A 57671-nucleotide genomic window follows, 5' to 3' on the forward strand; every position below is an offset into this window, starting at 1 on the left:
CGCAGCTTTGGTGCCGGTGGCGGTGCGGACCGTAAGCCGCCGTACAGCGGTGGCGGGGATCGTGACCGGAAGCCCTATGGTGATCGGGCTCCGCGTGAAGGTGGCGGGGAGCGCCGCAGCTTTGGTGCCGGTGGCGGTGCGGACCGTAAGCCGCCGTACAGCGGTGGCGGGGATCGTGACCGGAAGCCCTATGGTGATCGGGCTCCGCGCGAAGGTGGCGGGGAGCGCCGCAGCTTTGGAGCCGGTGGCGGTGCGGACCGTAAGCCGCCGTACAGCGGTGGCGACAACCGGAAACCCTATGGCAGCCGTGATGACCGGCCTGCCCGCGGCTTTGACCGTGGCGACTCCGGTCCCCGCCAGTTCGGCCGTGACCGGGCAGAAGACCGCCCGGTCCGTGTCCCCAACGCCCGGGACCTCCGCAGCGCCAACCGCCCCGACCGCGAGCGTTCGCCGCAGATCGATGATGACGTTACGGGCAAGGAACTTGACCGCGCCACGCAGCACCAGATCAAGACCCTCGAGGAGAACAGCGCCGAGTGGGTCGCCCGCCACCTCGTGATGGCCGGCCGCCTGATCGACGACGAACCGGAGCTGGCCTTCCAGCACGCCCTCGCAGCCAGCCGCCGCGGAGGCCGCCTCGCGGCCGTCCGCGAAGCAGTGGGTCTGACGGCCTACGCCGCCGGCCACTACGGCGAAGCCCTGCGCGAGTTCCGCACCTACCGGCGGATCAGCGGCTCCAACATGCACCTGCCCGTCATGGCCGACTGCGAACGTGGACTCGGCCGGCCCGACCGCGCCCTGGAGATGGCACGTTCCGAGGAAGCCAAGGACCTCGACGCCCCCGGCAAGGCGGAACTGGCCATTGTGGCCGCCGGCGCCCGCACCGATCTCGGCCAGCTCGACGCTGCCGTCTCGGAACTGGAAATCGTCCAGCTGGACATCAACCGGGCGTTCTCCTACAGCCCGCGCCTGTTCCGCGCCTACGCCGAGGCCCTGGCCGCGGTGGGCCGTACTGCCGAAGCGGAGAAGTGGCAGCGCCAGGCCGTCGTCGCCGAGAACGCGCTCGGCCTCGACGTCTCGGAGGACCCGGACATCATCGATCTCGGCTGGGACGAGGAAGAGGAAGCCCGCGAGGAAGAGCAGCAGCGCCGGCTCCTCGCCGAGCAGACCGCCCAGCGGTCCGCCGCGGCTGCGCCGGAGCAGGCGCCGCGTGCTGCCAGCGCCGAGGCCGTTGCCGGTCTTCCGGAAACGGCTGCGGCAGACAACGCTGTCGACGAAGGTTCCGACGACGGCGAATCCGATTTCTGGGAGTCCGACGACGCCGAGTCCGATGACGACTCCGTGGAAAAAGACGCCCTGGACCGCTCCGAGGTGCTCGGCGGCGACGACTCCGGCGAGACCGGACACGATTCGGACGAGACCGGACACGAAGAGTCCCATGACGCCGACTCCCGCGAGCCGGAACGCTCCGAAGGCTGATCCGGAGATGGCCGCACCGGAGCTGATCTCCGCCTTCGACGCCCTGCTCGCCGACCTCGACGGCGTCGTCTACGCGGGCCCGCACGCCATCCCGGGCGCTGTGGAGTCCCTGCGCCGTCTCGCCGGGATCGGCGTCGGCCTCGGCTACGTCACGAATAACGCCTCCCGGACCCCCGCCCAGGTGGCGCAGCACCTGCGCGACCTGGGCGCCCCGGCGGAGGACCACCAGGTGGTCAGCTCCTCGCAGGCCGCGGGCGAGCTGCTGGCTTCCCTGCTGCCGGCAGGTGCACGGGTGCTGATCACCGGCGGGGATTCGCTGGCCCAGGAGATTGAGCTCGCCGGCCTGGTGCCGGTCCGCAGTGAGGCGGCGCAGCCCGTCGCGGTCGTGCAGGGGTTCCATCCGGACCTCGGCTGGAAAGACCTTGCGGAAGCCGCCTACGTGGTTGCCGGCGGAGCCCTGTGGGTGGCCACCAACACGGACATGTCCATTCCCCAAGCCCGGGGGATGGCGCCGGGCAACGGGACGCTGGTCGCGGCCGTGGCCGCCGCCACCGGGCAGCGTCCCCTGGTTGCCGGCAAACCGGAAGCGCCGCTGTTCCACGCCGCCGCGAAGCGCCTGGCCGCAGACCGGCCGCTCGTGGTCGGCGACCGCCTCGACACCGACATCCTCGGCGGCAACAGGGCCGGCTTCGCCACCGTCGCCGTGTTGACCGGCGTCGACACGCGCGAATCAATCCTCGCCGCCCGCACCCAGGAACGGCCCGGCTACCTGATCAACGACCTCACGGACCTCTACCGCCCCTATCCGGCGATCACGGTCGACGCCGGGCAGCACCGCTGCGGAGCGGCGACCGCCGTCGTGCACGGGCAGAGTGTCCGGGTCAACGGCGATCCCGGCGACCTCGACGCCTGGCGGGCCGCTTGTTCGGCCTGGTGGGCCGCCAATCCCGAGACCGCGACGGCCCTGGTCCCGGACCTCGAATGGCTGGATCACTAGACTGGGGACCATGACCGAGCCGAACCCCATCACCGAGACGGACCCCGTGGCGGGAGACGCCCGGGTCACCTGGCCGGAGCTTCCGGCGGAATCCGGTGAGTCCGCAGGGAAGGATCCTTCCCGGGACCCCGCTGTCGGCGCACTGCTCCGCCGCCTCAGTGAACTGCCGGCGTTGCCCGTGGACCGCCACGGGGAGGCCTACGCCCTCTTGCACGACGAACTGCTGGCGGCGTTGAACGAGTCCATCGCAGAACCACCAACCGCAGGCCCGGCCGCGGCCGGACCAACCAATCCACCAGGGGATGCCACGAATGAGCAGGCTTGACCAGGCACTCGTCAGCCGCGGGCTGGCGAGGTCCCGCACCCATGCCGCGCGCCTCATCGCCGAAGGCAAAGTCAGCTCCAACGGCGAGGTACTGGCCAAGGCCTCCCTGCAGATCCAGGACGGCACGGGCCTCGACGTAGCCGCCGCCGACGAGGACAACTACGTCAGCCGCGCCGGACACAAGCTGGCCGGCGCCCTGGACGCCTTTCCCGCCGTCGAGGTCGAGGGCAAACGGTGCCTGGACGCCGGTGCCTCCACCGGCGGATTCACCGAGGTGCTGTTGCGCCGCGGCGCTGCCCACGTCGTGGCCGTCGACGTCGGTCACGACCAGCTGGTCCCCGTGATCCGCAATGACCACCGCGTCTCCGTCCACGAGGGCCTCAACGTCCGCTACATGACGCCGGCTGAGATCGGCGGACCGGTGGCCTTGACGGTGGCGGATCTGTCCTTCATCTCCCTCACCCTCGTGCTGGCACCGCTCGCGGCGTGCACGGAACCGGGCGGCGACCTCGTCCTGATGGTCAAACCGCAGTTCGAGATCGGCAAGGACCGGCTGGGCCGCACCGGCGTCGTCACCTCGGAGTGGGAACGCCGCCTCGCCGTAGGCAAAGTCGCGGCGGAAGCCATGGACACCGGGCTGGAACTCAGAGGCCTCGCCAGCAGCCCGTTGCCCGGCCAGGACGGAAACGTCGAGTACTTCCTGTGGATAAAGCGCGGGATTCGAACAGACCTGCCTAAGATCGAAGAGCGGGACGCAGCCGTCGCTGCGTTACTCGGAACAATCTGGCCCAAGTACTAGAAGCACTAGAAGGCGGAACCCGATGAGCAGGCGTGTCCTCATCCTTGCCCACACAGGCCGTGAGGAGTCCCTCAAGGCTGCCTGGGAAGCGTGCGCCCAGCTCCACGACTCCGGCATCGTTCCCGTGATGCTGAAATCCGAGCTCGGCGACATGGTCCGCTTCTTCGGACGGCTCGACCAGCCTGTCGAGATCCTCCATGACCACGTGATGCTGCCCGACGTCGAGCTCGTGATGGTGCTCGGCGGCGACGGCACCATCCTCCGCGCCGCTGAACTGGTGCGCGAGGTCGACGTGCCGCTGCTCGGCGTCAACCTCGGCCACGTGGGATTCCTGGCCGAGAGCGAACGGGCGGACCTCGCCCAGACCGTCGAATGGATCGCCAGCCGCGAATACACCGTGGAAGAGCGGATGACCATCGACGTCCAGGTCTGGGTCCGCGGGCAGAAAATCTGGCACACCTGGGCCCTCAACGAGGCCGCGATCGAAAAGGGCAACCGGGAACGGATGCTCGAGGTCGTCACCGAGGTGGACGAACGCCCGCTGACCTCCTTCGGCTGCGACGGCGTCGTCCTGGCCACCCCCACCGGCTCTACCGCCTACGCTTTCTCCGCCGGCGGCCCGGTGGTGTGGCCCGAGGTCGAGGCCCTGCTGATTGTGCCGATCAGCGCCCACGCGCTCTTCGCCAAGCCGCTGGTGGTCTCACCCCGGTCCCGGCTCGCCGTGGAAATCCTGAACCGCACCGATGCGCAGGGCGTGCTCTGGTGCGACGGCCGGCGCTCGGTGGACCTCCCGCCCGGAGCCCGCGTGGAAGTGACCCGCTCCGCCACACCCGTCCGGCTCGCCCGCACCCACCAGACGCCCTTCTCCGGCCGCCTGGTCCGCAAGTTCGAACTGCCCATCCAGGGCTGGCGCGGACCGATGCCGCAGGCCGCCACAGTCCATACCGGGCCCGTGCCGGTGATCCGCACCCCCCGGCCGATGCCCCCGCTCCCCACTCCGCCGCAGGCTTGGCCGCCGCACGCAGGGCCGGGCGAGACTCCTGATCCATCGACTGCGAAGTGAACCATGCTTGAAGAACTGAGAATCCGCGACCTCGGCGTTATCACCGACGCCACGCTGCCCCTCGGCCCGGGCCTGAGCGTCGTGACCGGCGAAACCGGTGCCGGCAAGACCATGGTGGTGACCGCCGTCGGACTGCTGCTCGGCGCACGCTCCGACGCCGGTGCCGTGCGCAGCGGCGCGAAAAGCGCCTCCGCGGAGGCGACCGTGAAGCTCGACGCCGGGCACCCGGCCGTGGCACGCGCCCGTGAGGCCGGTGCCGAGATCGAGGAGTTCGACGGCGGTGCCGAGCTGCTGCTCGCCCGCAGCGTAGGCGCGGACGGCCGCAGCCGCGCCTACCTCGGCGGGCGCGCCGCTCCGGTGGGGGTGCTCGGGGAGATCGGCGAAACCCTCGTGGTGGTCCACGGCCAGTCCGGGCAGATCCGGCTCAAGAGCCCGGTCGCGCAGCGCGGCGCCCTCGATAAATTCGCGGGGGAGAGCCTCGCCGCAGCGCTCGGCGGCTACCAGGAGCTCTACGCCCACTGGAAGTCCAGCCAGGCCGGGCTGGAGGAGCTCCGCGGCGCTGCCCGGGAACGTCTCCGCGAGGCCGAATCCCTGGAAGCTGCCCTGGCCGAGATCGACGCCGTGGACCCGCAGCCGGGGGAGGACGAGTCGCTCAAGGCGGAGGCCGTCAAGCTCGCCAACGTCGAGGAACTCCGGATCGCGGCCACCACGGCGCACCAGGCGCTCATCGCCGAGGACTTCGGTGACGGCAACGACGCCACCGCCCTGGTGGATGCCGCCAAACGCACCCTGGAGCACGTCGCCGAACATGACGAGGAGCTCGGCTCCGCAGCCGCCCGGCTGGCCGAGGTGGGTTTCCTGCTCAACGACATTGCCACCGAACTCGCCAGCTACCAGGCCTCCCTCGACACCGAGGGCCCGGAACGGCTCGCCGAAATCGAGGACCGCCGGGCCGCCCTCGCGAAGCTGGTACGCAAGTACGCTCCGAGCATCGACGAGGTGCTGGTCTGGGCTGAGGAGTCCCGGGCGCGGTTCCTGGAGCTGCAGGACGACTCCACCCGGATCGAGGCGCTGGACGCCGAGGTGGCCCGCGCCGGGGCGGAGCTGACCAAGCAGGCCGCCGCCATCAGCAAGCTCCGGAAGAAGGCCGCCAAGGACCTCTCCGCCCGCGTCAGCGCGGAACTCAAGGCCCTGGCCATGGCGGATGCCACCCTGGTCATCACCGTCGAATCCGGCGGGCAGCCGGGACCGCACGGGGCGGATGAGATCTCCTTCCTGCTCCAGCCGCACTCCGGCGCCCCCGCCCGCCCGCTGGGCAAGGGCGCCTCCGGCGGTGAACTGTCCCGTGTGATGCTCGCCATCGAAGTGGTGCTGGCCGCCGTCGACCCGGTCCCCACTTTCGTCTTCGACGAGGTCGACGCCGGCGTGGGCGGCCGTGCCGCCGTCGAGATCGGCCGCCGGCTGGCGATGTTGGCCCGGCACGTCCAGGTGCTCGTGGTGACCCACCTGCCGCAGGTGGCGGCCTTCGCCGACCAGCACATCAGGGTCACGAAGACCTCCGTGCGCGGCGCCGACGGTGCCACCGCCACCGGCTTCACCTCCAGTGACGTCCAGCTCCTGGACGAGGCGGAACGCGTCCGCGAACTGGCCCGCATGCTCGCCGGCCAGGAAGACTCCGAATCCGCCCGGGCCCACGCCCAGGAGCTGCTCGACGACGCCCGGCTGCTGCCGCAACAAGCCTGAACACCCCCGTGGAGCAGCCCGGTACCGGGATGACAATCACAGCGGATTGCCGGGAACAGACCCTTGGAAGGCTGAATTGATGATAGGCTCGAACTCCGTGGTGCAGCGATCAAATTCCCGTGTAAATTCCCGGTTTCCGGGCTCGTCCAAGACGACCAAACACATCTTCGTCACCGGTGGTGTGGCGTCCTCGCTCGGTAAGGGACTGACGGCTTCGAGCCTCGGTCACCTCCTGCGGGCACGCGGCTTGTCTGTAACAATGCAAAAGCTCGATCCCTATCTGAACGTGGATCCGGGCACGATGAACCCCTTCCAGCACGGCGAAGTCTTCGTCACTGACGACGGCGCCGAAACGGACCTCGACATCGGCCACTACGAGCGTTTCCTCGATGAGAACCTCGAGGGCTCGGCCAACGTCACGACCGGCCAGGTCTACTCCACGGTGATCGCCAAGGAACGCCGCGGCGAATACCTCGGCGACACCGTCCAGGTCATCCCGCACATCACCGATGAGATCAAGCGCCGCATGCGGCTTCCCGCCGAGGGCAAGCACGCCCCCGACGTGATCATCACCGAAATCGGCGGCACCGTGGGCGACATCGAGTCGCAGCCGTTCCTTGAGTCCGCCCGCCAGGTCCGCCAGGATATTGGCCGCGGAAATGTGTTCTTCCTGCACGTCTCCCTGGTGCCGTACATCGGCCCGTCGCAGGAGCTGAAGACCAAGCCCACGCAGCACTCCGTGGCTGCGCTGCGCTCCATCGGCATCCAGCCCGAGGCGATCGTGATCCGTTCGGACCGCGAGGTCCCGCAGCCCATGCGCGACAAGATCGGCCGCATGTGCGACGTCGACATCGACGCTGTCATCGGCTGCCCGGATGCCCCGAGCATCTACGACATCCCGAAGACCCTGCACTCCCAGGGCCTGGATTCCTACATCGTCCGCGCGCTCGACCTTCCCTTCAAGGACGTGGACTGGACCAGCTGGGACAAGCTCCTCGACGCGGTCCACAACCCGAAGCACGAGGTTGAGATCGCCCTGGTCGGCAAGTACATCGACCTGCCGGACGCCTACCTGTCCGTGACCGAGGCGCTGCGTGCCGGCGGCTTCGCCAACGACACCAAGGTCAAGATCCGCTGGGTCCCCTCGGACGAATGCGAAACCCACGAGGGGGCGGTCAAGTCCCTGGACGGCGTCGACGCGATCTGCGTCCCGGGTGGCTTCGGCATCCGCGGGCTCGAAGGCAAGCTGGGCGCGCTGAAGTATGCCCGTGAGAGCAAGCTCCCGGTCCTGGGCCTCTGCCTGGGCCTGCAGTGCATGGTGATCGAGTACGCCCGCAATGTGGTCGGCCTCGAGGGCGCATCCTCGTCCGAGTTCGAGCCGGATTCGAAGTACCCGGTGATTGCCACGATGGAAGAGCAGCTGGACATCGTCGACGGCAAGGGCGATCTGGGCGGCACCATGCGCCTGGGCCTGTACGAGGCCAGGCTGGACGAGGGGTCCGTGGTCGCCGAGACCTACGGCACCACCACGGTCAGCGAACGGCACCGCCACCGCTACGAGGTCAACAACAAGTACCGCGAGCAGATCGCTGCCCAGGGACTGGTGTTCTCCGGAACGTCGCCCGACGGCAAGCTGGTGGAGTACGTGGAGCTTCCCCGCGACGTCCACCCGTACTACGTGGCCACGCAGGCGCACCCGGAGCTCAGCTCACGCCCGACCCGGCCGCACGCACTGTTCTCCGGACTGGTGAAGGCCGCCCTGGAGCACCAGAAGGGCAACGGCAGCAAGGCAGCCCCGGGCGGGTCAGGCAAGAACGCCCCGGCCGCCGCCAAGGCTTCCCCGGCAGTGTCGAAGTAACCCCAACTGAATCAAAGGACGGCGCGATGCCCGGTACCCCGGAAACCCCCAATGCTGCACGGCAGGTTTCGGATGAACCGAGCCCGCGCCGTCTTTTGTCGTCCCGGACGGTCTACGAAGGCCGGATCTGGGACGTGGTCAGCGACAGTTTCCAGCTCCACGACGACGGTGACCCGCTCACCCGCGACTACATCGAGCACCCCGGGGCGGTGGCGGTCCTCCCGATGAACGGCGCCGGCGAAGTGCTGCTGATCAAGCAGTACCGGCACCCCGTCGGGATGGACCTGTGGGAGATCCCGGCCGGGCTCCTCGATGTTGAAGGCGAGGACTTCGTGGCCGGGGCGGCCCGGGAACTCGCCGAGGAGGCCGACCTCATCGCCGGCCAATGGAACGTGCTGGCCGACTTCTTCAATTCCCCCGGGTCCTCCAGCGAGGCCATCCGCATCTACCTCGCCCGGGACCTGAGCGACGTGCCCGGCCACGAACTCCACGTCCGCACCGACGAGGAAGCCGAAATCGAGCTGCACTGGATCCCGCTGGACGCGGCCGTTGAGGCCGTGCTGGCGGGGCGCCTGCACAACCCGTCCGCCGTCGTGGGAGTCCTCGCCGCAGCGGCCGCCCGTGCCGACGACTTCACGGGCCTCCGCCCGGGCAACGCCCCGTGGCCCGCGCATCCCAGCCAGCGTTGATGGCGGAACCGCTGACAGCCGAGCCTCCGGCGCCTGTGCACCCTTCGGACCCCGCACCGCCGGCGGCTGCCCTCGCCGAGCCGGAACCCGCCGGGGCACAGCCCCCCGCCCGGCCGCTGACAGCGGTAGACCGCGCCATGACGGATTATTTGCAGCACATGGGGGTGGAGCGCGGACTCGCGGCCAACACCCTGTCCGCCTACCGTCGGGATCTGGCCCGTTACGCCAGGCACCTGGCCGGCACGGGCCGCCAACGCCCCGACGAGATCACCCGGCACGACGTGACCGGCTTCGTCCAGGCGCTTTCCGACGGGTCCGACGGCGGCTCGGCCCTGGGCATCAGGTCGGCAGCCCGGACGGTGGTGGCCGTGCGCGGGCTGCACAAGTTCTGGGCCCTGGAGGGCGTGACCCCCACCGACCCGGCCAGCGACGTCCATCCGCCCATGCCCGGCAAGCGCCTGCCGAAGGCCATCAGCGTCGATGAGGTCACCAGGATCCTGGAGGCAGTCGGAACGGACACCGCCACCGGGCTGCGCGACCGGGCCCTGCTGGAATTCCTGTATTCCACCGGCGCCCGGATCAGCGAAGCCGTCGGCCTCGACGTCGATGACGTCTCCCTGCACACGGCCGGGGAAGCAGGGCCCGCGGTCGTCCGGCTCTTCGGCAAGGGATCCAAGGAACGGCTTGTCCCGCTGGGATCCTTCGGCGCCCGCGCCCTGGACGCCTACCTGGTCCGCGGCAGGCCGCTGCTGTCCGCCAAGGGCAAGGGGACCCCGGCCCTGTTTTTGAACGCCCGCGGCGGACGGATCAGCCGGCAGAGCGCCTGGACCATCCTCAAGACGGCCGCGGAAAAGGCGAACATCACCAAGGACGTCTCGCCGCACACCCTGCGGCACTCCTTCGCAACCCACCTGCTCGAAGGCGGGGCAGACGTCCGCGTGGTCCAGGAGCTTCTGGGCCATGCCTCGGTCACCACCACGCAGGTCTACACCCTGGTCACGGCAGACACCCTGCGGGAGATCTACGCCGCCGCGCATCCCCGGGCGCTGGGCTGAGCCGCCGGAGCGCACCGCGCCGCTAGGCTTGGCTTTATGGCCTCCACTCCCGTCACCTTGTGTTTCCTGCTCCGCGACGCAGGGAACAGCACCGAGGTGCTGTTGGGCCTGAAGCGGACCGGCTTTGGCATCGGCAAGATCGTGGGCATCGGCGGTCACGTGGAGCCGGGGGAGAGCGACGCCGAAGCCGTCGTCCGCGAAGTCTGGGAAGAAGCCGGAGTCGTCGTCCGGCAGGAGGACCTGGCCGACGCCGGCGTCGTTGAGTTCCTCTTCCCGACCCGCCCCGAATGGAACATGTACTGCCGGCTCTTCACCACGCGGCGCTGGGAAGGCGAACCGGCGGAGAGCCCCGAGATAACGCCCGAATGGTTCGATACCGGGGCGTTGCCGCTGCACCTGATGTGGCAGGACGCGGAGCACTGGCTGCCGGCCGCCCTGGCCGGCGAGGTGCACGACGTCGTGGTTGTCCTGAACGAGGACAACGAGACGGTGGCATCGGTCGAAAAACTCTCCGGGGAAATGTAACGCGGGCGCACCGGCCGGAAACAACACAGGTAGCCTGCAGCTCAGGACACTACTTTTCAGGGGGAGATCGTGCTTTCCGAGCGCGAACTGGCGTTCATCGCCATTCACAAAGACAGCTACCCGCGGGTCTACCGCTTTGTGCGGCGGCGGGTGGAATCTGCGGAGATAGCGGAGGAACTTGCCGCCGACGTCTTCCGGGTGGTGTGGCAGAAGTGGGATGAGGAGCCGCGGACAGACCTCGCGTGGCTGCTGACCGTGGCCCGCAACCTGGTGGGCAACGCCTACCGGAGCCGGGACCGCCAGCTGGCGCTGCAGGACAAGCTCAGGGCCGCCGCCGTGGTCAGGGGCGGTGAAGAGTCCGGGAATGTCGCCGTCCAGGATGCCATGGCGCAATTGCGGGACAAGGACCGGGACGTTCTCCAGCTCGCGTACTGGGACGACTTGAGCATGGCGGAAATCGCCGGTGTCCTGCAATGCAGCGAATCCGCCGCCAAGGTCCGCCTGCACCGGGCGCGGGCTGCGTTCCGAAAGCATATGCCACCCGCCGCCGCCGAATCGATCACGGCGGAATCGACCACACAGAAGATGGGTGCCTGAGATGGATCCGATCAAGAGCAGAATTTCCGCCACGGACCCCGTGCACAACGATCCGTCCGTGCCCGATGGCGAAACGGCCCTGCACCGGATGTTTTCCGAGCCGGCGGCCTTCAGCGACACCGGCCTGGCGGGTGTTTCCTCCCTGGACGACATGCGCCGGCGCCGGCGTGCCCGGCTCGCCGGCGTCCTGACGATCGCTGCGGCCGCCGTGGCGGCGGGTGTCCTGGTGGCCACCAACCTCGGTGCGCCCGCTCCGGCGCCGGAACCGGCGGGGAGCGTGGCGGCAGCGGAGACCACGGCCCCCCCGGCTCCCTCTGCGACGCCGGCCGCCACACCGAGCGCCGCCGTTGTGCCCCCGCCGGCCCCGGCCGCCTGGACCGCGTTCACCGACTCCAGCGGCCAGGCCACGTTCGAACACCCCGTGGAGTGGAAAGTCACAGAGACCCTGCTGCCGGCCGGGACCGGTCCGGGCAACTGGACAAGCGACATCGCCGTCACCAACGCGGCCGGAAAATCGATCGCCAGGCTGCGATCCATCCCGCAGGCATCCGGAACCGGAGGGCCGGCGGTGCCCTACCAGACCCTGGACGCCGTGACCCTGGACATCCCGCAGGCTGCCGCCGGCGGCGCCCAGACGGCGCCGACCCAGTTCAAGTTCCGCATCCTCGAAGGAGCAGGAGTGTACGGCGCGCTGACGGTCGACTCGGGCGGCCTGCCGGCGTCAGGAACAGCCAGCCAACTGCTGTCCTCGATCCGGACCCCGGACGGCGTGCCGGCAATTACCTTCGGAACCGGCCAGTTCCTGAGTGCGGACGGCCGGGACGCGCAGCTGAGGTTCGCGTCAGTGGCCGGGGCCAAGGCCTACATGGCCTCGCAGGAGTACCAGGACATTAAGCGGATGCTGGTTTCGCTGGAACTCCGGTCCGTCCAGAAGCAGCCGGTCTGGCAGAACTACACCAGCGCCAACGGGCTGGGAAGTTTCGACTACCCGGACAACTGGACAGTGAGCGGCCGCGAAGGCGGCCGCTACACCGACGTGGCCGACGAGAACGGCCGCGTGCTGCTGACCCTGGGCTTCAACCAGACGCGCAACCGCCCGAACCTCATTTCCCCCTGCACCCCTTTCACGGTGCTGGACAGCGCGGCCATGACCTTTCCGTCCAACAGGCAGGGGGAGCGGGCCATCAGTCCCCGGTTCATCTTCCGGGTGTGGGACGTCAGCCAGCTCGGACAGCCCGCGGTCCCGTTTGCCGGCAACCTGGGCATCGCGGATGAGAGCTGGGGAGTGGATGGAACCACCTGCGATCCGCAGAATGTCGTGAGCGGCCTGCCCTCCGGTGAGTACTTCTTCGCCCAGAACTACAACACCGGCGCCGAGTCCGACCTGAAATTCCAGTCCCTCGAGGAGGCACGCCGCTACATGGAAACGGCCGAGTTCGCGACGCTCAAGCGCATTGTGATGTCACTGAAGATCAACGCGGGGTAGCAACCCACGACAGGCGGGCCGGCCACCTCCCAGAGGTGACCGGCCCGCCGTCGTAGGTGCCGCAGGAACCTAGGCCAGGTGCCGTTCCTCGACGCCGTTGTACTCGCTCAGCGGGCGGATCAGGGAATTCGCATCCAGCTGCTCCATGATGTGCGCGGTCCAGCCGGTAATGCGGCTGGCGACGAACAGGGGAGTGAAGGTCGGGGTGTCGAAGCCCATCAGGTGGTACGTGGGACCGGCCGGGTAGTCGAGGTTGGGCTTGATGGCCTTGGCCTCGTCCATCGCCGACTCCAGGCCGTTGTACAGCCCCAGCAGTTCCGGCCTGCCGTAGTACGCGATCATCTTGTCCAGGGCTGCCTTCATCGTGGGCACCCGGGAGTCGCCGTGCTTGTAGACGCGGTGCCCGAAGCCCATGACCTTCTTCTTGTGCGCCAGGGCATCCTCCATCCACGCCTTCGCCCGGGTGTGAGCATCCTCCAGGGACTCCTCCGGACGGATGCCGATCTCGTCGAAGGTGTGCATCACGGCCTCGTTCGCGCCGCCGTGCAGCGGGCCCTTCAGCGCGCCGATCGCCCCGGTCACGGCCGAATGCAGGTCCGAGAGCGTCGAGGTGATCACCCGGGCGGTGAACGTGGAGGCGTTGAAGGAGTGCTCGGCGTACAGGATCATCGAGACGTTGAAGGCCTCGACGACTTCCTGGACCGGCTCCTCGCCGAAAGCCATCCAGAGGAAGTTGGCGGAGTAGCCCAGGTCGTCGCGGGGCTCCACCAGCTCCTGGCCGTGCCGCCGGCGCTGGTCGTAGGACACCACGGCGGGCATCGCTGCGAACAGGTCCACTGCCTTGGCCATGTTGGCCTCGCGGGAGGAGTCCTCGGCGAGCGGGTGCCGGGCGCCCATCACCGAGGCTGCCGTGCGGCAAACGTCCATCGGATGCGAGGTGGTCGGCAGCGCGTCGATGACCTGCTTGACCACGGGGTCCAGCGGGCGTCCGGCGCGTTCCCGGGCCGTGAACTCCGCCAGCTGCTCCGGGTTCGGCAGTTCGCCGTTCCAGAGCAGATAGGCGACTTCCTCGAAGCTGCACTTGGCGGCCAGTTCCTGTACCGGGTAACCGCGGTACAGCAGTGAATTGGTGTCCGGGTTCACCTTGGAGACCGCGGTGTAATCCACCACGACGCCGGCGAGGCCCTTTTTGATCTCTTGTTCAGCCATGCTGAAACTCCTTTGTTCCTGTCGCCTGTTGAACCGGCCGGAGCCGGAAGTCCGATACGGGGCTACTGACCCGGGATCTGGAAATTGAAAACCCCGGTATCGAAGCTGTTGTACGCCTCGTAGTCCACGAGGTCATACAAACGCGCCCGGGTCAGCATGTTCCCGACCTGGGCCTCCTGGGTACCGTCAGCCTTGATCGATTCCAGCGTACGCTCCGCAGCGCCCATGGCACTACGGAGCAGGGTCACCGGGTAGATGATCATGTTGACCCCGACGCCGGCGAGCTGTTCCACCGTGAACAGGGCGCTCTGGCCGAACTCGGTCATGTTGGCCAGGATCGGCACGTCGACGGCGTCACGGATCGCCTGGAACTCGCTCAGGTCCTTCATGGCCTCCGGGAAGATGGCGTCCGCCCCGGCCTCCACAAGCGCCCTGGCGCGGTCCTGCGTGGCCGCCAGGCCGTCCGTGGCACGGATGTCGGTCCGCGCCATGATCAGGAAGTTCGGGTCTCGCCGGGCATCGGCCGCCGCGCGGATGCGCTTGGTGGCCGTGTCCAGGTCCACGACGTTCTTGCCGTCGAGGTGGCCGCAGCGCTTCGGGTTGAACTGGTCCTCGATGTGCAGGCCGGCGAGGCCGGCGTTCTCGAGTTCCTGGACCGAGCGGGCCACGTTCATCGGCTCACCGAAGCCGGTGTCGGCGTCGACGATGCTGGGCAGGTCGGTCATCCGGGCAATCTGCCCGGCTCGGGTGGCCACCTCGGTGAGCGTGGTCAGCCCGATGTCCGGCAGGCCCAGGTCATTGGCCAGGACGGCGCCGGAGATGTAGACCCCGGCGAAGCCCTTTTCCTCGATCAGCCGGGCCGAGAGCGGGTTGAACGCGCCCGGGAACTGCTGGATCGTCCCGGACGCCAGGAGTTCACGGAAGCGGATCCGCTTCTGCTCCGGCGTGACCTTCGAGTACAGCATTTAGAAGAGTCCCTTCGGTGCGGCTGCCAGGTCGATCACGCCGGCGGCGGCCTTGATGTTGAGCTGGTCCAGCTCGCCGGCGGCCAGTTCGGGCAGGCGGGCGGCGGCGGCCAGGAAGCGTTCGATTTCCTCTTCGGCGACGAGGCCGGCGGCGAGGGTGCGGAACTTGTTGACGTACTGTTCCCGTGCGAACGGCCGGGCGCCCAGCGGGTGGGCGTCAGCGACGGCGATCTGGTCGGTGATGACCGTGCCGTCCTTGAGCGTGATGACAACCGTGCCGCCGAAGGCCTTCTCCGCGATGTCCAGGGAGTGGTAGCGGCGGGTCCATTCCGCGTCCTCGACGGTGGTGACCTTGTGCCACAGTTCCACGGTGTCCGGCCGCGCGGCGCGCTCCGGGGCGTAGGAATCGACGTGGTGCCAGGCGCCGTCCTGCAGGGCGACCGTGAAGATGTACGGGATGGAGTGGTCCAGGGTTTCGCGGCTGGCTGTGGGGCTGTACTTCTGCGGATCGTTGGCGCCGGAGCCGATCACGTAGTGCGTGTGGTGGCTGGTCTTGATCAGCACGGACTCCACGTTGGCCGGGTCCGTGACCTCCGGGTGCCCGCCGTGGAGCTTGCGCGCCAGGTCGATCCACGCCTGGGCCTGGTACTCGGCCGAGTGCTCCTTGGTGTAGGTGTCCATGATGGCGCGCTTGGTTTCGCCGGGGGTCGGCAGCGGCACGGTGTAGGAGGCGTCGGGGCCGTCCAGCATCCAGGCGATGACGCCGTCCTCGCCTTCGTAGATCGGCACGGGGGAGGTCTGGCCGCGCATGGCACGGTCCGCGGACTCGACGGCCATCTTGCCGGCGAACGCCGGGGCGTGCGCCTTCCAGGTGGAGATCTCGCCCTTGCGGGACTGCCGGGTGGCGGTGGTGGTGTGCAGGGCCTGGCCGATGGACTGGAAGATGGTCTCGACGTCGAGTCCCAGCAGGGTGCCGATGCCGGCGGCGGCGGAGGGGCCGAGGTGCGCGACGTGGTCGATCTTGTGCTTGTGCAGGCAGATGGCCTTGACCAGGTTGACCTGGATCTCGTAGCCGGTGGCGATGCCGCGGACCAGGTCCTGGCCGCTGGAGCCCACGTGTTGGGCGACGGCGAGGATCGGGGGGATGTTGTCGCCCGGGTGGGAGTAGTCCGCGGCGAGGAAGGTGTCGTGGTAGTCGAGCTCACGGACGGCGACGCCGTTGGCCCAGGCAGCCCATTCGGGGGCCACCCGCTCGTCGATGCCGAAGACCTTCGAGCCCTTGCCGCCGGTGGTGGGGCCGTGCGTCAGGGCCTGGGCCCGGGCCGCGACGATCGGCGCGCGGTTCAGCGAGGCAATCGCCACCGAGGCGTTGTCGATCACCCGGTTGATCACCATGTCGGTGACCTCATCGGAGACGGCGACGGGATCCGCGGCCACCTGCGCAATCTTGAAGGCGAGCTGGTCCTCGCGGGGCAGGTTTTCCTCGCTCTTGTAAACGCGGACGTGGTGTTCCTTGACCATGGTGCTCCTTTATTGAGGTGTATGCGTGGCTTTGACGTGGGAAAGGCTGCGGTGCAGATGGAGTGTGGTGGCGGCCTCCGCCAGCCGGGGGTTGCCGGCTGCGATCGCCTCGGCGATGGCGGCATGCTCGGCGGCAGCCGCGGTGAGCCGTTCGGCGTCGTCGGCCGCCAGCCGGCGGACGCGGACCAGATGGACGCGCAGGCTGCGCATCGCCTGGGCGAGGTAGGAGTTGTGGATCGCGGCGTCGATGGCGGCGTCCAGCCGTCCGACCAGCCCGTAGTAGTCGTGCCGGGCCGGATCCTCGCCGCTGATCAGTGCCGGGGCCTGGCACAGTTCGTTGCGGAGCCGTTCGAAGGTGGCGGCGTCGCCGCGTTCGGCGGCCAGCGCCGCGGCCTTGCCCTCGAGGGTTTCGCGCAGTTCGAAGAGTTCGTCGATATCCTCCAGCGAGATATCGGTGACGACGACGCCGCGGCCGCCCGCCGTCGTCGTCAGGCCCTCCGCGGTGAGCCGGCTCAGGGCCTCCCGCAGCGGGGTCCGGGAGATGCCGAGACGCTCGGACTGCTCCACTTCGGCGAGCACCGTCCCGGGCGCCAGACGCCACTCGATGATGTCGTCGCGCAGGGCCGCGTAGGCCTTGTCGCTTGCGCGCATCCTGACTCCTTCGTTGGCTGACGCTGTCCAGTGTATACACGGAAGTTCCATTTGCCCAGCATTTCCGGTGAAAAGGCGTGACGGCTGGCAGCTGTGTATACATAAGCCTTGTGTCAGGAGCCCGGAGGGGGCTACCATGAGCACCATCACATCGTCGTGGACGGGACTCATTTTCATGGTTACCAAGAACTACCGGGACAGCTACGAACGCAGCCTGGATACGCCCGAAGCATTCTGGCTGGAAGCCGCAGGGAAGATCTCGTGGACCACGCCCCCGCAACGTGCCCTCGACGCCGGCAGGGCACCGCTGTACGACTGGTTCCCCGACGGCGTGCTCAACACGTCCTACAACGCGCTGGACCGGCACGTGGAGGAGGGCAGGGGAGCGCAGGACGCGCTGGTCTATGACTCCGCCATGCTCGGCACACAGCAGCGCTACAGCTACGCGGAACTCACGGACCACGTCGCCCGGTTCGCCGGTGTCCTGCGCAGCCACGGCGTGGGCAAGGGGGACCGCGTCGTGATCTACATGCCGATGATCCCCGAGGCAGCCATTGCCATGCTCGCCACCGCCCGGCTCGGCGCCGTGCACTCCGTCGTCTTCGGCGGCTTCGCCCCCAAGGAACTTGCCGCCCGCATCCGCGACGCCGCCCCCGCCGCGGTGGTCACGGCCTCCGGCGGCATCGAACCCTCGCGCCGGATCGAGTACCTCCCCGCCGTCGAGGAAGCCCTTGGCCTGGCCGGGGCGCCGGACACCCCGGTCCTGGTGAAGGGCCGCGTTGGCTTCGCCTCCTCGGTGGCCGACCACTCCGGCTGGCTGGACTGGGACACGGAGATGGCCTCCGCCGCGCCCGCCGCGCCGGTTGACGTCAAGGCCACGGATCCGCTGTACATCCTCTACACCTCGGGAACCACCGGCGCCCCCAAGGGCGTCGTGCGGGACAACGGCGGCCACGCCGTGGCACTGAGCTGGACCCTGGAGAACATCTACGACATCGGACCCGGCGACGTGATGTGGACCGCGTCCGACGTCGGCTGGGTGGTAGGGCACTCCTACATCGTGTACGGTCCGCTGCTGGCCGGCGCCACGACCGTCCTCTACGAAGGCAAGCCCGTGGGCACGCCCGACGCCGGGGCGTTCTGGCGGGTCATCCAGGACCACCGGGTCAACGTGCTGTTCACCGCGCCCACCGCCCTGCGCGCCATCCGGAAGGCCGACCCCGAGGCCAAGCTGCTCGGCTCGTACGACATTTCCAGCCTGCGCACCCTGTTTGCCGCCGGTGAACGGCTGGACACCGACACTTTCCACTGGGCCTCCCGGATCCTCGGCGTCCCGGTGGTGGACCACTGGTGGCAGACAGAGACCGGCTGGGCCATCTGCGCTAACCCGCGCGGCCTCGACGGACTGCCGATCAAGGCAGGCTCGCCCAGTGTGCCGATGCCCGGATTCAAGCTGAACATCGTCGACGGATCGGGGATGGACGTCGAGGCGGGGACGGAGGGCAACATCGTCCTGGAACTTCCGCTGCCGCCGGGCACGCTGACGACGCTCTGGGGCAATGACGAACGCTACATCTCCTCCTACCTGCAGGCATTCGAGGGCTACTACGCCACCGGAGACTCCGGTTACCGGGACGAGGACGGCTACCTCTTTGTGATGGGCCGCACCGACGACATCATCAACGTCGCCGGCCACCGTCTCTCCACCGGCGCCATGGAACAGGTGATCGGCCAGCACCCGGCCGTCGCCGAATGCGCCGTGATCGGGCTCGCGGACCCGTTGAAGGGCCAGCGTCCCAGCGGCTACGTGGTGCTGAAGTCAGGGGTCGATGTGCCCGAGGAGATCCTGGTCAAGGACCTCATCGCGCTGGTCCGGCGCGACATCGGCGCCGTCGCCGACTTCAAGCACGTCACCGTGGTGGAAGCCCTGCCCAAGACCCGCTCCGGCAAGATCCTGCGCAAGACCATGCGCCAGATTGCCGACGGCGACGACTACGTGGTGCCCTCGACGATCGAGGACGCTGGCGTGATCGACCAGCTCATCGGAACGCTGCGGCCCGCCGCCACGCAGTGATCGGCCCCGGCCGTGGTTACGACGCCGGCCGGGTCCAGCGGTATTCGTTCTCCGGCCGGCCCGGGGCACCGTAGCGCGCCGTCCGGGTGACCGTGCCGGCGTCGGCGAGGTATTCCAGGTAGCGCCGGGCGGTCACCCGGGACATGCCCAGGGCGTCCATCACCTCACTGGCCGACACGGCCCCGGACTGCAGTTTCATGAAGTCCTGCACCGATTCCAGCGTGGACGCGGCCAGCCCTTTGGGCAGCGGCAGCTCCGAGGGCGCCCGCAGGCTCGCGAAGGCCTGGTCCACATCGCTCTGCGACGCCCCGGGACCGGCCTGCCCGGCGGCGGGGGAGGCCAGCTGGTCCCGGAAGAGCCGGTAGCTGGCCAGCTTGTCCGAGAAGGTGGCGAAGGTGAAGGGCTTGATCAGGTACTGGACCACCCCGGTGGCCACCGCGCTGCGGACGATGTTCAGTTCGCGGACGGCGGTGATGGCAATGATGTCCGCGAACAGCCCGGCCGCACGCATGCGCCGCGCGATGTCGAGGCCATGCAGGTCCGGCAGGTTCATGTCCAGCAGTACCAGTTCCACCGGCGTGCCGGCCGCCGCGAAATCCGTCATCAGCCGGAGCGCCGACTGTCCGTCCGGGGCCGTGCCCGCCAGCGTGAATCCCTCCAGCCGGCCCACATAGGCGGCGTGGGCTGCCGCTGCGATGGGCTCGTCCTCGACGACGAGAACACGGATGTCGCTCATTGCTGTCCCTTGCTGGTCAGTGATGCCGGCGGTGATGTCGTCGATAATGACGTTGGCGACGTTGGCAGCGTCACGCGGAACAGCGCCCCGGCGGGGCTGGTGATTGTCATGGTACCGCCGAGCCGCTGCACCGCCTGGCGGACCAGGGCCAGGCCGAGGCCCCGCCCGAACGGCCCCGGGGACTTGGTGCTGAAACCGTGCCGGAAGATGTCCTCGACGGTCTCCGGATCGATCCCGGGCCCGCTGTCCTCCACCGTGATCTCCAGGGCCCCGGCGGACGCTTCCACCGTGAGCTCCACGAGCCTCGGGGCCGGGGCCTCGGCCGCGGCGTCGATGGCGTTGTCCAGCAGATTGCCCAGGATCGCCACGAGGTCCTGCACCGCCAGCCCGGACACGCCGGCAGGTCCGCGCCCGGCCCCCGCGGTGTTCAGGGTCAACTCGACGCCCCGCTCGTGGGCCTCTGCGGCCTTGCCCATAATGAGGGCGCCGAGCACGGGCTCCTCGAGAGAGCTCACCACGTCATCGGTGAGCCGCTGGCTCAGTTCGAGGTCCTGGGTGGCGAAGTCCAGGGCTTCCGTGCCGCGCCCCAGCTCCATCAGGGAGACGATCGTGTGGAGCCGGTTGGCGTGCTCGTGGGTCTGGGCGCGAAGGGCATCGGAGAGCGTGCGCATGGTTTCCAGCTCGCTGCCCAGCGACTCGATCTCGGTGCGGTCGCGGATCGTGGCCACGGTCCCGTACACGGCCGCGCCGGTGCGCCCGCCGGCAGGACCGGGACCGACAGCCGGCCCCTGGTTCACCACGAGGATCCGCGAACCGGTCAGGTGGATCTCGTCAAGGGCGGTCCGGCCTGATTCGAACAGCTCGCTGAGGCTGGGGGCCAGCGGGAGCTCCGCCAGCGCCGGCGCCTCGGGCCGCCTGCCGTCGGCAGCTGTGCCTGTGCCGTCGGACGCACGGGGCGTGAGTCCCAGCAGTTCGGCGGCCTGGTCGTTGTACATCACCACCTTGCCCTTGGGATCGATCAGGATGACCCCTTCGCGGACCGAGTGCAGGACCGATTCGTAGTAGGCGAAGAGCTGGGCCAGCTGTTCCGGTCCCCAGCCGCGGGTGACCTGCCGCAGGTACCGCCCCAGCAGCCAGGAGGCCACGGATCCGCCGGCCAGCAGGGCCAGCCCGATCGCCACGAGCGCCGGCAGCCTGCCGGAGATGGCGATGTCCACGGTGCGGACCGTCACGCCGGCCGCCACCAGCGCCCGCACCGTGCCGTCCGCGTCCTTGACCGGGGCGATGGTGCGCACGGAGGGGCCGAGGGTGCCGGCCATGATCTCGGTGAAAACCTGGCCGTTCAGCGCATCATCGATCGAGCCGATATACGGCCTGCCGAGTTCCGCGTCCCGGGGGTGGGTCCAGCGGGTGCGGTCCGGTGCCATGATCGTGATGAAATCCGCCTCCGCGTCCTCCATCACGTTCAGGGCATACGGCTGCAGCAGTGCGGTGGGATCCGCGGCGTCCGCCGCCTCCAGGACGAGGGGGTTGTCCGCCACAGCGGTCGCGACGGCGGCCATCCGCCGGCCGGCCTCGTCGTAGGCCTGGTCGCGCGCGTCAACGAACGTGGCGGTCCCGACGATCGCGGTCAAGGTCAGCATGAACAGCAGATGGGCCACAAACAGCCGTCTGGCGATGCTCCAGCGGTGGATCATCCATACCTTCCATGACCAATATGAACGCAACGGTGATGCGCGTCACTGCATCCCCAATGATGGTGGAACACGCAGAACGGACGTGATGGGCCCACAGCCTGTGCCGCACCGACGTCCAGCCTATCCAAGGAGAACACCATGGCCTCTCAAAGAGGAGAGTCAGCGGCATCGGCCGCGGCGCCGGTCAAGAAGCGCAAGGGAATCGACAAGTCCCATTATCTCTACATCGCGGTCATCGCGGCCGTCATCCTCGGCGCCCTGGTGGGGCTGATGTTCCCCGAGTTCGCCAAATCCCTCAAGCCGCTGGGTGACGGGTTCATCAAGCTCATCAAGATGATGATCGGCCCGGTCATCTTCTGCACCATCGTGCTGGGCATCGGTTCCATCGCCAAGGCGGCCACGGTCGGCAAGGTCGGCGGACTCGCCCTGGGTTACTTCATGGTGATGTCCACCTTCGCGCTGGCCATCGGCCTCGTCGTCGGAAACCTGATTCACCCGGGCGAGGGCCTCAAGCTCGCCCCCTATGACCCGAGCAAGAAGGCCGCCACGGACAGCACGGTCGAGTTCCTGCTGGGCATCATCCCGGGCGACATTCCGGTCCTGCCGACCCTGCTCGCCGCGCTGCTGGTCGGCTTCGCCCTCCAGCAGATGGGCCCCCAGGGCGCCCCGATCCTCAAGACCATCGGCTACGCCCAGGCCCTCGTCTTCCGCGTCCTGGTCATGATCATGTGGCTGGCCCCGATCGGAGCCTTCGGCGCGATCGCCGCGGTCGTCGGTGCCACCGGCATGCAGGCCATCCTCAGCATGGCCACCCTGATGGTCGCCTTCTACATCACCTGCGCCCTGTTCATCGTGGTGATCCTCGGCGGCCTGCTCAAGATCGTCGCCGGCCTGAATATCTTCCGGCTCATGAAGTACCTCGGCCGCGAATACCTGCTGATCTTCTCCACCTCCTCCTCCGAAGCCGCCCTGCCCCGCCTGATCGCGAAGATGGAACACCTCGGCGTGTCCAAGCCCGTCGTCGGCGTCACGGTCCCCACCGGTTACTCCTTCAACCTCGACGGCACCGCCATCTACCTGACCATGGCTTCCCTGTTCGTCGCCAACGCCATGGGCACCCCGCTGGACCTCGGCGCCCAGGTCTCGCTGCTGATCTTCATGATCATCGCCTCCAAGGGCGCTGCCGGTGTCACCGGCGCCGGCCTGGCCACCCTGGCTGCCGGGCTCCAGGCCCACAAGCCGGAACTGCTCGGCGGCGTCGGCATGATCGTCGGCATCGACCGCTTCATGTCCGAGGCCCGCGCCCTGACCAACTTCACCGGCAACGCCGTTGCCACCGTCCTGATCGGCACGTGGGTCAAGGAGATCGACGGCGGACAGGTCGAGCGGGTCCTCTCCGGAAGCGAACCTTTCGACGAGCAGACCATGATCGCCGGACACGGCGCACCCGAGGAAGCGCCGGCACCGGCACAGCCCGTTCTGGCCAACGCCTGAGCCGTTCCAGCACCCCTCACGAACCACCATTGACCGCCCGGACGCGTGCAAGCGTCCGGGCGGTTTTTCGTGCCGCGACCGGAACCTTCGACTTCTACCAGAAGGTTGAGGCTCAACGAATGGCCCCTGTCAAGGTCCGCGGAATACCGTGTCGGGCGCTGTAACCTTGGGAGGAAGAAGATCGGCTCTGGAAGTCCAGCCGCAGCAATATCAAGCAAGACAATCACCGTCATCGAAAGTGTGGATAGATACGTGAGCAGCGAACAGGGTTCAGCAACTCTGGAAGGCACCGAACTCGATCTGGAAGACGCCGTCATGGGCCCCACCGGGCGCCCTCAACGCGACTTTCCGGAGCCGGCACCGCTGTCATCCCACGGCCCCGCGCGGGTCATCGCCATGGTCAACCAGAAGGGCGGAGTGGGGAAAACCACCTCCACCATCAACCTTGCCGCCGCGCTGGCAGAATTCGGCCGCCGCGTGCTCGTTGTGGACTTCGACCCGCAGGGCGCCCTCTCCGCAGGCCTCGGCATCAACCCCCACGAACTGGACCTCACGGTCTACAACGTCCTGATGGACCGCAAGGTCGACATCCGCGACGCCATCCACAAGACCGGCGTGGAAAACCTGGACCTGCTCCCGGCCAACATCGACCTCTCCGCCGCGGAGGTCCAGCTCGTGAACGAAGTTGCCCGCGAACAGGTGCTGGACCGGGCCCTGAAGAAGGTCGAGGATGACTACGACGTCGTCCTGATCGACTGCCAGCCCTCCCTCGGCCTGCTCACCGTCAACGCCCTGACGGCCTCACACGGCGTCATCATTCCGCTGATCTGCGAGTTCTTCGCGTTGCGCGCCGTCGCGCTGCTGGTGGAGACCATCGACAAGGTCCAGGACCGGCTGAATCCGCGGCTCCAGGTCGACGGCGTCCTCGCCACCATGTACGACGCCCGCACCCTGCACAGCCGCGAGGTGATCTCCCGCCTGGTGGAGGCCTTCGGCGACAAAGTCTTCGAAACCGTCATCAAACGGTCCATCAAGTTCGCGGACGCCACCGTGGCTGCCGAACCCATCACCAGCTATGCCGGCAACCACATCGGCGCCGACGCCTACCGCAACCTGGCCAAAGAGCTGATCTCGCGCGGCGGCGCGCCCTAGTCAGGGCCGTGGCAGGGACAGACGCTCCGGCGGCGGAGCTCCCGCCCGCCGGGAGGAAACCCGGTTTCGAGGTCCGGCTGGCCAACTTCACCGGCCCCTTCGATCTCCTCCTGGGCCTGATCTCCAAGCACCAGCTGGACATCACCGACGTGGCGCTGTCGACCGTCACCGATGAGTTCATCAAGTACATCAAGCGCCTGCAGAACCTCGGCGAGGAGTGGGCCCTGGATGAGGCCAGCGAATTCCTCGTCATCGCCGCGACGTTGCTGGACCTCAAGGCGGCGCGGCTGCTGCCTGCCGGCGAGGTCGAGGACGAGGAAGACATTGCGCTGCTGGAAGCCCGCGACCTGTTGTTCGCCCGGCTCCTGCAGTACAAGGCGTTCAAGCACGTGGCGGGCATGATGGGGTCCACCCTCGAGCTTGAGGACCGCCGCTATCCGCGGCAGGTGGCGCTCGAAGGGCACTTCGCGGCGCTGCTTCCGGAACTGCTCTGGAAGCACACCCCGCAGCAATTCGCCGCCCTGGCCGGAAAGGCACTCACAGCCAAGGACGCCGCGCCCACGGAGGTCGGCCTGGCCCACCTCCACGGCACTTCCGTCAGCGTCAAGGAGCAGGCCGAGCTGCTGGGCCTCCGGCTGCGGCAGGGCGCGCCGCTCACCTTCCGGGCGCTGATCGCCGACGCCGAATCCACCCTGGTGGTGGTGGCTCGCTTCCTTGCGCTGCTGGAGCTGTTCCGGGACAAGGCGGTGGCCTTCGAGCAGCTGTTGCCGCTGGGGGACCTGACCGTCCGCTGGACCGCCGACGGCGAGGCCTGGAGCAGCGACAACCTGAGCGAAGAATATGAGGAGCAGCCGTGAACGAGACCCCATCCGGGCAGGCAGTAAACGGCGCAGTAGACGCCGGTCCCGACGTCGCCAGCCTGCCCGGCGGCGCCCGCGCCGCCCTTGAAGCCGTCCTTATGGTGATCGACCAGCCGGCGACGGCGGCCGAGCTCGCCTCCGGGCTGAACCTGACCGTCGACGTCGTCGGGGAACTGCTCACGGAACTGCAGCGGGAGTATAACGGCTATACTGTTAATGCCCCGGATGTGCACGATGCCAGTTTCAACGGCTTCAGTGCCACCCCCCGGGGCTTTGAATTGCGGAATATCGCCGGAGGCTGGCGGATCTATTCACGCGCTGAATTCGCCGATATCGTCGGTGGATTCGTGCTTGAGGGTCAGACAGCCAGGCTGACGCAGGCGGCGCTCGAAACGCTCGCCGTCATCGCTTACCGCCAGCCCGTATCAAGGGCGCGGGTGTCGGCAATTCGAGGAGTTAATGTTGACTCTGTCGTGCGGACGCTGACCCAGCGGGGGCTGATCGAGGACTCGGGAACGGATCCTGAATCCGGGGCCATCCTCTACCGCACGACGTCGTATTTCCTGGAGCGGATGGGAATCGGCTCGGTGGCGGAATTGCCGCAACTTTCACCCCATCTTCCGGGGCTGGAAGGCATCGAAGAGTTCTACGACGCAGCAAGAATGTAGGCAGGAACAACTGCCTGCGCACGAGTATCCACCAGGGCAGAAGCTATTTGCCCCGGCCGGCGGGTGTTGTCGGGAGACAGCGGCCGTTGGTCAACAAACGAAGGACGGGTCATGACACAGGCGGGACGCCAGGGTTCACCACGTAACAGTTCGGGACGCAACAGTGCCGGACAAAACCCAGCGCAAGGCTCAGGCCGCGGCGCACAGGGCGGCTCGGGACGCAGCGGCGGAGCCGACTACAAGGGCGGCTCGGGCCGCGGCGCCCAGGGCGGCGGAAGCCGCAGCGGCGGAGCAGGCTTCAAGGGCGGCGGAGACCGCCCCTTCAAGCACCCCAAGCCCCGCGAAGAGGCATTCATCGATCCGGACCTGCAGGGTCCCGATGGCACGCCGCCGGCAGGCCGCCCGGCGTCCGGTGACTGGAAGTCCAAGGCGCCCTCCGGCAAGGAAGCGGCCCGCAAGGCCGCCGCCCGCAAGCCCGGCTTCGGCAAGGCCCCCGGCACCCCCGGTGCCCTCAAGCCCAAGCCGCGGACCGGCGCCCCGAAAGCCGCCGGCCCCCGCGCCTTCGGCAGCGAACGCTTCGGCCAGAACCTCGGGCCCGTGCGCAAGCCGGCCCGCAAGCGCGGCCCCCGCGCCGAGGTGCCCCAGTCCGACCTCCACGACCAGGACGGCATCCGCCTCCAGAAGGTCATGGCGTCGGCCGGCGTCGCCTCACGGCGTGTCTGCGAAGAAATGATCGCCGAGGGCCGGGTTGAGGTCGACGGCCAGGTCGTCACCGAGCTCGGCGTCCGCGTCGACCCGAAGACCGCCGTGATCCACGTCGACGGTCTCCGCATCCAGCTCGACGAGGACATGGTCTACATGGTGTTCAACAAGCCCAAGGGCGTTGTCTCCACGATGGAAGACCCGGACGGCCGCCCCTGCATCAGCGACTTCGTCCGCAACAGCCACGGCGAACGGCTGTTCCACGTCGGACGCCTCGACGTTGCCACCGAGGGCCTGCTGCTGCTGACGAACGACGGCGAACTCGCCAACCGCCTGACGCACCCCTCCTACGAAGTCCCCAAGACGTACCTGGTGCAGGTCCGCGGGCCCTTCCCGCAGGGCATCGGCGCCGAGCTCAAGGCCGGCGTCGAACTCGAGGACGGCATCGCATCGGTTGACTCCTTCAAGCTGGTCGACTCCACCCCGGGCCACGTGCTGATCGAGGTCGTGCTGCACTCGGGCAAGAACCGGATCGTCCGTCGTCTGTTCGACGCCGTCGGTTTCCCGGTGCTGCGCCTGGTCCGCGTGAAGGTCGGACCCATCGGCCTGGGCGACCAGCGCCAGGGCAGCATCCGCAACCTCGGCAAGCAGGAAGTCGGCCACCTGCTGGCATCCGTAGGGCTGTAGGCATGTCCGCCTTTCGCACCCACGGCCGCGGCCACCTCAACGGTCCGGTGGTGGTCGTGGGGACCGGGCTCCTGGGCACCAGCATTGGGCTGGGGCTGCGGGGCCGCGGAGTGGCAGTCTTCCTCTCCGACCCTTCGCCGACCAACCAGGCCGTCGCCGTCGATATCGGCGCCGGCCTGCCTTTGGCGCGCCTTGACGGCGAGCAGCCGGAACTCGTGGTGGTCGCAGCACCGCCCGATGTCACGGCGGACGTGGTGGAACGCGCCCTCAAGGACTACCCTGCGGCCACCGTGGTGGACATCGCCAGCGTGAAGGCGGCTATCCAGGCCGAGCTCCGCGCCCGGGGCGCTGACCTCGGCCGCTACGTGGGCACCCACCCGATGGCCGGCCGTGAAAAGTCGGGCCCCGTCGCTGCCCGCGGCGAGCTCTTCACCTCGATGCCGTGGGTCCTGTGTCCCTCGGAGGAGACACTGCCCGAGTCCCTGCAGGCCGCGCGTGCGCTGGCCGGGGACCTCGGTGCCGTCGTGTCCGAATTCGGGGCCGAAGAGCACGATGAGGCCGTGGCGCTTGTCTCGCACGTGCCGCAGGTTGTGTCCTCGCTCGTGGCCAGCCGGCTGCAGGGCACGCCGCTGCACGCGCTGTCCCTCGCCGGCAACGGCCTGCGGGACGTCACCCGGATCGCGGCGAGTGATCCGACCCTGTGGGTGCAGATCCTCGGTGCGAACGCGGACAAGGTCGTGGGGATCCTGCACGGCGTCCGCGAGGACCTCAACCGGCTCATCGGGACGCTGGAGAACCCTACGGCTCCCGGTGCCCGGCTCGATCTTGCCCAGCTGATCAGCGAGGGCAACGCCGGCCAGGCCCGCATCCCGGGCAAGCATGGCGGACCACCGCAGGCCTACTCGTGGCTGACGGTCCTGGTGGATGACACGCCAGGACAGATCGCCCGGCTGCTGACCGAGATCGGCGAGATCGGCGTCAACCTCGAGGACCTCCGGCTGGACCACTCCTCGGGCCAGAACGTGGGCATGGTGGAAATCTCCGTGCTGCCGAACAAGCATGAACTGTTAATCGAAGCCCTCAATGACCGTGGATGGCGGGTACTCCAGTAATGACCCAGGAACTTATCGAAACCGTGGACGTCCTCCGCCCCGGAAAGAGCCTCGTCGTCGCCATCGACGGGCCGTCCGGATCGGGCAAGTCCAGCGTCAGCAAAGAGGTGGCACGCCGGCTCAAACTGGCCTACCTCGACACCGGCGCCATGTACCGTGCCCTGACCTGGTTCTGCCTGGACAGCGGCACGGACCTGGACGACGGGGCGGCCGTCGAGGCTGCCTCCAAGAGCTTTCCGCTGGAAATCAGCACGAGCCCGCTGGAGGAATACGTGATGGTCGGCGGCACCGACGTCACCCTCGCGATCCGCGAGCCGTCGATCTCCTCCGCTGTCAGCGCCGTCGCCACCACCCTTGGTGCCCGCACCGAACTCATCCGCCGGCAGCGCGAGCTGATCGAAAAGCACCACCGCCGCATGGTGGTCGAAGGCCGCGACATCACCACCGTCGTCGCGCCCCACGCCGAGGTGCGGATGCTCCTCACCGCGAGCGAAGCGGCGCGCCTGCGCCGCCGGGGCATCCAGCTTGGCGGCAGCCAGAACGCCGAACAGCTCGCAGCGCAGGTCACCCAGCGCGACGCAAAGGACTCAACCGTGGTGAACTTCACCCGGGCCGCCGACGGCGTGGTGACGCTGGACTCCTCGGAGCTCGACTTCGCCGAGACCGTCGACGCCGCCCTCAGCATCGTGAACGGCATCGTCAACCATCAGGCGCTCAACCGTGACTGACGCCGGGCAGCAGCCGGCTGTTCCGTCCCCGGCCACGCTGCCGGCCCGCTGGACCACCATCTGGAGCCGGCCCGTGGGCTGGACCCTGAACCATGTCCTCTACCGGACGTCGGTGACCGGCCGGTCGAACGTGCCTGCGACGGGTCCGGTGATCTTCGCCGGCAACCACATCAGTTTCCTGGACGGACCGGTGATGTTCGGGGCCTCCCCGCGCGCCATGCACATCCTGGTCAAGAAGGAGATGTTCAGCGGCTTCCTCGGCCGCGTGCTGCGGGCCTCGGGACAGCTGGCGGTGGACCGCTCGGGCGACCGGGCCGCCCTCATCGCGGCCAAGGGCGTGCTCGACGCCGGACGGTGTGTCGGCATCCTTCCCGAAGGCACCCGGGGGAGCGGGGAAGCCTCCGCCATCAACAAGGGCGTGGCCTGGCTCGCGCTGAACTCCGGCGCGACCGTGGTGCCCGTGGCCATCCTCGGGACCCGGGTGGGCGGCGAACACCTCGACGCCGTTCCCGGGCTGGGCCGCAGGCTGCACGTCAGCTTCGGCGGAGCCCTCAATGTCAGCCGCAGGCCCGGCGAGACCGGGCGTGTTTCAATGGACAGGGCCGGAACCGAGATCCGCGCCGCGCTGGCCCGCCATGTCCAGGACTCGATCCAAAGAACAGGGCAGCCCTTGCCCGACGCGGATTCCCCGCAAGAACGTCATGAAGCAGTAGCCGGGACGCCGGCAGATCACCCCATAAGGAAAGTGCAATGAGCGATACGACTCAAACCTCCGGCCAATTTGGCGCCGGCGAAGACGAATACACGCCCACCGGCACGGACCAGGTGGCTGAGCATCTCGCCGCCCTGGACGATGAGGAAGCCGAGGTCCGTGCGGCCTCCCTCCGGGCCGGCCTGGACGACTACGATCTGGACGAAGACGACGCCGCCCTCCTGAGCGGCGAGTACGACGATGAGGATTTCGACGGCCCGGTCAAGCTTGATCCGGTCCTGGCCATCATCGGCCGGCCCAACGTGGGCAAATCCACCCTGGTAAACCGTATCCTCGGCCGCCGCGAAGCCGTGGTCGAAGACACCCCCGGCGTTACGCGCGACCGTGTGATGTACTCGGCCACCTGGAACGGCCGGAACTTCACCGTCGTCGACACCGGCGGCTGGGAGCACGATGCCCGCGGCATCCACGCCCGCGTCGCCGAACAGGCCGAGATGGCCGTGGAACTCGCCGACGCCGTGCTGTTCGTCGTCGACTCCGCCGTTGGCGCGACCGCCACTGACGAAGCCGTGGTGAAAATGCTCCGCAAGTCCAAAAAGCCGGTCATCATGGTGGCCAACAAGGTGGACGACTTCGCACAGGAAGCCGACTCGGCCACGCTCTGGGGCCTCGGCTTCGGCGAGCCCTACCCGGTCTCGGCACTGCACGGCCGCGGCGTCGCCGACCTGCTGGACCACGTCATGGACACTCTTCCCGAGTTCTCCACGATCGAAGGCCTGGAGCGCTCCGGCGGTCCGCGCCGCATCGCCCTGATCGGGCGTCCGAACGTGGGCAAGTCCTCGCTGCTGAACAAGCTGGCCGGTTCCGAGCGTGTTGTCGTGGACAACACCGCCGGCACTACGCGTGACCCGGTGGACGAGTTCATCGAACTCGGCGGCCGCACCTGGCGTTTCGTGGATACCGCCGGCATCCGCCGCCGCCAGCACATGGCCCAGGGCGCCGATTTCTACGCCTCACTGCGCACGCAGAGCGCGCTCGAAAAGGCGGAGGTCGCCGTCGTGCTCCTCGCGGTGGATGAAGTGCTCAGCGAGCAGGATGTCCGCATCCTGCAGCTGGCCATCGAATCCGGCCGTGCCCTGGTTCTCGCGTTCAACAAGTGGGACCTGCTGGACGACGAACGGCGCATCTACCTCGAGCGTGAAATCGAGCAGGACCTGGCCCACGTGGCCTGGGCGCCGCGCGTCAACATCTCGGCGCTGACCGGGTGGCACAAGGACCGGCTGGTCCCGGCCCTCGACACGGCCCTGGAAAGCTGGGACAAGCGCATTCCGACCGGCCGGCTCAACGCCTTCCTCGGCGAGCTGGTCGCGGCACACCCGCACCCGGTCCGTGGCGGCAAGCAGCCCCGCATCCTCTTCGGCACCCAGGCCTCGAGCCGTCCGCCGAAGTTCGTGCTCTTCACCACGGGCTTCCTGGACCCGGGCTACCGCCGCTTCATCACCCGGCGGCTCCGCGAAACCTTCGGGTTCGAGGGCACGCCGATCGAGGTCAACATGCGTGTGCGGGAAAAGCGCGGCAAGAAGCGTTAATTCCGCGCGCGCCCGCCGAGGGAAGAAAGTTCCCGTGGCATGCGGAAAGTGTCACGGGCACCCTCCGGAATCGTGTAAGCTTTTGGAGGTGGTTCGGCCGGACTGCTCAGATGAAATCCTTTGGATAAACAAGAGGATGGCATCGGGAGCGGAGAACGGCGGAACTAACGGGCTGTAGCGCAGCTTGGTAGCGCACTTGACTGGGGGTCAAGGGGTCGCAGGTTCAAATCCTGTCAGCCCGACCAGCAGAAAGTACCCCGCCATTCCCGATCAGGGAATGGCGGGGTTTTCTGTTTTCCGGGTGCGGTGCCGGCTCCCTACTTCAGGAAGCGCGACGTCCGGCGGTCGGCCAGGATCTTTCCCTGCGTCTGGCAGCCGGGGCAGTACTGCAGGGCCGTGTCCGCAAAGGACACCTCGCGGACCGTCTCGCCGCACACCGGGCACGCTTCGCCGGCCCGCCCGTGGACCCTCATGTGGCTCCGCTTGGTGTCCTTGAGCTCGCCGGGCGGTTTGCCGCCGGCCTCCCGCAGCGCTGTCCCGAGAACGCTGTGGATGGCGTCGTAGAGCCGCTGGACCGCATCCCGGTCCAGGGACCTGGCAATGGCGAAGGGTGAGATCCGGGCTGCATGCAGGATCTCGTCGCTATAGGCGTTTCCGATCCCGGCAATCACGCTCTGGCTGCGCAGCACACCCTTGATTTGCTGCGAACTGGAGCCAAGGATCCCGGCCAGGGCATCGACGTCGAACCTTGCATTGAACGGATCCGGTCCCAGCGCGGCAATTCCTGGGACGTCGGAGGGATCCCGGACCACGTACACCGCCAGGCTCTTCTTCGTGCCGGCCTCGGTCAGATCGAGATCCACGGGGCCGGAGTCACGGGAAAACGACAGCCGCGCCGCAAGGTGCCCCTTTCCCAGTTTCAAGGAGGTACCCGTCGGGGCGTCGGTGAAGCGGACCCAGCCGGCCCGGGCCAGGTGGAAGACAAAATGCAGCCCGTCCGCTTCCAGACTGACGAATTTGCCGAAGCGGCGCACCCCGGTCACCGTCCTGCCCTCCAGCTCGGAGATGGGCGGATCCGCTGTCTTGAGCACGGCGAAGGACACGATCTGGATCTTCGTGACAGCAGCGCCGAGCAGATGCGCGGCCAGGAAGTCCGTCAGGGCAGCCACTTCCGGAAGCTCGGGCATTGCCTAGCCGTTACCGGGGATTTCCGTCATCGCCCCATCATGTCAGAGTCCTCCCCGGGCCCGCCCGGATATGCCTATACTTTCAGCGGCGGACAGTTCACTTGGCCGCCGTCGATATTGGTGATTGACCCGATGAAAGGCCCGTCATGAGCATCATTCCCGAAGAGCTGTCCTACACCGCAGAACACGAGTGGGTTTCCGCCCCGAACGCCGACGGTGTCGTGCGCGTGGGCATCACTGATTTTGCCCAGGACGCCCTTGGGGACGTCGTCTATGCCCAGATGCCGGAGGTCGGCACGACGATCAAGGCAAACGACGTGGTCGGCGAGGTCGAGTCCACCAAGAGCGTCAGCGACATCTACGCCCCGGTTTCCGGGGAAGTGGTGTCCCGTAACGACGCCCTGGACACGGATTCCGCCCTGATCAATTCCGATCCCTATGGCGAGGGCTGGCTGATGGAAATCAGGCTTGCGGAGGCCGACGCGATCGAGTCGCTCCTCAGTGCGTCGGAGTACGAACAACAGGTAGGCTAAAGCTAGAGCCCATTCGGGCCGGGTCGTTGTGACAAACGTTGGGAAACCAGCCAGACAGCGTCCCGCCGAAGGGTTGAATCCCGGATTTGCCAGGCACTTCCGGACGGCTCGTTGTTTGCAGGGGGGACACCTGCAGCGAATGGAGGAATCAATGTTTGGGCACGAACGCAACAACACCGGTGACGGTTTTGGCACGGGTGGAGTGAAGTCTTCGGAGACCACGTCGATCAACCTCACGCCGGTCCGCGATGAACCCACCATCACCCCGAAGCTTTCGGGTGAGGAGCGGTCCGCCGTGGAGGCGCTGCCCTACGGCTCCGCCCTGCTGGTCGCGCACAGCGGCCCGAACGTGGGCGCACGTTTCCTGCTGGATTCGGACACCACGACGGCGGGCCGGCACCCGGATGCCGACATTTTCCTCGACGACGTCACGGTCTCGCGCCGGCACGTCGAGTTCCGCCGCACGGCGCGCAGCTTCGAAGTGGTGGACACCGGGAGCCTGAACGGCACGTACGTGAACCACGACCGCGTCGACAGCGTCGAGCTGAAGTCCGGCAACGAAGTGCAGATCGGGAAGTTCCGCCTCACCTTCTACCTGAGCCCTGCCCGCGCAGCAGGCAACGTCTGATTCCGGGGTAGCTGCCTGTGGCCATGGCACAAGCGGAACGGCGCGGACCCCAGGTTCTGAACATCGGGGAAGTCCTGGCTCAGCTGAGCGATGACTTCCCGAATATGACTGCGTCGAAAATCCGGTTCCTTGAGGAAAAAGGACTGATCAACCCCCAGCGGACCCCTGCCGGGTACCGGCAGTACGCCGAGAGCGACGTCGAGCGGCTGCGTTTTGTGCTCGCGCTGCAGCGGGACCAGTACCTGCCGTTGAAGGTCATCAAGGACTACCTCGACGCGATCGACCGCGGCGAACGCCCGGACAACCTGCCGCCCGGCGTTACCGTCTCGCCGCGGATTGTCTCCGAGGAACTGGCCTCCGAACTCCAGAACCGGGTCCGCCGGCTCAGCGAGGAACAGCTCCGGGCCGAGTCCGGCGCCAGCGTGCCGCTGCTTGAATCGCTGCTCAGCTACGGCCTGATCGGCCACGTCAACGGCAAATTCGATGAGCACGCCCTCCAGGTGGCACGCGCCTGCGTCCAGCTGGAGAGCCACGGCCTGGAACCACGGCACCTGCGGCCGTTCCAGGCCGCCGCCGAGCGCGAGTTCGGGCTGGTGGAGCGTGCGGTGGCCACCCTGACCTCCCGCAAGGATGCCGCTTCCCAGGCCCGTGCCGCCGAAGCTGCACGGGAGATCAGCGAGCTGTGCCTGACGCTGCACCGGGCACTGGTCCAGGACCGCATCTCGAGGATGGACATCTGATGATTGAGGTGGAAATTGTAGGCGTGCGGATAGAGCTTCCGTCGAACCAGCCGCTCGTCCTGCTCAAGGAGATGCACGGGGAGCGGCACGTGCCGATCTGGATCGGCACCCCCGAGGCCAGTGCCATCGCCCTGGCCCAGCAAGGGGTGGTGCCGCCGCGTCCCATGACCCACGACCTGCTGATCGATGTCGTCGAATCCCTCGGCCACACGATCGTCAGCGTCAACATCGTGGCAGTGGAGGACAACATCTTCTACGGGCAGCTCCAGTTCGAGAACGGGACCACAGTCAGTTCCCGGGCCTCCGACGCCCTCGCGCTGGCTCTGCGCGCCAAGTGCCGGATCTGGTGCGCCGACGCCGTAATGGACGAGGCCGGGGTTCGGATCACCGAACACGACGAGGGCGAAGACACCCACCCGGGTCCCGCCGTCGACGAAGAAGGGGAGCTGCGCCGTTTCCGCGAGTTCCTTGACGACGTGGAACCTGAAGATTTCGCCGGCTGACATCACATTAAGGTTAAAGTCGAGGATGAAAGTTTCGACACGCCCCGGCAATACCCCGAACGTCTTTGACCTTGGGCCCCGGCAGGCCTAACGTCAGAAGTACAAGTTCCCATTGCACGCAACAGCCGCTCAGGTCACACTGGAAGGTGCAGCCCCGGCGGAATTACACGGATGAATTTTATCCACCCGTGGTTTCATTTCGCCAGGGATAACCGGTTGTTACTGCATATTTTCGCAGGGGAGCCATGACAAGGAGGATCCACGTGAGTCCGAAAGGCGAAGCAGGCGAGCTCAACCAGCCCTCGACGGCCGGTGTGGCCGTGCCGGCTAGCGGTGCCCAGGGCCTGCTGTTCACCGAGGATCTCCCTGTTCTGGACGAGGATGCGGGATACCGCGGCCCGACGGCCTGCAAGGCGGCAGGCATCACCTACCGCCAGCTGGACTACTGGGCACGCACCGGGCTGGTGGAGCCCGCCGTCCGGGGAGCCGCAGGTTCCGGTTCCCAACGTCTTTACGGTTTCCGCGACATCCTGGTCCTCAAGGTCGTCAAGCGACTCCTGGATACCGGTGTTTCCCTGCAGCAGATCCGTTCCGCCGTCGAGCACCTTCGGGAGCGCGGCGTCGAGGATCTCGCCCAGATCACCCTTATGAGCGACGGCGCGAGCGTGTACGAGTGCACCTCGGCGGACGAAGTCATCGATCTCGTCCAGGGCGGACAGGGTGTCTTCGGCATCGCCGTCGGCCGTGTCTGGCGCGAAGTTGAGGGCAGCCTCGCCGCCCTGCCCAGCGAACACGCCAGCGTCCAGTCGTTCCCGGACGACGAACTCAGCAAGCGCCGGGCCACCCGCAAGATCGGCTAGGCTCCTGCCCCACCAACACCAAACAGCAACGCGGGGTCAGTCAGCGCCCATCCGACATGCCGTGATGGGCGCTGACTGACCCCGCGTTGCTGTTGTTTTGGGGTTCCCGGGGTGGCGGGACGGGCTCAGCGGTGGATGCGGTCCCGGACCCGGGCAGCGGTGGGACGGCCGTCCGTTGCCAGCAGGTTGGCCAGCAGGGCGTCAAAGAGGGCGGCAGCGTTCTTAGCCGAATCCCCGGGCCAGTGGTGGATGGAGTGCGCGGCGCCCTGGATCTGCTGCCAGTTGGCCTGCTCCGGGATGTGCGGTGACAGCAGCAGCCCACCAAACATGGACTCCATTTCGGCGAGCCGGAAGGTGTGCTCGGCGGATCCGCTGCGCACCCGGTTCGCGACAATCCCCGCCGGGGTGAGGTTGGGGGCGAATTCCTGCCGGAACAGCTGGATGGCCCGCATGGTGCGTTCCGTGCCCGCCACCGAGAAGAGGCCGGGTTCGGCGACGAGGGCGACCTTGTCACTGGCGGTCCAGGCCATCCTGGTGAGCCCGTTCAGGGAGGGCGGGCAATCCACAAGGACCAGCCCGTACTTCTCCGCACCGGCCAGCACTGCGGAGAGCCGGCGCAGGTCGCGGCGGCCCAGGTCGGGGCGGTCGTAAATGCCGGTGTAGGCGGAGCCGACGGCCACATCCAGAATGGCGGGCGCCGAACCTGCGGGAGCCCCGCCGTTGGCGCCAGCTCGTTCCACCCATCCGCTGGGGACCACATTTTCGGCCAGGCGGGCCCGCCGGGGAGCCTTGAGCATCCGGCCAATGTCCTGCTGGTCTCCCGGCCGGACGCCAAGGGCCGTGCTCGCATCCGCGTGCGGATCAAGGTCGACGACGAGGGTGGGGATGCCGGCGGCCAATGCCGCGGACGCCAATCCGGTGGTCACCGATGTCTTGCCGACACCGCCTTTGAGGCTGCTGATGCTGACTACTTGCACTTGAAAAACCAATACCTAACGCCGGTTGCCGGGACGGGGTCCTGCCGGCTCCTGCGTTCTCCGGAGCCGGGGCGAGCATGCGCCACCCACCTCCTCATCATATGTTGCCGCCCCGCCTTAACCTGCCTCATCTGGTGCCGGGGCGGCAGATCATGGATAAGCTTCAACCGGGGCCCACGCCCGCCCTTGCCGGATGTACTTGCCTAATCCGGTGTACGTGACGCGCGTCGCTGTGACGGTCGACACAATAATTTGTGTTTGTCCGTGCAGGTCTTAGACACTGTGACCAATTACCGATACACCCGCGATGATGCAGGAGAAGTATGTTTTCGAAGATTCTGGTGGCCAATCGCGGCGAAATCGCGATCCGTGCCTTCCGCGCCGGCTACGAACTCGGTGCCAAGACTGTCGCCGTCTTCCCGAACGAGGACCGCAACTCCATCCACCGGCAGAAGGCCGACGAGGCCTATCTGATCGGTGAAGAGGGCCACCCCGTCCGGGCCTACCTCGACGTCGATGAAGTGGTGCGCGTGGCCAAGGAATCCGGGGCCGACGCCATCTACCCCGGCTACGGCTTCCTCTCCGAAAACCCGCGGCTGGCGCGGGCCGCGGCCGCGGCCGGCATCACCTTCGTGGGGCCGCCCGCCGAGGTGCTGGAACTTGCCGGCAACAAGGTCGCCGCCCTCGAGGCGGCCCGCAAAGCCGGCGTCCCGGTCCTGAAGTCCAGCCAGCCCTCCAAGGACATGGACGAGCTCATCGCGGCCGCCGACGAGATCGGCTTCCCCATCTTCGCCAAGGCCGTCGCCGGCGGCGGCGGGCGCGGCATGCGCCGCGTCGACACCCGCGACGCCCTCCCCGAAGCGCTGCAGGCCGCCATGCGCGAAGCCGACGCGGCGTTCGGCGACCCCACCATGTTTCTGGAACAGGCCGTGCTGCGCCCCCGCCACATCGAGGTCCAGATCCTGGCCGATGCGGAGGGCAACGTTATGCACCTCTTCGAGCGCGACTGCTCCATCCAGCGCCGCCACCAGAAGGTCATCGAGATCGCCCCGGCGCCGAACCTCGACGAAGGCATCCGGCAGGCGCTCTACCGCGACGCCGTGAAGTTCGCCAAGGCGTTGAACTACGTCAACGCCGGCACCGTGGAATTCCTCGTCGACACCGTGGGGGAGCGGGCAGGACAGCACGTCTTCATCGAAATGAACCCGCGGATCCAGGTCGAGCACACCGTCACCGAGGAAGTCACCGACGTCGACCTCGTCCAGGCACAGCTGCGCATCGCCGCCGGCGAGACCCTGGCGGACCTGGGCCTCTCCCAGGAGACGGTCCAGCTCAAGGGCGCGGCCCTGCAGTGCCGCATCACCACGGAGGACCCGGCCAACGGCTTCCGGCCCGACGTCGGCAAGATCACCGGCTACCGTTCGGCCGGCGGCGCCGGTGTCCGGCTCGACGGCGGCACCGTCTACTCGGGCGCCGAGATCAGCCCGCACTTCGACTCGATGCTGGTCAAGCTGACCTGCCGCGGCCGCGAATACCCGGCCGCCGTGGCCCGGGCCCGCCGCGCCCTCGCCGAGTTCCGCATCCGCGGTGTCTCCACCAACATCTCGTTCCTGCAGGCCGTCCTGGACGACGCCGACTTCATCGCCGGCAACGTGGCCACCTCCTTCATCGACGAACGCCCCGAACTGCTCAAGGCCCGGGTCTCCGCGGACCGTGGCACCAAGCTGCTGACCTGGCTCGCCGAAGTCACCGTGAACAAGCCCAACGGCGAGCTCACCGTCCACAGCGATCCGGCCGCCAAGCTCCCGGCCCTGGACGACGCCGCTGCCCTGCAGGGCTCGCGCCAGCGCCTGCTGGAGCTGGGTCCGGAAGGCTTCGCGAAGGCCCTGCGCGCCCAGACTGCCGTCGCCGTCACGGACACCACGTTCCGCGACGCCCACCAGTCCCTGCTCGCTACCCGGGTCCGTACCCGTGACCTCGTGGCAGCCGGCCCGGCCGTGTCCAAGCTTCTCCCGGAACTGCTTTCCGTCGAGGCCTGGGGCGGCGCCACCTATGACGTCGCCCTGCGCTTCCTCGGCGAGGATCCCTGGGACCGGCTCGCGGCGCTGCGCAAGGCGCTGCCGAATGTCTGCCTGCAGATGCTGCTTCGCGGCCGCAACACGGTCGGCTACACGCCGTACCCGGAAGAGGTCACGGTGGCCTTCGTCAACGAGGCCGCCGCCACCGGCATCGACATCTTCCGCATCTTTGATGCGCTCAACGACGTCAACCAGATGGCCCCGGCTATCCGCGCCGTCCGCGAGACCGGCACGGCCGTCGCGGAGGTCGCCCTGTGCTACACCGCCGACATGCTGGATCCGGACGAGACGCTCTACACCCTGGACTACTACCTGGAGCTGGCCCGGAAGATCGTCGACGCCGGCGCGCACATCCTGGCGATCAAGGACATGGCGGGGCTCCTGCGCCCCGCCGCCGCTGCGCGCCTCGTAACGGCCCTGCGCGAACGCTTCGACCTCCCGGTCCACCTGCACACGCATGACACCGCAGGCGGCCAGCTGGCCACGCTGCTGGCAGCGGTCGACGCCGGAGTGGACGCCGTGGACGTTGCCTCCGCCTCGCTCGCCGGCACCACCAGCCAGCCCTCAGCCTCCGCGCTGGTGGCGGCGCTGGCCCACACGCCCCGCGACACCGGGCTGAGCCTGGCGAACGTGTGTGCCCTGGAACCGTACTGGGAGGCTGTCCGCCGCGTCTACGCACCGTTCGAATCCGGTCTTCCGGGCCCCACCGGGCGGGTCTACCAGCACGAAATCCCCGGCGGCCAGCTCTCCAACCTGCGCCAGCAGGCGATCGCGCTGGGCCTCGGGGAGCGGTTCGAGGCTATCGAGGACATGTACACCGCAGCCGACCGGATCCTCGGCCGGCTTGTGAAGGTCACGCCGTCCTCCAAAGTGGTCGGGGACCTGGCCCTGCACCTCGTGGGACTCAACGCCGACCCGGCGGACTTCAACGAGAACCCGCAGAAATACGACATCCCGGATTCCGTGATCGGCTTCCTCTCCGGTGAACTGGGCGATCCTCCCGGAGGCTGGCCGGAGCCGTTCCGCACCAAGGCGCTGCAGGGCCGCACCGTCAAGGTCCGCGACGTCGAGCTCAGCGCCGAGGACAGCGCCGCCCTCGCGTCCGATTCCAGGACCGTGCGGCAGACCCTCAACCGGCTGCTCTTCGCCGGTCCCACCAAGGACTACCAGAAGAGTGTCGAGTCCTACGGCAACCTCTCGGTGCTGGACACCCGCGACTACCTCTTCGGGCTGCAGCGCGGCGCCGAGCACGAGATCGAGCTGGAGAAGGGCGTCCGCCTGATCGCCTCGCTCGAAGCGGTCTCCGAACCGGACGAGAAGGGTATGCGCACCGTGATGTGCACGCTCAACGGACAGTCCCGCCCGGTCGTGGTCCGTGACCGTTCCGTGGTCAGCAACGTCAAGGCCGCCGAACGCGCCGACACCTCCCAGCCCGGCCACGTGGCTGCTCCGTTCGCCGGCGCCGTCACCCTGACCGTCAAGGCCGGTGAGGCGGTCAAGGCCGGCGACACCGTCGCCACCATCGAGGCCATGAAGATGGAAGCGTCCATTACGACGCCGGTCGCCGGCACGGTCTCCCGTCTCGCCGTCGGCGCGATCGAACAGGTCCAGGGCGGGGACCTGCTGCTGGTCGTCGAATAGCCGCCACGCACCACCGCGCGACACCACCCGAAGACACACCTGCACGACACCAAAGGAGGGTCCTTCCGGCCGAGAGGCTGGAAGGACCCTCCTTCTTAAAGCAACGCGGGGTCAGATGCGGCCCATCCGAAGCCTCCGGATGGGCGTTATCCGACCCCGCGTTGCTTTGCTGGTGTTGCTGCCTACACCTGGGTGGGACGCGGCGTCCCGTACATTTCCTCGATGACGTTCTCGAAGTCCTTCATCACCTGGGCGCGCTTGACCTTCATTGACGGCGTGAGGTGCCCGGAGGCCTCGGTGAAGTCCGCCGGGACGATCCGGAAGGACTTGATGGCCTCGGCCTGGGACACCGACTGGTTGGCACCGTTGATGAGTTCCTGCACCGCGGCCTTGACCACCGGGTTGTCCGTGGCCTCGGCAAGGGTCGTCGAGGCGGGCAGCCCGTGGCGGTGCAGCCAGCCGGGCAGGGCCTCCTCGTCGAGGGTGACCAGCGCGCCGATGAAGGGGCGGTTGTCGCCGACCACCAGCACCTGGGAGACCAAGGCGTCGGCACGGATCTGGTCCTCCAGGAGGGCCGGGACGACGTTCTTGCCGCTGGCCGTGACGATGATTTCCTTTTTGCGCCCGGTGATGGTCAGGAAGCCCTGCTCATCGAGCTGTCCGATGTCGCCGGTCCGGAACCAGCCATCGACAAAGGAGTCGCCGGAGAGGTCTTCACGCTTGTAGTACCCGCGCATGACGCAGACGCCCTTGGCGAGGATCTCACCGTCGTCGGCGATCTTCACGGCGTTGCCGGGAATCGGGGCGCCGACGGAGCCGATCTTAATCAGGTCCGGCGTGTTCACGGTGACGGGGGCCGTGGTCTCGGTCAGCCCGTAGCCCTCCAGGATCTGCATGCCGATGCCCTGGAAGAAGTGCCCCAGCCGTTCGCCCAGCGGACCGCCGCCGGAGACGGCGTGGGCCACCTCGCCGCCCATGGCCGCGCGGAGCTTGCTGTAGACGAGCTTGTCGAAGAGGGTGTGCTTGAGCTTGAGGCCCAGGCCGACCTTGCCGGCCTGGCGGGCGCGGGAGAACTCGATGGCGGTGTCCGCGGCGCGGTGGAAGATGGCGCCCTTGCCACCGTCCTCGGCCTTGGTCAGTGCCGAGTTGTAGACCTTTTCGAAGACCCGCGGCACCGCCAGGATGAAGGTCGGCTTGTAGCTCTGCAGGTCCGGCAGGAGGTTCTTGATGTCCGGGGTGTGGGCCACGGTGACGCCGGCGGCGACCGCGAGCACCGAGATGAAGCGTGCGAACACGTGGGCCAGGGGCAGGAACATGATGGTCCGGGCGTGCTCGTGGACGATCTTGTTCAGCGAGGTGGCGAGCGCATTTTCGGAAAGTTCCACGAAGTTGCCGTGGGTCAGTTCGCAGCCCTTGGGCCGTCCTGTGGTGCCCGAGGTGTAGATGATGGTGGCGAGGTCCTCGAGCGAGGCCAGGCTGCGCCGTGCCTCCAGCTCCTCATTACTGACCGTCGCACCGGCGGCGCGGACCTCGTCAAGGCCGGCCCCTTCGAGCTGCCAGACGTGGGCCAGGGCGGTCAGGCCCTCGGACGTGGCGGCCTGGCGGATGACGCTCTCGTGGTGGGCGGACTCACCGAAGGCGGCGACGGCGCCGGAATCGCCCAGGTTCCAGGCGACCTGGGAGGGGGAGGAGGTCTCGTAGATCGGCACGGAGACGGCGCCGGCGAACCAGATGGCGAAGTCGATGAGGGCCCACTCGTACCGCGTGCGGGACATGATGCCTACCCTGTCACCGGCGCCCACGCCGCTGGCCATCAGGCCTTTGGCGAGCAGGGAAACATCGGCCAGGAAATCGGTGGCCCGGATGTCCTGCCATTGCCCGGCCGCGTCAAGGCGGGAGAACAGGGCCGGGTTGGAAGCCTTCGCGGCCTGGCGCAGGACCAGGTCGGTGACGTTCGTTTCCGGGGGGACGGTGACCAGGGGCGGGACACTGATTTCTCGCACGTTAGCTCCTTTGATATCCATGGACCCGCAAGGGGTACGACTAACACTAGTATGCGGTCGAAAGCATGTGTGTTCCACCACACCTACTGGTGAGTAACCTTTCGGTTTGATAACTCCCGGGGCCGGCCGGAGCGGTGCTTCGGCCTGTCCGCGGCCGCTCCGGAGAATAGGATAAGGAACCATGCACACACCTTCACCCGGACAGCAGCCTGGCCCGTACCGCAGGACGGCCGCCTGGCGGCGCAGGACGCTGGCGGGCGCAGCCGCCGGACCGGCCGGCCAGAGTTTCCGTGAGCACCTGCGGCTGGGCCGCAAAGGCCTTGCGATCGGCGTGGACATTGGCGGCACCAAGGTGGCGGCCGGTGTGGTCGACGCGGAGGGCAGGATCCTCTCCCAGGCCAAGCGGTCCACTCCCGGCAACGACCCCCGCGCGGTAGAACAGGTGATTGTTGAGCTGGTCGAGGAGCTGGGCGAAGGCCACCGGATCTGGTCGGTCGGGATAGGTGCGGCCGGCTGGATGGACCTCGACGGCGGGACCGTCCTGTTCAGCCCCCATCTTGCGTGGCGCAACGAGCCCCTCCGGGACAACCTGCAGCGGCTGCTCCGCCGGCCCGTACTGCTGACCAACGACGCCGATGCGGCCGGCTGGGCGGAGTGGCGCTTCGGCGCCGGGCAGGGACAAAACCGGCTGGTCTGCATCACCCTCGGCACCGGGATCGGCGGCGCCATGGTGATGGACGGCCGGCTGGAACGCGGGCGCTTCGGCGTGGCCGGGGAGTTCGGCCATCAAATCATCATGCCCGGCGGCCACCGCTGCGAGTGCGGCAACCGGGGCTGCTGGGAGCAGTATGCCTCCGGCAATGCGCTGGGCCGGGAGGCCAGGGAACTGGCCGCCGCCAACTCCCCGGTGGCCCAGGAACTGCTTAGAGCGGTGGACGGCCATGTGGAGCGAATCACCGGAGTGATTGTCACCGAACTGGCGAAGGCCGGAGACGCGGCCTCCCGGGAGCTGCTTGAGGATGTCGGGGAGTGGCTCGGACTGGGCCTGGCCAACCTCGCCGCCGCGCTGGATCCGGGCAAGTTCGTGATTGGCGGAGGGCTCTGCGACGCCGGCGAACTGCTGGTGGGCCCGGCCCGGAAGGCCTTCGCCCGGAACCTCACCGGCCGCGGCTTCCGGCCAGCGGCGGAAATCGAGCTGGCGGCCCTGGGCCCGAACGCGGGCCTGATCGGTGCGGCGGACCTGTCCCGGGTCAGCAGCCGCATGCACAGCTAGCAGGACACTGACCGGCCGGCACCGGCACCGGTGCGGTCGCAGGACGCCCGGCCGGGCCCGTCAGATGCGTGCGCCGTCGTCGTGTTCATCCTTTTCGCCGGGCAGCTTCATGATCAGGAAAACCACCGACGCCGCGAAGGCGGCCACCATGGAGATGATGGCCAACAGCGGGGCGGAGCGCCAGAACATTGCGGAGATCAGAAGCGCCACGGGGCCACCCACGGCGCCCAGCCAGGCCAACACTGTCAGCGGATCGGTTCCGGCGAGGCTGGGCGGCTCCTCCGGCACAAAATCACCCGGGCCCAGCGGGTCGTCCTCCGCGCCGTCATAGTCCCGCGGCCCCGGGGCCGTCCCCGTACCCTCGGCGCCGGCAGAGGTGCCCCCGGCGGCCTGGCTTTGCGCCTGCCGCTCCTCGGCGGACAGCTCAACAGGCGCCCCGACGGAAAGCCCCAGCGGGTCGAAGTCGCTGAACGGCCGCGGCGCCGCGGAGCCGGCGGCGTCCGCACTGGCGATAGCGTCCGTGCCGGATGTTTCCGGGCCTTCCGCGTCATCGTTGCTTTCCCGGACGTCCGGTGTCCCGAGGCCGGCGCCGGTGTCCCTGCCTTCCAGCCTCGCGACCAGGTCCAGCCAGACGGCGTCGTCCTGGTTGGCGCTGGAATCCGGAGAGTTGGGGTCCGGTCTAGTCATCTGCCGTGTCCTTTTGGCTAGCGTGGGCGGCGTCCGGGCCGCCTCCCGCACCCAGCGACCGGATGAATTCGGCCGTGCCGCGGAAGATCTCGGGTGCGTCGTTGTCCATCGTAGCCACGTGGTAGCTGTTTTCCAGCCGGATCACCTCCAGCGGGGCGTGGGTCAGTCCGCGGCGCAGGGCCACCATGCTCGAGTCGGAGACCACATGGTCCACGGCGGAACGGTAGACCCGGACCGGGGCGGTGATGCGGGGGAGCAGCCGGACGGTGTCCTTGAACATCCTGTTCAGTTCGTGCGCCGCGGCGACCGGGGTCCGGGGGTACGCCCCCTCGTCGATGCCCGCTTTGAGGATGTCGTTGGCGATCGCCGGGGTGCTCTTGAGCACGAATTTCAGGATGCCCGCCAGCGGTGCCCGGGGATCGTCAATGACAAGGCCGGGGTTGACCAGCACCGCCCCCGCGACCGGACGCGTGGCCGCAAGCCGCAGCGCCAGCGCCCCGCCCATCGACAGCCCGGCCACGACGACCTGCTCACATTCTTCGGCGAGCTCCAGGTAGGCGGCGTCGAGCGCCGCGTGCCAGTCCTGCCAGCGTGTCCGGGCCAGTTCCTGCCAGCTGGTGCCATGCCCGGGCAGCAGCGGCATCCGCACCGCGTAGCCGGCGTCGGCCAGTGACCTGGCCCAGTCCCTGACGCCGTGCGGGCTGCCGGTAAAACCATGCGACACCACGACGCCGGTGGGGGTGCCGGTTCCGGTGAACGTGCTGCTGAACGGTGTGTGGTCCAGGGGAATGGTCATGGGTTCTCCGGGGTGCTGGTGGCGGGCTGGTCTATTAAAACCGTGGTCGGCGGCGCGGCGGCTGCATGGCGCAGGAAGAACTGGACGGACTGCTTGAAGATCAGGGCGGCGTCGACGTCGAGCGTGGCCACATGACCGCTGGCCGGCAACGTGACCACCTCCAGATCCCGGGACCCCAGTCCCTTCCGCAGCAGCTCGATCGAGGAGGGCGGAACCACGATGTCGGTCGCGGACTTGAACACGAGCGCCGGAGCGGCGACGGCGGGCAGTTCGCGCCGCGCCGACCTGAAGAGCCTGCTGAGCTGGTGGACCGCCTCCAGCGGGGTGAGCGAGTAGTCGCCGTCCTCGGTGGCGGACGCCGTCGGATTCGGTTCCTGGAGCGGAACGGTGGTGCGCTGGATGTGCTTCAGCAGGCCGATGTAGCGCACCCGGCGGTCGTAGAAGCTCAGTCCAGGGTTGACGACGGCGACCCCGGTGACGCGGTGGCGCGCCGCGGTGCGCAGGGCGATGGTCCCGCCCATGGAGAGCCCCGCCACGTAGCAGTGCCTGGTGCCGGCGGCGAGTTCCAGATAGGCGTCCTCAAAGGCCCGGTACCAATCCTGCCAGCCGTGGCGGGCCAGGTCGCGCCAGTCCGTGCCGTGCCCCGGCAACAGCGGGACGGAGACCGCGAAGCCCTGCCGGGCCAGATGCTCCGCCCAGGGAAGGACGCTCAGGGGGCTGCCGGTGAAGCCGTGGCAGATGGCCACGCCGATGCCCGCATTGGCGCCGTGGCCGGGATATCTGAACGCTGCGGGCGCCAGGGGAGTGCTGCTTCCGGTCATGAGCCCATCGTGTCACTGTTCCGGACAAAACTCACTAGAGTAGGGTGTCATTGAAGTGCTGGCCGGGTCCGGTGGAGGGCCGGCCAGACGCCTTCCGGAGAGGTTCACCACGTGTTTTATTGGTTCATGAAGACGTTTGTTCTCGGACCGGTCCTGAAGACGCTTTTCAGGCCCTGGGTCAAGGGCCTGGACAACGTCCCTGCCGAGGGCGCAGCCATTCTGGCCTCCAACCATCTCTCCTTTTCCGACTCCATCTTCATGCCGCTAATGGTGCCCCGTCCCGTTGTTTTCCTCGCCAAGTCGGAGTACTTCACCGGCAAAGGGGTCAAAGGCAGGCTCACGGCCACCTTCTTCCGGCTGACCAACCAGTTGCCGATGGACCGCTCCGGCGGTGCGGCGTCCGCGCTCTCGCTCAATGCCGGCATGGACGTGCTGAAGAACGGCTCGCTCCTGGGCATCTACCCCGAGGGCACCCGCAGCCCAGACTCCCGGCTGTACCGCGGCAAGGTGGGGGTGGCGCGGCTGGCCCTGCAGGCCCGCGTCCCGGTAGTCCCGGTCGCGATGATCGGAACGGACAAGGTCCAGCCGATCGGCAAACGGATGCCCAACATCCGGCGCATCGGGATGATCTTCGGCGAACCACTGGACTTCAGCCGGTACTACGGCATGGAGGATGACCGGCTGATCCAGCGGTCCGTGACCGATGAGATCATGTATGAACTCATGCGGCTCTCCGGCCAGGAATACGTCGACGAGTACGCTGCCGTCGTCAAGCTCCGGCTCGCCGGGAAAGCCACCGAAGTGCCGGAGGACGGCGCCGCGGGCGCCGGTCCGGCAGCGCCGGGAAGTGCATGACCGGAGCGTGTGACGGGACCCGGGCCGTCAATGACGGCCCGGGTCCGACGATCGCCACGGAGGCAACTATCCTTAGAGGGTGACTGAGCTATCTGCGCCTTCGGCCTTCCCCCTGAACAGTTCCCTGAGCGGCTCGCCCGTGGCGGGCTCCGCCCTGACCAGCACCGCCCAAAGCGGTGCCGCCAACTATCCCGGCCTGGACCACTGGCGGGAACTGCCGGCCTCCCAGCAGCCGAGCTGGTCTGACAAGGGCGTCTTCGACGCCTCCGTCAAGGAACTGTCCGTCCTCCCGCCGCTGGTCTTCGCGGGCGAAGTGGACATCCTGCGCGAACGCCTCGCCGCGGCGGCGCAGGGCAAAGCGTTCCTGCTCCAGGGCGGCGACTGCGCGGAAACGTTCGAGGCCGCCACGGCGGACAAGATCAGCGCCCGCGTCCGCACCATCCTGCAGATGGCAGTGGTCCTCACCTACGGCGCCGCCATGCCGGTCATCAAGATGGGCCGGATGGCCGGGCAGTTCGCCAAGCCGCGCTCGTCCAACGATGAGACCCGGGAAGGCGTCACGCTGCCGGCCTACCGCGGCGACATCGTCAACGGCTACGACTTCACCCCGGAGTCCCGCGCCCACGACGCCGGCCGGATGCTGAAGGCCTATCACACCTCCGCGTCCACCCTGAACCTGATCCGGGCGTTCACCCAGGGCGGCTTCGCGGACCTGCGGCTGGTGCACCAGTGGAACAAGGGCTTCACCGAAAATCCCGCCCACGCACGCTACGAGTCACTGGCCCGGGACATCGACCGTGCCATCAAGTTCATGTCGTCCTGCGGCGCTGACTTCGAGGCCCTCAAGCGCGTGGAGTTCTACGCCAGCCACGAAGCGCTGCTGCTCGACTACGAGCGTGCCCTGACCCGCATTGACTCCCGCACCGGCTACCCGTACGACACCTCCGCGCACTTCCTCTGGATCGGTGAGCGCACCCGCGAACTGGACCACGCCCACGTCGACTTCCTCTCCCGGGTCCGCAACCCGATCGGTGTGAAGCTGGGGCCGGGCACCAGCGGCGACGACGCGCTGCGCCTGATCGACAAGCTGGACCCGGACCGCGAACCCGGCCGCCTGACCTTCATCACCCGGATGGGTGCCGGCAACATCCGCGAGAAGCTGCCCCCGATCGTGGAGCGGGTCACCGCGTCCGGCGCCCAGGTCCTCTGGGTCACCGACCCGATGCACGGCAACACGGTCACCTCGCCGAACGGCTACAAGACCCGGAACTTCGACGACGTCATTGATGAGGTGCGCGGCTTCTTCGAGGTCCACCACGCGCTCGGCACGGTCCCCGGCGGGCTGCACGTCGAAATGACCGGCGACGACGTGGCCGAGTGCCTCGGCGGGGCCGATCCGGTGGACCAGGAGTCCTTCCTGGACCGCTATGAATCAGTTTGCGATCCCCGCCTGAACCACATGCAGTCCCTCGAGATGGCCTTCCTGGTGGCCGGGGCCCTGGCCAAGCGCTAAGGCACCCGTCCAGCGGGTCCGCCCGCCCGGCACAAAGCTCCGCCCCGGCTGAATCAGCCGGGGCGGAGCTGTTGATCCGGCGGCAGCCGGATTATCCGTTCTCAGACCCGCGGTGTTACCCGGACCAGACGGTCAGACCACGGTCAGGGTGACCACGGAGCCCTCCGGAACCTTCTTGTTCACGGGGTCCTGGTCCCGGACCGTGCCGAAGAACCCGCCCAGGATCTCGTTCACCCGGACTTCGAAGCCCAGCTCCCGGAGGGCGTCCCTGGCCTCGTCGACCTGATCGCCGATGAAGCTCGGAACGTCAACGAGCCTGGGCCCCTTGGACACGGTCAGGGTGACGGTGCCGCCCCGGATGAGGTTTCCGGAGGCCGGGTCCTGCGCCACCACGGCGCCCTTGGGCACGCTGCGGTCAAAGACGGTTTCCGGCGAGACCACGGCCTTCAGGCCGGCGGCTTCGATGGCCGCGACCGCGTCGCCCTGATCCTGGCCCCGCACGTCCGGCACCGGAATGGGCTGCGGGCCTTTGGACACGGTGAGGTCCACCGGGGTGCCGTGGCGGACCGGATTGCCGCTGCGCGGTGCCTGCGCCAGGACGGTGCCGGCGGCCGCGGATTCATCAAAGGTTTCAGAGATCTGCCCGAGGGCCATACCCGCGCCGTTGAGGGCGGTCTTGGCCTCGTCCAGGGACCCCCCGACCAGGTCCGGCAGAGGAAACAGCTCGGGACCCCTGGAGACCGCGAGGGACACCGGCTGGAACTTCCGGATGACTTCCCCGGCTGCCGGAACAGAACCGACCACCAGCCCGGGGGCGACGTCGTCGTCGAAGACGTCCCTGGTGGTGGACTGGAATCCGGCCGTGCGGAGCAGTTGCTGGGCCTCCGCCACCGTCTTGTTCGCGAGCTGCGGAACCGTGCCGGGGGAGCCCGGTCCCATGCCGAAGAACCAGCCGGCCCCGCCGGCCAGCAAAGCCGCGATGACCAGGACAAGAATCCACAGCAGCCCCCGGCGGCGGGGGTTCCCCTCGCGCAGGGTCCGGACCGGCGTGGCCGCGGCACGCTGGCGCGCCTTCTCCTCGTCACGGTCGAGTTTGCGCTGCGCCCGCTTGCTGGCAGGAACTGCGGAATTGTTTCCGTCGTCGTAGTTGGCGTAGTTGGCGTAGTTGGCGTAGCTGTTGTAGTTCACGTCGTCGGGGGCGGACAGCGGGCCGTAGCCGGGGTGGCGCGGGGCCGCGGACATCACGGTGGTCGGGTTGCTGCCGCGGGCGATGAACTCCGTGGGCTGCTGGCGGCCGCCGATCACTTCGGTGGCGCCGCTGCCGTCGCGGGGCTCCGGGGAGCCGCCGGGGCGCCGGGCCGGCGGGCTGGGGGTGGGCGGCACGGCCGGGACGGCCGGACGCGCCGGACGCGCCGCCGGGGGCTGCAGGTCGAGTTCGGCGTCGCTGAGGTTCCTCCGGATGTGGCGGAGTTCGGAGAGCAGGGCGCTTCCGTCGACGGGGCGCTTGTCGGGGTCGTTGGCGGTGCACCACTGCACGAGTTCGTCAATTTCAGCGGCGAGTCCCGGCACGAGCCCGGAGGGGGCGCCGACAGCAGAGTTGACGTGCTGGTAGGCGACCTGGATGGGGACCTCGCCGTCGAATGGCTGCCGGCCGGTGATCATCTCGTACAGCATGATCCCGACCGAGTAGATGTCACTGCGCGCGTCGGCCTGCCGGCCCAGCACGAGTTCAGGGGAGAGGTACGCCACGGTGCCGATCAGCGCCCCGGTGCTGGTCGACGTCGAAATGGCGCGGGCCAGCCCGAAGTCGCCGAGCTTGATCCGTCCGTCGTCGGCGATCAGAACGTTCTCGGGTTTGATGTCCCGGTGGATGAGGCCCGCTTCATGGGCCGCCCCCAGGCCCTCGACGACGGGGTCGATCAGCGCCAGGGCAAGGCGCGGAGGAAGCGCGCCCTTGTCCTTGAGGACGTCGCGCAGGGTGTGGCCCTTGATGTACTCCATCACCAGGTAGGCCACCCGGTCATCCTCGCCCTGGTCCAGCACTCCCACGACGTGCGGATGCGACAGCCGGGCCGCGGCCTTGGCCTCGCGGCCCAGCCGGTCGAGGAACTGCGGGTCCCCGGTCATGTGGGGGTGCAGCACCTTCAGTGCCACATCCCGCTCCAGCCGGCGGTCGGTGGCCACATACACAGTGGACATCCCGCCGCTGGCGAGCCTGGACTGAATCAGGTACCGGCCATCCACCAGAGTGCCAACGAGAGGGTCCGACGAGTAATCCTGCACTATACGATCCTAATCGCTGCACGGAAACGGGCCCGAATCAACATGCGATCCGGGCCCGTATCGTTATCAGTCGTGGCTTGGCCGTGGCTTGGACGGGGCGGCCGTGGCTGCTCTGGACTTCTAGCCGAAGTTCTTCTGGTGCGCCTTGATGGACTCCACGTAGCGCTTGGTGTCGTCGTACATGCCGTACTTGCTGACCGAGTACTGTCCCTGGTAGTAACCCGCGATGGCGGAGTCCTGGTCCGGGCTGGTGCGGAGCAGCTGGCGGATGATCGCGACGCCGGCCGTGGCGTTGTCGTACGGGTCCAGCAGGTTCAGCTGGCGGCCCACGAGGTCCGACGCCCACTCACCCGAGGAGGGGATGACCTGCATGGTGCCGATCGCGTTGGCCGGGGAGACCGAGCGGTGGTCGAAGCTGGATTCCTGGAACGCGAAGGCCAGGGCGAGTGACGGATCGACGCCCATGCGGCGGGCGGTGTCCGCGACGATGGTCTTCATCTGTTCGCGGCTGGGCACCGGCGAGGCGTTCAGCAGGGCCTTGTTCTGGTTGGCGGAGCTGACAACGGCGGCCGGGTACGTGTAGCCGAGGAAGGTGCTCGGGACGAGCGGCGTGACCGTGGCAGCGGGAGGAGTCGACGCCGGGGTGATGGCCCCGCCCGGCAGGGCCAGCTTCTGGCCGGGGTAGATGATGCTGCTCGTCGTCAGGCGGTTGGCGGACAGGATGTCGGCGAGCTTGACGCCGTTCCGTGCGGCGATTCCGGAGAGGGTGTCGCCGGACTTGATGGTGTAGGAACCTGACGCGGGGGCCGGTGCCGCCGGGGTCGAGGCCGTCGCCACCGGGGCGGGGGCTGCCGGGGCCGGGGCAGGTGCCGCGGCCCCGCCGATCTTGATCTGCTGGCCGGGGTAGATGATGGAGCCCAGGTTGAGCCCGTTCCAGCCGAAGACCTCGGAAAGCTTGACTCCGTGGCGGGCCGCGATGGCGCCAAGGGTGTCGCCCGACTTCACGGTGTAGACGCTGCCGGCAGCGGCGGCGGGAGCCGCGGGCTCCGGCGCTGTGGCCGGGCCGCCGAGTTTGATCTTCTGGCCGGGGTAGATGATGGTGTTCGCCTGCAGCCCGTTCACTTCCAGGATGGCGTTCGTGTCCAGGCCAAACTTGCCGGCGATTCCGCTGATCGTGTCACCGCGGGCGATCGTGTACTCCTCGGGGGCGGAAACCTGGGCCGGCCGGAAGGCGGACGGCACAGCCGCCGGGACGGAACTGGCAGGAATCAACGCGGAACCCAGCGACCGGGCGGTCTGCGCCTGGGCCTGGGCCTGCATGGCCGCAGCAAGGGTGGCCGGGATGGCGCGGGTGCGGGACTCGGCCGCGGCCGGCTGGGCGATCGCCAGAGAAGACAGGACGACGGCGGGAAGGGCCGCCGTCGTGGCCGCAATCATCGGCAGGCTGGGCCGCGCAGTGGGCTTTGGCGAACGTGACGTCGTCATGGGAAAGGTCCTCTTCTCAGCGGCGAACGCTGCGGGTGTGGCCGGCAGTACTGGTGTTACCAGTGTGACTCAAGTTATTGCAGTTACAAATGTGATCCATGTGAATCTCTCATGATTTGGGAATTAGCACAAGAAGTGTTTGACATTCTGCAAGGGAGGTCCGCGGAGTGTCGGTCAGAGGGGGCCGCGGCGCGGACGGAATCGGCGCCGGGGGCGGCCGGAGTTAAACGGGGCGTCGTCGACTAGGCGCAGAGCCTGCCGGCATGGCAATCTTGATCCGTGAGTAATGTAGAAAGCCTTGTGGGCGAATGGCTGCCCCTGCCCGATGTCGCACAGCTTCTGAACGTTTCGATTACCAAGGTTCATGCGCTTCTTGATGAACGTGCGCTGGCGGCACTGAGGGTCGGGGAACGACGGATCCGCTGCGTTCCTGCGGACTTCATCCAGGACGGTCATGCTGTTGAAAGCCTCAAGGGAACGATCGTGGTCCTCGCGGACGCCGGCTATTCCGACGAGGAACTCGTTACCTGGTTGTTTACGCCGGACGATTCCCTGCGCGGCCGTCCGATCGACGCCCTCCGGGAGGGGCGCAAAACGGAAATCCGGCGCCGGGCGCAGTCGCTGGCCTGGTAGCCGCAACCAACGTCCCATTCTGAACTAATGCAGGCCCTGTCCCTCAGTTGTGAGGTGCAGGGCCTGCATTGTTGGTGCCGCCGGGTTCCGGTGCCGCCGGGGGCTGCGGTTCAGGCCGCGCGGCTGACCGTGGCCTCGGCCAGCTTCCGGAGCGCCGTCTTGGGCAGTTCCTCCAACGGCAGGAGATCCAGGGCAGCGAACGCTGCGCGTCCAAATTCCTCGATCAGGACTTCCGTGGCCTGGAGCGCGCCGCAGTCCGCGATGATGCGGCGGATTTCGTCCACGTCGGCATCGCCCAGCCCGGGGCTGCCCAGCTTTGCGTCGATGAACGCGGACTCGGCGGGGCTGGCCAGGTCCAGGGCAAAGGCGATCAGGACGGTCCGCTTGCCTTCCCGGAGATCGTCTCCCGCCGGTTTGCCGGTGGTAACAGGATCACCGAAGACTCCCAGGACGTCGTCGCGGAGCTGGAAGGCCTCGCCCAACGGAAGGGCGAATGCCGAGTAGCCCCGCAGCAGCTCGTCGTGGGCGCCGGCCAGGGCGCCGCCCAAAGCCAGCGGATGTTCGGTGGAGTACTTGGCCGACTTGAACCGGATGATGGACTGGGCGCGGCTGACGGCTCCGGCCCGGTCCCGACGGGGACCCGCCACCTCCTCCAGGATATCCAGGTACTGGCCCGCCATGACCTCGGCGCGCATCAGGTTGAAGATCAGCCGCGCCCGGCTCCCGGAGGCTGCGCTCTGCCCGATCTCGGTAAAGGATTCCTCGCTGAAGGACAGGCACAGATCGCCGGTCAGGATGGCGGCCGCGTGCCCGAACCGTTCGCTGTCCAGTGCCCAGCCCTGCGTCTCGTGCAGTTCGCTGAAGCGCCGGTGCACGCTGGGGCCGCCCCTGCGGGTGTCAGAGCGGTCGATGATGTCGTCGTGGATCAGGGCGGCTGCCTGGAACAGCTCCAGCGCGGAGCCTGCCGTCACGATCTCGTTGGCTCCCGCCCCGCCGCCCGCGCCCCGCCAGCCCCAGTAGCACATCAGCGCCCGGAGGCGTTTGCCGCCGGTGACGAGGTTCGAGATGGACCCCATCAGCGGATCGATGTCCGGGGAGATCGAGGACATCACCGCCTGGCGGGTGGCCAGGAAATCGGTGAGCTTCCCGGCGACTGCGGCAACATAGGCAGTTTGTTCCAGACGCAGCTGCTCCGCGAGGGTCACTTGACGGACTCGGCGGCGACGTTCGCACCGATGGTGAAGGTGGAGACGCCGGCGGTTTCCAGCACGGAAATGTTGACTGTCTCGGTGTCACCGCGGAGGAAGTCCTTGGACGGCACGGCTCCCACAGTTTCACCCGGAACGGCCTTGAAGCCCTGGGCCTCCAGTTCCTTCGTGTAGAAGGCGAGCACTTCGGCCGACGGCGCAGAGATGCTGCCGACCAGTGCCACCGTAGCGGGTTCCGTGGTCTTGTCGAAGCTGCTGGAGACGACCTTCGCCCCGGGCATCACCGGCAGGAGCGTTTCCGGGAACCCGGGAACCATCGCACCGACGGTGGCCGAGGTGCCGGGTTCGGCGGAGGGGCTGGCCGGCGCCGTCGTGGTGGGCCCGGCCGCGGACGGCGCAGCCGAGGCGGACGAGGAGCCCGAGGAAGTGGTCCCGGGGTTGGCGGGTGTGCAGGCGGCCAGGGCCATCAGCGTGCCCGCCGCCAAGACGGCTACCGCAGCGCGGCTGCGCTGTCCTAATACCTTCACAGGGACTTTCCTCCTGGTGTTGACGCCGGATGCAGCCTCCAGTTTAGTCAGTCCCGGGGCATAGGATTGAAGTTGTGGGGCCGGACCAGGATAAACAGCAGCGGGAGCAGTCTCCCCAGGGCGCAGCCAGGCGGCCCAGCGAAGCGCAACTGCGGGAGCTCCGGCGGAGCAGCATCATGCACGTGGACATGGACGCGTTCTTTGTTTCCGTGGAACTGCGCAGCCGTCCCGCGCTCGTGGGCAAACCTGTCATCGTGGGCTACCCGGCCGACCGGTCGGTCGTGCTGTCCGCCTCGTACGAGGCCCGGAAATTTGGCGTCAAGTCCGCCATGCCGATGGTGGTGGCCATGCGGATGTGCCCCTCCGCCGTCGTTATCGAGCCCCGGCACAGGCTCTACTACGAGGTGTCGGGCCAGATTATGGAGATCTTCGGGTCGATTACCGAACTGGTGGAGCCGCTCAGCGTGGACGAGGCCTTCCTCGACGTCGGGGGAGCGATCCGGCGGCTGGGCCCGCCCCGCGGGATCGGCGAACTCATCCGCACCCGGGTCCGCAGTGAGCTGGGCATCACCGCTTCCGTGGGGATAGCCGCCAGCAAGTTCGTGGCGAAGATTGCCTCCACCCGGTGCAAGCCGAACGGGCTGCTGCTCATCGGGCCGGAGGAGACTGTCCCGTACCTGCACAGCCTTCCGGTCAGCGCCCTCTGGGGCGTCGGCGCCAAAACGGTTGAGGTGCTGTCCCGGATGGGCATCCGGACCGTCGCGGATGTCGCGGCGTCCCCGCTCCCGTCCCTCCGGAAGGTGCTCGGCGCTTCCGGTGAACACGTTTACCGGCTGTCGTGGGGCATCGACCCCCGACCGGTGACCCCCGTCCGACTCGAGAAGAGCATCGGCGCGGAAGAGACCTTTGCGGTGGACACCGCCGACGGGGCACTGCTACACCGGGAATTGCTGCGCCTGTCGCACCGGACGGCGGAGCGGCTCCGCAGTGCCGGCATGCACGCGCGCACCGTGGCCCTCAAGCTGCGCTACGCGGACTTCTCCACGATCACCCGCAGCCGCACGGTCAGCACCCCGATCGACAGCGCCCAGCTGCTCTACGCCGTCGCCGTCCAACTCCTGGAGTCGGTCGGTGACCGCCCCATGACCGTGCGGCTTGTGGGCATCCGGGCCGAACAGCTCGAAGAAGCCGCGCAGGCGCCCCTGCAGCTGAGCCTTGACCGCCGGGACGACAACTGGCGCGCCGCGGAGCAGGTCCTGGACCAGGTGACCCGGAAATTTGGCACAAAATCAGTGCTTCCGGCCAGGCTCCTGGACCCCGGAAGCAACTCGGGCTGATCCTTGGGATGTCAATCCGCCACTTCTTGAAGTCAAGGGGACGTTTGGCATCTTTCAGAACAGGGCGCAACAAACTATCCTTATTAGTACGTAATTAGTACGTAAGTTTGGAACGACTGGATCGAGCGTCCGGACTAATGCAGGACCAGCTGACCACCCGGGAACGGGCCGTGAAGACCCCCAATCGACCAATGGCGGCGAATGGGAACCACACGGGAATCCCGCACGTTGTGGGATTAGGGACACTGGCCGCGTCAGTCTGGACGTTGGCCGACTTAAGGAGGTCGTGATGCCGCTCTCGGAGCACGAACAGAAGTTGCTGGAGCAACTTGAGAAGCAGCTGCATGAGGACGATCCAAAGTTCGCCAGCTCGATGGGCTCGGACGCGGGACGTTCATGGTCAACCCGCCATCTGGTGATCGGTGTCCTGGCCACCTTGGCAGGCGTCGTGCTTCTGCTATTTGGCGTGACGATCCAAAACATCTTCGTCGGAGTTCTGGGCTTCGTGGTCATGGGTGCCGGGGTCTACTACGCCACCATGCGCGGGGCGGCTGCCGGCAAAGCCAAGGCCGAGGATGCGGCCCGGAAGTCCGGGAAGCCCAGGAGTTCGTTCATGAGCAATCTTGAGGAACGCTGGGACGAACGGCACCGCGGGGAACCCTAGGTTCCGTCCGGTCCGCCGGACCTCCCCGTCGATCTCCACTTTCCACCACAGGGGAAACCCAGGTGGCATCAAAGACCCGCTCCGGCGGGTCTTTTTTCGTTAATCGGGGTTTCGAGCCGCGATGTGCGCCGAATGCCGGGCCGCAGGAGCCCCGCCGGACCCCGCGGGTTCGTCCTGGGCCCCGCACCGGAGGCCGGAGCGGCACGGCCCTGCAGATTCCCTCCACTGTGCCCCACCCGCCCCAATTCCCAGCCATAACAGGGATACGGGGCCGTCGATCCCACAAATTGAGGCCGAATCGTTCGGCGTGTCGTTGACTGTGGAGGGATGTGGAGTAATGTGGAGGACGTAAGAGGGTAGTGGCAGCACAGGGGACGTTGGGCTTCCTACGAACAGACAGGCGGTGGGCCGTGTTTCTCGGCACACATTCGCCGCGTCTGGACGAAAAAGGCCGAATCATCCTCCCCGCGAAGTTCCGTGAGGAGCTTGCTGGCGGGCTGGTTCTCACACGGGGCCAGGAACGCTGCATCTACGTCTTCAGTGAGGCGGAATTCGGCCGGGTCCACGAGCAAATGCGGGAGGCACCAATCTCCAACAAGCAGGCTCGTGACTACATCCGTGTTTTTCTCTCTGGAGCCTCCGACGAGGTACCTGACAAGCAGGGGCGCGTGACGATTCCGCCGGCGCTCCGGGAGTACGCAGGGCTGGGCAGGGAACTCGCCGTTATTGGTGCAGGCACCCGCGCGGAGATCTGGGACGCCCAGGCCTGGAACGAGTACCTCGCTGAAAAGGAAACGGCCTTCTCGGAGACCGACGATGCAATACCGGGGATTCTCTGAAGCCCCACAGGAACCAACCAGCCAAGCAGTACTGCACGATTCTTGACCGAGATCTCCAGCCGCCCATCGGGCTGTTTTCCTGGCTCACTTCCCCGGAGCCAGGCAGACGCAGGATAGGCGCGGATGGGGATCTGGATCAAGAAGCGGCACACACACCCAGCAACCGCACTCCATAAATCAGCCGGACCACGAAAGGACGCAGGCATGACGGACCCTGACCAGTCGAAGCCCACGTCCGAACGTCATGTACCGGTCCTCAAGGACCGGTGCATCAATTTGTTGGCACCCGGATTCGAAACGGCGCGCAGCCGAGGCGAGACCCCCGTGGTCATTGACGCCACCCTGGGCATGGGCGGACACTCCGAAGCCATGCTCCAGCGCTTTCCGGACCTGCACCTGATCGGCATCGACCGTGACGAGGAAGCCC

The 57671-nt window shown here is 67.9% G+C and carries 51 protein-coding genes, 1 tRNA gene and 1 pseudogene (1 of these 53 running past the window's edge); 37 read left to right on the forward strand and 16 right to left on the reverse strand.

The features are described 5' to 3' along the window. From ABIB29_RS13680 to ABIB29_RS13735, 12 genes are all read left to right on the forward strand, one after another. The coding region (locus ABIB29_RS13680; RefSeq protein ID WP_354173360.1) for a hypothetical protein at positions 1-1479 on the forward strand (1479 nt) is incomplete at its 5' end. Between the two features lie 7 nt (positions 1480-1486). Continuing rightward, positions 1487-2476, forward strand: a complete 990-nt coding sequence (locus tag ABIB29_RS13685) for an HAD-IIA family hydrolase (protein WP_354173522.1) — start codon at positions 1487-1489, stop codon at positions 2474-2476. Between the two features lie 10 nt (positions 2477-2486). Beyond that, on the forward strand, positions 2487-2801 hold the full coding sequence (locus ABIB29_RS13690) for a hypothetical protein (protein WP_354173361.1): 315 nt from the start codon (positions 2487-2489) through the stop codon (positions 2799-2801). Further along, a complete protein-coding gene (locus tag ABIB29_RS13695) occupies positions 2788-3600 on the forward strand; it encodes a TlyA family RNA methyltransferase (RefSeq protein WP_354173362.1) in 813 nt (270 codons plus the stop codon). Before ABIB29_RS13690 ends, ABIB29_RS13695 begins: the two co-directional genes overlap by 14 nt. Before the next feature lie 22 nt (positions 3601-3622). Next, on the forward strand, positions 3623-4663 hold the full coding sequence (locus tag ABIB29_RS13700) for an NAD kinase (protein ID WP_354173363.1): 1041 nt from the start codon (positions 3623-3625) through the stop codon (positions 4661-4663). Between the two features lie 3 nt (positions 4664-4666). Continuing rightward, complete coding sequence (gene recN, locus ABIB29_RS13705; protein ID WP_354173364.1) at positions 4667-6406, forward strand: DNA repair protein RecN; 1740 nt, start codon at positions 4667-4669, stop codon at positions 6404-6406. 79 nt (positions 6407-6485) lie between these two features. Further along, positions 6486-8264 carry a CTP synthase gene (gene pyrG / locus ABIB29_RS13710; RefSeq protein ID WP_354173365.1) on the forward strand — a complete coding sequence of 593 codons (1779 nt, stop codon included), beginning with the start codon at positions 6486-6488 and terminating at the stop codon, positions 8262-8264. Positions 8265-8290: 26 nt separating this feature from the next. Next, complete coding sequence (locus ABIB29_RS13715; protein ID WP_354173366.1) at positions 8291-8953, forward strand: NUDIX domain-containing protein; 663 nt, start codon at positions 8291-8293, stop codon at positions 8951-8953. Positions 8954-9090: 137 nt separating this feature from the next. After that, positions 9091-10008, forward strand: a complete 918-nt coding sequence (xerD, locus tag ABIB29_RS13720) for a site-specific tyrosine recombinase XerD (protein WP_354173367.1) — start codon at positions 9091-9093, stop codon at positions 10006-10008. A 36-nt stretch (positions 10009-10044) separates the two neighbouring features. Beyond that, entirely contained in the window at positions 10045-10533 is a 489-nt protein-coding gene (locus tag ABIB29_RS13725; RefSeq protein ID WP_354173368.1) for an 8-oxo-dGTP diphosphatase, read from the forward strand. A 69-nt stretch (positions 10534-10602) separates the two neighbouring features. Next, a complete protein-coding gene (locus ABIB29_RS13730) occupies positions 10603-11130 on the forward strand; it encodes an RNA polymerase sigma factor (protein ID WP_354173369.1) in 528 nt (175 codons plus the stop codon). A 1-nt stretch (position 11131) separates the two neighbouring features. Next, positions 11132-12616, forward strand: coding sequence for a hypothetical protein (locus ABIB29_RS13735; RefSeq protein WP_354173370.1), 1485 nt, complete (start codon positions 11132-11134; stop codon positions 12614-12616). A gap of 69 nt (positions 12617-12685) precedes the next feature. Here the strand turns inward: ABIB29_RS13735 and ABIB29_RS13740 are convergent, their stop codons facing one another. From ABIB29_RS13740 to ABIB29_RS13755, 4 genes and pseudogenes are all read right to left on the reverse strand, one after another. After that, positions 12686-13825: a bifunctional 2-methylcitrate synthase/citrate synthase gene (locus tag ABIB29_RS13740; protein ID WP_354173371.1), complete on the reverse strand. Its 1140-nt coding sequence runs from the start codon at positions 13823-13825 to the stop codon at positions 12686-12688. A 62-nt stretch (positions 13826-13887) separates the two neighbouring features. Continuing rightward, positions 13888-14790 (reverse strand): methylisocitrate lyase, encoded by a 903-nt coding sequence (prpB, locus tag ABIB29_RS13745; RefSeq protein ID WP_354173372.1) that lies wholly within the window; start codon positions 14788-14790, stop codon positions 13888-13890. Then, positions 14791-16311 (reverse strand): MmgE/PrpD family protein, encoded by a 1521-nt coding sequence (locus tag ABIB29_RS13750; protein WP_354173373.1) that lies wholly within the window; start codon positions 16309-16311, stop codon positions 14791-14793. Next, positions 16307-16962: pseudogene (locus ABIB29_RS13755) on the reverse strand (GntR family transcriptional regulator); the annotation flags it as partial. The pseudogene ABIB29_RS13755 and the gene ABIB29_RS13750, both read right to left, overlap by 5 nt. 175 nt (positions 16963-17137) lie before the next feature. Here ABIB29_RS13755 and ABIB29_RS13760 point away from each other — a divergent pair. Further along, positions 17138-19036 carry a propionyl-CoA synthetase gene (locus ABIB29_RS13760; RefSeq protein WP_354173523.1) on the forward strand — a complete coding sequence of 633 codons (1899 nt, stop codon included), beginning with the start codon at positions 17138-17140 and terminating at the stop codon, positions 19034-19036. A gap of 16 nt (positions 19037-19052) precedes the next feature. Here ABIB29_RS13760 and ABIB29_RS13765 read toward each other — a convergent pair whose 3' ends face one another. Further along, complete coding sequence (locus tag ABIB29_RS13765) at positions 19053-19772, reverse strand: response regulator (protein ID WP_354173375.1); 720 nt, start codon at positions 19770-19772, stop codon at positions 19053-19055. After that, positions 19769-21469 (reverse strand): sensor histidine kinase, encoded by a 1701-nt coding sequence (locus tag ABIB29_RS13770; protein ID WP_354173376.1) that lies wholly within the window; start codon positions 21467-21469, stop codon positions 19769-19771. Before ABIB29_RS13770 ends, ABIB29_RS13765 begins: the two co-directional genes overlap by 4 nt. Before the next feature lie 138 nt (positions 21470-21607). Here ABIB29_RS13770 and ABIB29_RS13775 point away from each other — a divergent pair, with 138 nt between their 5' ends. From ABIB29_RS13775 to ABIB29_RS13820, 10 genes are all read left to right on the forward strand, one after another. Further along, complete coding sequence (locus ABIB29_RS13775) at positions 21608-22963, forward strand: cation:dicarboxylate symporter family transporter (RefSeq protein WP_354173377.1); 1356 nt, start codon at positions 21608-21610, stop codon at positions 22961-22963. A gap of 252 nt (positions 22964-23215) precedes the next feature. Then, positions 23216-24115 (forward strand): ParA family protein, encoded by a 900-nt coding sequence (locus ABIB29_RS13780; protein WP_226762358.1) that lies wholly within the window; start codon positions 23216-23218, stop codon positions 24113-24115. 8 nt (positions 24116-24123) lie between these two features. Further along, complete coding sequence (locus ABIB29_RS13785) at positions 24124-24972, forward strand: segregation and condensation protein A (RefSeq protein ID WP_502915615.1); 849 nt, start codon at positions 24124-24126, stop codon at positions 24970-24972. A gap of 62 nt (positions 24973-25034) precedes the next feature. Continuing rightward, complete coding sequence (gene scpB, locus ABIB29_RS13790) at positions 25035-25643, forward strand: SMC-Scp complex subunit ScpB (protein WP_354173524.1); 609 nt, start codon at positions 25035-25037, stop codon at positions 25641-25643. 111 nt (positions 25644-25754) lie between these two features. Next, positions 25755-27032 (forward strand): pseudouridine synthase, encoded by a 1278-nt coding sequence (locus ABIB29_RS13795; protein WP_354173378.1) that lies wholly within the window; start codon positions 25755-25757, stop codon positions 27030-27032. Positions 27033-27034: 2 nt separating this feature from the next. Beyond that, a complete protein-coding gene (locus tag ABIB29_RS13800; protein ID WP_354173379.1) occupies positions 27035-28144 on the forward strand; it encodes a prephenate dehydrogenase in 1110 nt (369 codons plus the stop codon). After that, a complete protein-coding gene (cmk, locus tag ABIB29_RS13805) occupies positions 28144-28872 on the forward strand; it encodes a (d)CMP kinase (protein WP_354173380.1) in 729 nt (242 codons plus the stop codon). The genes ABIB29_RS13800 and cmk overlap by 1 nt, the downstream gene beginning before the upstream one ends. Before the next feature lie 73 nt (positions 28873-28945). Next, positions 28946-29626, forward strand: a complete 681-nt coding sequence (locus ABIB29_RS13810) for a lysophospholipid acyltransferase family protein (RefSeq protein ID WP_354173525.1) — start codon at positions 28946-28948, stop codon at positions 29624-29626. Next, a complete protein-coding gene (der, locus tag ABIB29_RS13815; protein ID WP_354173381.1) occupies positions 29623-31173 on the forward strand; it encodes a ribosome biogenesis GTPase Der in 1551 nt (516 codons plus the stop codon). The genes ABIB29_RS13810 and der overlap by 4 nt, the downstream gene beginning before the upstream one ends. Before the next feature lie 168 nt (positions 31174-31341). Continuing rightward, positions 31342-31418: transfer RNA gene (locus tag ABIB29_RS13820), tRNA-Pro, on the forward strand. Positions 31419-31490: 72 nt separating this feature from the next. On the opposite strand, the gene ABIB29_RS13825 is transcribed toward ABIB29_RS13820, so the two are convergent. Beyond that, positions 31491-32360 (reverse strand): Fpg/Nei family DNA glycosylase, encoded by an 870-nt coding sequence (locus ABIB29_RS13825; protein WP_354173382.1) that lies wholly within the window; start codon positions 32358-32360, stop codon positions 31491-31493. 146 nt (positions 32361-32506) lie between these two features. On the opposite strand from ABIB29_RS13825, the gene gcvH reads away from it, so the two are divergent. The 5 genes from gcvH to ABIB29_RS13850 all read left to right on the forward strand — a co-directional run bounded on the left by gcvH (position 32507) and on the right by ABIB29_RS13850 (position 35624). Further along, on the forward strand, positions 32507-32893 hold the full coding sequence (gene gcvH, locus ABIB29_RS13830; RefSeq protein WP_354173383.1) for a glycine cleavage system protein GcvH: 387 nt from the start codon (positions 32507-32509) through the stop codon (positions 32891-32893). 151 nt (positions 32894-33044) lie between these two features. Further along, positions 33045-33521: an FHA domain-containing protein gene (locus ABIB29_RS13835; protein ID WP_354173384.1), complete on the forward strand. Its 477-nt coding sequence runs from the start codon at positions 33045-33047 to the stop codon at positions 33519-33521. A gap of 23 nt (positions 33522-33544) precedes the next feature. Next, positions 33545-34261 carry a transcriptional regulator FtsR gene (gene ftsR / locus ABIB29_RS13840; protein ID WP_354173385.1) on the forward strand — a complete coding sequence of 239 codons (717 nt, stop codon included), beginning with the start codon at positions 33545-33547 and terminating at the stop codon, positions 34259-34261. Continuing rightward, positions 34261-34764 carry a bifunctional nuclease family protein gene (locus tag ABIB29_RS13845; RefSeq protein ID WP_354173386.1) on the forward strand — a complete coding sequence of 168 codons (504 nt, stop codon included), beginning with the start codon at positions 34261-34263 and terminating at the stop codon, positions 34762-34764. The genes ftsR and ABIB29_RS13845 overlap by 1 nt, the downstream gene beginning before the upstream one ends. Positions 34765-35027: 263 nt before the next feature. Continuing rightward, positions 35028-35624: a MerR family transcriptional regulator gene (locus ABIB29_RS13850; RefSeq protein WP_354173387.1), complete on the forward strand. Its 597-nt coding sequence runs from the start codon at positions 35028-35030 to the stop codon at positions 35622-35624. A gap of 125 nt (positions 35625-35749) precedes the next feature. Here the strand turns inward: ABIB29_RS13850 and ABIB29_RS13855 are convergent, their stop codons facing one another. After that, on the reverse strand, positions 35750-36601 hold the full coding sequence (locus tag ABIB29_RS13855; protein ID WP_354173388.1) for a ParA family protein: 852 nt from the start codon (positions 36599-36601) through the stop codon (positions 35750-35752). 323 nt (positions 36602-36924) lie between these two features. Here ABIB29_RS13855 and ABIB29_RS13860 point away from each other — a divergent pair, with 323 nt between their 5' ends. Next, on the forward strand, positions 36925-40320 hold the full coding sequence (locus ABIB29_RS13860) for a pyruvate carboxylase (protein ID WP_354173389.1): 3396 nt from the start codon (positions 36925-36927) through the stop codon (positions 40318-40320). Between the two features lie 182 nt (positions 40321-40502). Here the strand turns inward: ABIB29_RS13860 and ABIB29_RS13865 are convergent, their stop codons facing one another. Then, positions 40503-42323, reverse strand: coding sequence for an AMP-dependent synthetase/ligase (locus ABIB29_RS13865; protein ID WP_354173390.1), 1821 nt, complete (start codon positions 42321-42323; stop codon positions 40503-40505). 181 nt (positions 42324-42504) lie between these two features. On the opposite strand from ABIB29_RS13865, the gene ABIB29_RS13870 reads away from it, so the two are divergent. Beyond that, positions 42505-43596 carry an ROK family glucokinase gene (locus ABIB29_RS13870; RefSeq protein WP_354173391.1) on the forward strand — a complete coding sequence of 364 codons (1092 nt, stop codon included), beginning with the start codon at positions 42505-42507 and terminating at the stop codon, positions 43594-43596. 60 nt (positions 43597-43656) lie between these two features. Here the strand turns inward: ABIB29_RS13870 and ABIB29_RS13875 are convergent, their stop codons facing one another. Genes ABIB29_RS13875 through ABIB29_RS13885 form a run of 3 tightly spaced genes read right to left on the reverse strand, consistent with a single transcriptional unit; the run spans position 43657 to position 45900 of the window. Next, positions 43657-44283, reverse strand: coding sequence for a hypothetical protein (locus ABIB29_RS13875; RefSeq protein ID WP_354173392.1), 627 nt, complete (start codon positions 44281-44283; stop codon positions 43657-43659). Next, a complete protein-coding gene (locus ABIB29_RS13880; RefSeq protein ID WP_354173393.1) occupies positions 44276-45079 on the reverse strand; it encodes an alpha/beta hydrolase in 804 nt (267 codons plus the stop codon). Before ABIB29_RS13880 ends, ABIB29_RS13875 begins: the two co-directional genes overlap by 8 nt. Next, a complete protein-coding gene (locus ABIB29_RS13885; RefSeq protein WP_354173394.1) occupies positions 45076-45900 on the reverse strand; it encodes an alpha/beta hydrolase in 825 nt (274 codons plus the stop codon). The genes ABIB29_RS13880 and ABIB29_RS13885 overlap by 4 nt, the downstream gene beginning before the upstream one ends. A gap of 111 nt (positions 45901-46011) precedes the next feature. On the opposite strand from ABIB29_RS13885, the gene ABIB29_RS13890 reads away from it, so the two are divergent. Together ABIB29_RS13890 and ABIB29_RS13895 are read left to right on the forward strand one after the other, a co-directional pair. Beyond that, positions 46012-46755 carry a lysophospholipid acyltransferase family protein gene (locus tag ABIB29_RS13890; protein ID WP_354173395.1) on the forward strand — a complete coding sequence of 248 codons (744 nt, stop codon included), beginning with the start codon at positions 46012-46014 and terminating at the stop codon, positions 46753-46755. Positions 46756-46834: 79 nt separating this feature from the next. Beyond that, positions 46835-48268 carry a class II 3-deoxy-7-phosphoheptulonate synthase gene (locus tag ABIB29_RS13895; protein ID WP_502915616.1) on the forward strand — a complete coding sequence of 478 codons (1434 nt, stop codon included), beginning with the start codon at positions 46835-46837 and terminating at the stop codon, positions 48266-48268. A 132-nt stretch (positions 48269-48400) separates the two neighbouring features. Here ABIB29_RS13895 and ABIB29_RS13900 read toward each other — a convergent pair whose 3' ends face one another. Both ABIB29_RS13900 and ABIB29_RS13905 read right to left on the reverse strand, forming a co-directional pair. Further along, positions 48401-50554 carry a Stk1 family PASTA domain-containing Ser/Thr kinase gene (locus ABIB29_RS13900; protein ID WP_354173527.1) on the reverse strand — a complete coding sequence of 718 codons (2154 nt, stop codon included), beginning with the start codon at positions 50552-50554 and terminating at the stop codon, positions 48401-48403. 117 nt (positions 50555-50671) lie between these two features. Continuing rightward, positions 50672-52036 carry a LysM peptidoglycan-binding domain-containing protein gene (locus tag ABIB29_RS13905; RefSeq protein WP_354173396.1) on the reverse strand — a complete coding sequence of 455 codons (1365 nt, stop codon included), beginning with the start codon at positions 52034-52036 and terminating at the stop codon, positions 50672-50674. Positions 52037-52315: 279 nt separating this feature from the next. Between ABIB29_RS13905 and ABIB29_RS13910 the strand changes: the two genes are divergently transcribed. After that, a complete protein-coding gene (locus ABIB29_RS13910) occupies positions 52316-52669 on the forward strand; it encodes an Rv2175c family DNA-binding protein (protein ID WP_354173397.1) in 354 nt (117 codons plus the stop codon). A 110-nt stretch (positions 52670-52779) separates the two neighbouring features. Here the strand turns inward: ABIB29_RS13910 and ABIB29_RS13915 are convergent, their stop codons facing one another. Beyond that, complete coding sequence (locus tag ABIB29_RS13915) at positions 52780-53874, reverse strand: polyprenyl synthetase family protein (RefSeq protein ID WP_354173398.1); 1095 nt, start codon at positions 53872-53874, stop codon at positions 52780-52782. Then, the gene (locus ABIB29_RS13920; RefSeq protein ID WP_354173399.1) at positions 53871-54404 is read right to left on the reverse strand and encodes a hypothetical protein; all 534 of its coding nucleotides are present in this window, start codon (positions 54402-54404) and stop codon (positions 53871-53873) included. The genes ABIB29_RS13915 and ABIB29_RS13920 overlap by 4 nt, the downstream gene beginning before the upstream one ends. A 74-nt stretch (positions 54405-54478) precedes the next feature. Between ABIB29_RS13920 and dinB the strand changes: the two genes are divergently transcribed. From dinB to rsmH, 4 genes are all read left to right on the forward strand, one after another. Beyond that, positions 54479-55741 (forward strand): DNA polymerase IV, encoded by a 1263-nt coding sequence (dinB, locus tag ABIB29_RS13925; protein WP_502915617.1) that lies wholly within the window; start codon positions 54479-54481, stop codon positions 55739-55741. Positions 55742-56030: 289 nt separating this feature from the next. Beyond that, a complete protein-coding gene (locus ABIB29_RS13930; protein ID WP_354173400.1) occupies positions 56031-56405 on the forward strand; it encodes an SCO2097 family morphological protein in 375 nt (124 codons plus the stop codon). A 410-nt stretch (positions 56406-56815) separates the two neighbouring features. Then, positions 56816-57244: a division/cell wall cluster transcriptional repressor MraZ gene (gene mraZ / locus ABIB29_RS13935; RefSeq protein WP_056431195.1), complete on the forward strand. Its 429-nt coding sequence runs from the start codon at positions 56816-56818 to the stop codon at positions 57242-57244. A 204-nt stretch (positions 57245-57448) separates the two neighbouring features. Beyond that, positions 57449-57671, forward strand: partial view of a 16S rRNA (cytosine(1402)-N(4))-methyltransferase RsmH gene (rsmH, locus tag ABIB29_RS13940; RefSeq protein WP_354173401.1) — the 5' portion only. Its footprint extends 776 nt past the window's final position; only the first 223 of its 999 coding nucleotides appear in the window; its start codon is at positions 57449-57451; its stop codon lies off the right edge, out of view.

It is taken from the genome of Arthrobacter sp. UYEF36 (assembly GCF_040547025.1).
In the GTDB taxonomy this organism is placed as follows: domain Bacteria; phylum Actinomycetota; class Actinomycetes; order Actinomycetales; family Micrococcaceae; genus Arthrobacter.

What these genes read in the sequence shown, in the direction of transcription:
- ABIB29_RS13880 (WP_354173393.1), bottom strand. Translation starts at nt 45,079, where the DNA reads ATGACCATTCCCCTGGACCACACACCGTTCAGCAGCACGTTCACCGGA.
- ABIB29_RS13740 (WP_354173371.1), bottom strand. Translation starts at nt 13,825, where the DNA reads ATGGCTGAACAAGAGATCAAAAAGGGCCTCGCCGGCGTCGTGGTGGAT.
- prpB (WP_354173372.1), bottom strand. Translation starts at nt 14,790, where the DNA reads ATGCTGTACTCGAAGGTCACGCCGGAGCAGAAGCGGATCCGCTTCCGT.
- ABIB29_RS13905 (WP_354173396.1), bottom strand. Translation starts at nt 52,036, where the DNA reads ATGACGACGTCACGTTCGCCAAAGCCCACTGCGCGGCCCAGCCTGCCG.
- cmk (WP_354173380.1), top strand. Translation starts at nt 28,144, where the DNA reads ATGACCCAGGAACTTATCGAAACCGTGGACGTCCTCCGCCCCGGAAAG.
- ABIB29_RS13845 (WP_354173386.1), top strand. Translation starts at nt 34,261, where the DNA reads ATGATTGAGGTGGAAATTGTAGGCGTGCGGATAGAGCTTCCGTCGAAC.
- ABIB29_RS13700 (WP_354173363.1), top strand. Translation starts at nt 3,623, where the DNA reads ATGAGCAGGCGTGTCCTCATCCTTGCCCACACAGGCCGTGAGGAGTCC.
- ftsR (WP_354173385.1), top strand. Translation starts at nt 33,545, where the DNA reads ATGGCACAAGCGGAACGGCGCGGACCCCAGGTTCTGAACATCGGGGAA.
- ABIB29_RS13750 (WP_354173373.1), bottom strand. Translation starts at nt 16,311, where the DNA reads ATGGTCAAGGAACACCACGTCCGCGTTTACAAGAGCGAGGAAAACCTG.
- recN (WP_354173364.1), top strand. Translation starts at nt 4,667, where the DNA reads ATGCTTGAAGAACTGAGAATCCGCGACCTCGGCGTTATCACCGACGCC.
- ABIB29_RS13795 (WP_354173378.1), top strand. Translation starts at nt 25,755, where the DNA reads ATGACACAGGCGGGACGCCAGGGTTCACCACGTAACAGTTCGGGACGC.
- ABIB29_RS13870 (WP_354173391.1), top strand. Translation starts at nt 42,505, where the DNA reads ATGCACACACCTTCACCCGGACAGCAGCCTGGCCCGTACCGCAGGACG.
- ABIB29_RS13835 (WP_354173384.1), top strand. Translation starts at nt 33,045, where the DNA reads ATGTTTGGGCACGAACGCAACAACACCGGTGACGGTTTTGGCACGGGT.
- ABIB29_RS13825 (WP_354173382.1), bottom strand. Translation starts at nt 32,360, where the DNA reads ATGCCCGAGCTTCCGGAAGTGGCTGCCCTGACGGACTTCCTGGCCGCG.
- gcvH (WP_354173383.1), top strand. Translation starts at nt 32,507, where the DNA reads ATGAGCATCATTCCCGAAGAGCTGTCCTACACCGCAGAACACGAGTGG.
- ABIB29_RS13800 (WP_354173379.1), top strand. Translation starts at nt 27,035, where the DNA reads ATGTCCGCCTTTCGCACCCACGGCCGCGGCCACCTCAACGGTCCGGTG.
- ABIB29_RS13760 (WP_354173523.1), top strand. Translation starts at nt 17,138, where the DNA reads ATGGTTACCAAGAACTACCGGGACAGCTACGAACGCAGCCTGGATACG.
- ABIB29_RS13930 (WP_354173400.1), top strand. Translation starts at nt 56,031, where the DNA reads ATGCCGCTCTCGGAGCACGAACAGAAGTTGCTGGAGCAACTTGAGAAG.
- ABIB29_RS13765 (WP_354173375.1), bottom strand. Translation starts at nt 19,772, where the DNA reads ATGAGCGACATCCGTGTTCTCGTCGTCGAGGACGAGCCCATCGCAGCG.
- pyrG (WP_354173365.1), top strand. Translation starts at nt 6,486, where the DNA reads ATGATAGGCTCGAACTCCGTGGTGCAGCGATCAAATTCCCGTGTAAAT.
- ABIB29_RS13685 (WP_354173522.1), top strand. Translation starts at nt 1,487, where the DNA reads ATGGCCGCACCGGAGCTGATCTCCGCCTTCGACGCCCTGCTCGCCGAC.
- ABIB29_RS13775 (WP_354173377.1), top strand. Translation starts at nt 21,608, where the DNA reads ATGGCCTCTCAAAGAGGAGAGTCAGCGGCATCGGCCGCGGCGCCGGTC.
- ABIB29_RS13690 (WP_354173361.1), top strand. Translation starts at nt 2,487, where the DNA reads ATGACCGAGCCGAACCCCATCACCGAGACGGACCCCGTGGCGGGAGAC.
- ABIB29_RS13735 (WP_354173370.1), top strand. Translation starts at nt 11,132, where the DNA reads ATGGATCCGATCAAGAGCAGAATTTCCGCCACGGACCCCGTGCACAAC.
- xerD (WP_354173367.1), top strand. Translation starts at nt 9,091, where the DNA reads ATGACGGATTATTTGCAGCACATGGGGGTGGAGCGCGGACTCGCGGCC.
- ABIB29_RS13860 (WP_354173389.1), top strand. Translation starts at nt 36,925, where the DNA reads ATGTTTTCGAAGATTCTGGTGGCCAATCGCGGCGAAATCGCGATCCGT.
- ABIB29_RS13875 (WP_354173392.1), bottom strand. Translation starts at nt 44,283, where the DNA reads ATGACTAGACCGGACCCCAACTCTCCGGATTCCAGCGCCAACCAGGAC.
- der (WP_354173381.1), top strand. Translation starts at nt 29,623, where the DNA reads ATGAGCGATACGACTCAAACCTCCGGCCAATTTGGCGCCGGCGAAGAC.
- ABIB29_RS13725 (WP_354173368.1), top strand. Translation starts at nt 10,045, where the DNA reads ATGGCCTCCACTCCCGTCACCTTGTGTTTCCTGCTCCGCGACGCAGGG.
- ABIB29_RS13885 (WP_354173394.1), bottom strand. Translation starts at nt 45,900, where the DNA reads ATGACCGGAAGCAGCACTCCCCTGGCGCCCGCAGCGTTCAGATATCCC.
- ABIB29_RS13695 (WP_354173362.1), top strand. Translation starts at nt 2,788, where the DNA reads ATGAGCAGGCTTGACCAGGCACTCGTCAGCCGCGGGCTGGCGAGGTCC.
- ABIB29_RS13715 (WP_354173366.1), top strand. Translation starts at nt 8,291, where the DNA reads ATGCCCGGTACCCCGGAAACCCCCAATGCTGCACGGCAGGTTTCGGAT.
- ABIB29_RS13770 (WP_354173376.1), bottom strand. Translation starts at nt 21,469, where the DNA reads ATGATCCACCGCTGGAGCATCGCCAGACGGCTGTTTGTGGCCCATCTG.